50 protein-coding genes, 2 tRNA genes and 1 riboswitch (2 of these 53 running past the window's edge) are annotated in these 57,228 nt (G+C 66.2%); of the genes, 27 read left to right on the top strand and 25 right to left on the bottom strand.

The window, feature by feature from the left end:
- From JCQ34_RS03280 to JCQ34_RS03265, 4 genes are all read left to right on the top strand, one after another.
- Positions 1-1,255, top strand: the 3' portion of a protein-coding gene (locus JCQ34_RS03280; RefSeq protein ID WP_286401776.1) for a phosphomannomutase/phosphoglucomutase. 164 nt of this gene lie to the left of the window's left edge; 1,255 of the gene's 1,419 nt are visible here — the last part of the coding sequence; its start codon lies off the left edge, out of view; it ends in the stop codon at positions 1,253-1,255.
- Between the two features lie 6 nt (positions 1,256-1,261).
- Positions 1,262-1,759, top strand: coding sequence for a hypothetical protein (locus tag JCQ34_RS03275; protein ID WP_286401774.1), 498 nt, complete (start codon positions 1,262-1,264; stop codon positions 1,757-1,759).
- Positions 1,760-1,774: 15 nt separating this feature from the next.
- The gene (locus tag JCQ34_RS03270; RefSeq protein ID WP_286401772.1) at positions 1,775-2,224 is read left to right on the top strand and encodes an RrF2 family transcriptional regulator; all 450 of its coding nucleotides are present in this window, start codon (positions 1,775-1,777) and stop codon (positions 2,222-2,224) included.
- 139 nt (positions 2,225-2,363) lie between these two features.
- Positions 2,364-3,524, top strand: a complete 1,161-nt coding sequence (locus JCQ34_RS03265; protein ID WP_286404284.1) for a globin domain-containing protein — start codon at positions 2,364-2,366, stop codon at positions 3,522-3,524.
- Between the two features lie 138 nt (positions 3,525-3,662).
- Here the strand turns inward: JCQ34_RS03265 and JCQ34_RS03260 are convergent, their stop codons facing one another.
- Positions 3,663-5,495 (bottom strand): phosphoenolpyruvate carboxykinase (GTP), encoded by a 1,833-nt coding sequence (locus tag JCQ34_RS03260; RefSeq protein ID WP_286401770.1) that lies wholly within the window; start codon positions 5,493-5,495, stop codon positions 3,663-3,665.
- A gap of 276 nt (positions 5,496-5,771) precedes the next feature.
- On the opposite strand from JCQ34_RS03260, the gene JCQ34_RS03255 reads away from it, so the two are divergent.
- The 5 genes from JCQ34_RS03255 (at position 5,772) to JCQ34_RS03235 (ending at position 10,902) form a co-directional block, all read left to right on the top strand.
- Positions 5,772-5,848, top strand: a tRNA-Arg gene (locus JCQ34_RS03255).
- Between the two features lie 76 nt (positions 5,849-5,924).
- Positions 5,925-7,379 carry a dihydrolipoyl dehydrogenase family protein gene (locus JCQ34_RS03250; RefSeq protein WP_286401768.1) on the top strand — a complete coding sequence of 485 codons (1,455 nt, stop codon included), beginning with the start codon at positions 5,925-5,927 and terminating at the stop codon, positions 7,377-7,379.
- 66 nt (positions 7,380-7,445) lie between these two features.
- Entirely contained in the window at positions 7,446-8,225 is a 780-nt protein-coding gene (locus JCQ34_RS03245; RefSeq protein WP_286401766.1) for an ABC transporter ATP-binding protein, read from the top strand.
- The gene (locus JCQ34_RS03240; protein ID WP_286401765.1) at positions 8,222-10,258 is read left to right on the top strand and encodes a YhgE/Pip domain-containing protein; all 2,037 of its coding nucleotides are present in this window, start codon (positions 8,222-8,224) and stop codon (positions 10,256-10,258) included. Before JCQ34_RS03245 ends, JCQ34_RS03240 begins: the two co-directional genes overlap by 4 nt.
- The gene (locus tag JCQ34_RS03235; RefSeq protein ID WP_286401764.1) at positions 10,255-10,902 is read left to right on the top strand and encodes a TetR/AcrR family transcriptional regulator; all 648 of its coding nucleotides are present in this window, start codon (positions 10,255-10,257) and stop codon (positions 10,900-10,902) included. The genes JCQ34_RS03240 and JCQ34_RS03235 overlap by 4 nt, the downstream gene beginning before the upstream one ends.
- A gap of 565 nt (positions 10,903-11,467) precedes the next feature.
- Here JCQ34_RS03235 and JCQ34_RS03230 read toward each other — a convergent pair.
- Complete coding sequence (locus JCQ34_RS03230; protein WP_286401763.1) at positions 11,468-12,472, bottom strand: EamA family transporter; 1,005 nt, start codon at positions 12,470-12,472, stop codon at positions 11,468-11,470.
- Positions 12,473-12,544: 72 nt separating this feature from the next.
- Here JCQ34_RS03230 and JCQ34_RS03225 point away from each other — a divergent pair, with 72 nt between their 5' ends.
- A complete protein-coding gene (locus tag JCQ34_RS03225; protein ID WP_286404283.1) occupies positions 12,545-13,456 on the top strand; it encodes a LysR family transcriptional regulator in 912 nt (303 codons plus the stop codon).
- 57 nt (positions 13,457-13,513) lie between these two features.
- Here JCQ34_RS03225 and JCQ34_RS03220 read toward each other — a convergent pair whose 3' ends face one another.
- From JCQ34_RS03220 to JCQ34_RS03210, 3 genes are all read right to left on the bottom strand, one after another.
- Entirely contained in the window at positions 13,514-14,041 is a 528-nt protein-coding gene (locus JCQ34_RS03220; RefSeq protein ID WP_286401762.1) for a SixA phosphatase family protein, read from the bottom strand.
- Positions 14,042-14,433: 392 nt separating this feature from the next.
- Positions 14,434-15,300: a winged helix-turn-helix domain-containing protein gene (locus tag JCQ34_RS03215; RefSeq protein WP_286401761.1), complete on the bottom strand. Its 867-nt coding sequence runs from the start codon at positions 15,298-15,300 to the stop codon at positions 14,434-14,436.
- A gap of 577 nt (positions 15,301-15,877) precedes the next feature.
- The gene (locus tag JCQ34_RS03210; protein ID WP_286401760.1) at positions 15,878-16,831 is read right to left on the bottom strand and encodes a hypothetical protein; all 954 of its coding nucleotides are present in this window, start codon (positions 16,829-16,831) and stop codon (positions 15,878-15,880) included.
- 246 nt (positions 16,832-17,077) lie between these two features.
- On the opposite strand from JCQ34_RS03210, the gene JCQ34_RS03205 reads away from it, so the two are divergent.
- The 6 genes from JCQ34_RS03205 to JCQ34_RS03180 all read left to right on the top strand — a co-directional run bounded on the left by JCQ34_RS03205 (position 17,078) and on the right by JCQ34_RS03180 (position 26,108).
- A complete protein-coding gene (locus JCQ34_RS03205; RefSeq protein ID WP_142131170.1) occupies positions 17,078-17,818 on the top strand; it encodes a response regulator transcription factor in 741 nt (246 codons plus the stop codon).
- 12 nt (positions 17,819-17,830) lie between these two features.
- Positions 17,831-19,309, top strand: coding sequence for a sensor histidine kinase (locus tag JCQ34_RS03200; RefSeq protein ID WP_286401759.1), 1,479 nt, complete (start codon positions 17,831-17,833; stop codon positions 19,307-19,309).
- Between the two features lie 80 nt (positions 19,310-19,389).
- Positions 19,390-20,808: a bifunctional glycosyltransferase family 2/GtrA family protein gene (locus JCQ34_RS03195; RefSeq protein ID WP_286401758.1), complete on the top strand. Its 1,419-nt coding sequence runs from the start codon at positions 19,390-19,392 to the stop codon at positions 20,806-20,808.
- On the top strand, positions 20,805-22,940 hold the full coding sequence (locus tag JCQ34_RS03190; RefSeq protein ID WP_286401757.1) for an ArnT family glycosyltransferase: 2,136 nt from the start codon (positions 20,805-20,807) through the stop codon (positions 22,938-22,940). The genes JCQ34_RS03195 and JCQ34_RS03190 overlap by 4 nt, the downstream gene beginning before the upstream one ends.
- Positions 22,941-22,946: 6 nt before the next feature.
- Entirely contained in the window at positions 22,947-25,025 is a 2,079-nt protein-coding gene (locus tag JCQ34_RS03185; RefSeq protein WP_286401754.1) for an ArnT family glycosyltransferase, read from the top strand.
- 170 nt (positions 25,026-25,195) lie between these two features.
- Positions 25,196-25,356, top strand: a riboswitch (cyclic di-AMP (ydaO/yuaA leader).
- 5 nt (positions 25,357-25,361) lie between these two features.
- Entirely contained in the window at positions 25,362-26,108 is a 747-nt protein-coding gene (locus JCQ34_RS03180; protein WP_286401752.1) for a hypothetical protein, read from the top strand.
- 183 nt (positions 26,109-26,291) lie between these two features.
- On the opposite strand, the gene JCQ34_RS03175 is transcribed toward JCQ34_RS03180, so the two are convergent.
- From JCQ34_RS03175 to JCQ34_RS03165, 3 genes are read right to left on the bottom strand one after another with little or no spacing between them, the layout of a single operon-like run.
- Positions 26,292-26,708 (bottom strand): glyoxalase superfamily protein, encoded by a 417-nt coding sequence (locus tag JCQ34_RS03175; RefSeq protein WP_286401750.1) that lies wholly within the window; start codon positions 26,706-26,708, stop codon positions 26,292-26,294.
- 44 nt (positions 26,709-26,752) lie between these two features.
- Complete coding sequence (upp, locus tag JCQ34_RS03170; protein WP_141158139.1) at positions 26,753-27,388, bottom strand: uracil phosphoribosyltransferase; 636 nt, start codon at positions 27,386-27,388, stop codon at positions 26,753-26,755.
- 12 nt (positions 27,389-27,400) lie between these two features.
- Positions 27,401-28,225, bottom strand: coding sequence for a phosphatase PAP2 family protein (locus tag JCQ34_RS03165; protein WP_286401745.1), 825 nt, complete (start codon positions 28,223-28,225; stop codon positions 27,401-27,403).
- Positions 28,226-28,280: 55 nt separating this feature from the next.
- Here JCQ34_RS03165 and JCQ34_RS03160 point away from each other — a divergent pair, with 55 nt between their 5' ends.
- Positions 28,281-28,787 (top strand): nucleoside deaminase, encoded by a 507-nt coding sequence (locus JCQ34_RS03160; protein WP_286401743.1) that lies wholly within the window; start codon positions 28,281-28,283, stop codon positions 28,785-28,787.
- A 6-nt stretch (positions 28,788-28,793) separates the two neighbouring features.
- On the opposite strand, the gene JCQ34_RS03155 is transcribed toward JCQ34_RS03160, so the two are convergent.
- From JCQ34_RS03155 to JCQ34_RS03140, 4 genes are all read right to left on the bottom strand, one after another.
- Positions 28,794-29,876, bottom strand: a complete 1,083-nt coding sequence (locus JCQ34_RS03155; protein ID WP_286401740.1) for a glycosyltransferase family 4 protein — start codon at positions 29,874-29,876, stop codon at positions 28,794-28,796.
- Positions 29,877-29,878: 2 nt separating this feature from the next.
- On the bottom strand, positions 29,879-30,274 hold the full coding sequence (locus tag JCQ34_RS03150) for a 6-pyruvoyl trahydropterin synthase family protein (protein WP_286401737.1): 396 nt from the start codon (positions 30,272-30,274) through the stop codon (positions 29,879-29,881).
- Between the two features lie 3 nt (positions 30,275-30,277).
- Positions 30,278-31,318, bottom strand: coding sequence for a zinc-dependent alcohol dehydrogenase (locus JCQ34_RS03145; protein WP_286401735.1), 1,041 nt, complete (start codon positions 31,316-31,318; stop codon positions 30,278-30,280).
- 288 nt (positions 31,319-31,606) lie between these two features.
- The gene (locus tag JCQ34_RS03140; RefSeq protein ID WP_286401734.1) at positions 31,607-33,184 is read right to left on the bottom strand and encodes an HNH endonuclease signature motif containing protein; all 1,578 of its coding nucleotides are present in this window, start codon (positions 33,182-33,184) and stop codon (positions 31,607-31,609) included.
- 175 nt (positions 33,185-33,359) lie between these two features.
- Between JCQ34_RS03140 and JCQ34_RS03135 the strand changes: the two genes are divergently transcribed.
- From JCQ34_RS03135 to JCQ34_RS03120, 4 genes are all read left to right on the top strand, one after another.
- Positions 33,360-33,449 (top strand) — tRNA-Ser (locus tag JCQ34_RS03135).
- Positions 33,450-33,789: 340 nt separating this feature from the next.
- Entirely contained in the window at positions 33,790-34,218 is a 429-nt protein-coding gene (locus tag JCQ34_RS03130) for a hypothetical protein (protein WP_286401733.1), read from the top strand.
- A gap of 80 nt (positions 34,219-34,298) precedes the next feature.
- Positions 34,299-35,177, top strand: a complete 879-nt coding sequence (locus JCQ34_RS03125) for a CPBP family intramembrane glutamic endopeptidase (protein WP_286401731.1) — start codon at positions 34,299-34,301, stop codon at positions 35,175-35,177.
- Complete coding sequence (locus JCQ34_RS03120) at positions 35,174-36,031, top strand: alpha/beta hydrolase (protein WP_286401729.1); 858 nt, start codon at positions 35,174-35,176, stop codon at positions 36,029-36,031. The genes JCQ34_RS03125 and JCQ34_RS03120 overlap by 4 nt, the downstream gene beginning before the upstream one ends.
- Before the next feature lie 41 nt (positions 36,032-36,072).
- On the opposite strand, the gene JCQ34_RS03115 is transcribed toward JCQ34_RS03120, so the two are convergent.
- On the bottom strand, positions 36,073-36,555 hold the full coding sequence (locus tag JCQ34_RS03115; protein WP_286401727.1) for a hypothetical protein: 483 nt from the start codon (positions 36,553-36,555) through the stop codon (positions 36,073-36,075).
- A 138-nt stretch (positions 36,556-36,693) separates the two neighbouring features.
- Between JCQ34_RS03115 and JCQ34_RS03110 the strand changes: the two genes are divergently transcribed.
- Together JCQ34_RS03110 and JCQ34_RS03105 are read left to right on the top strand one after the other, a co-directional pair.
- The gene (locus JCQ34_RS03110; RefSeq protein WP_286401726.1) at positions 36,694-37,080 is read left to right on the top strand and encodes a DUF7793 family protein; all 387 of its coding nucleotides are present in this window, start codon (positions 36,694-36,696) and stop codon (positions 37,078-37,080) included.
- Between the two features lie 273 nt (positions 37,081-37,353).
- Positions 37,354-38,235, top strand: coding sequence for a Rho termination factor N-terminal domain-containing protein (locus tag JCQ34_RS03105; RefSeq protein WP_286401724.1), 882 nt, complete (start codon positions 37,354-37,356; stop codon positions 38,233-38,235).
- 67 nt (positions 38,236-38,302) lie between these two features.
- Here JCQ34_RS03105 and JCQ34_RS03100 read toward each other — a convergent pair whose 3' ends face one another.
- From JCQ34_RS03100 to JCQ34_RS03055, 10 genes are all read right to left on the bottom strand, one after another.
- Positions 38,303-40,558: a gluconokinase, GntK/IdnK-type gene (locus JCQ34_RS03100; RefSeq protein ID WP_286404281.1), complete on the bottom strand. Its 2,256-nt coding sequence runs from the start codon at positions 40,556-40,558 to the stop codon at positions 38,303-38,305.
- 97 nt (positions 40,559-40,655) lie between these two features.
- Positions 40,656-41,885, bottom strand: coding sequence for a D-mannonate dehydratase ManD (gene manD / locus JCQ34_RS03095; RefSeq protein WP_286401722.1), 1,230 nt, complete (start codon positions 41,883-41,885; stop codon positions 40,656-40,658).
- A gap of 38 nt (positions 41,886-41,923) precedes the next feature.
- Complete coding sequence (locus tag JCQ34_RS03090; RefSeq protein ID WP_286401717.1) at positions 41,924-43,345, bottom strand: mannitol dehydrogenase family protein; 1,422 nt, start codon at positions 43,343-43,345, stop codon at positions 41,924-41,926.
- A complete protein-coding gene (gene uxaC / locus JCQ34_RS03085) occupies positions 43,342-44,745 on the bottom strand; it encodes a glucuronate isomerase (RefSeq protein WP_286401713.1) in 1,404 nt (467 codons plus the stop codon). The genes JCQ34_RS03090 and uxaC overlap by 4 nt, the downstream gene beginning before the upstream one ends.
- A gap of 3 nt (positions 44,746-44,748) precedes the next feature.
- On the bottom strand, positions 44,749-45,654 hold the full coding sequence (locus tag JCQ34_RS03080; RefSeq protein ID WP_286401710.1) for a sugar phosphate isomerase/epimerase family protein: 906 nt from the start codon (positions 45,652-45,654) through the stop codon (positions 44,749-44,751).
- 4 nt (positions 45,655-45,658) lie between these two features.
- The gene (locus tag JCQ34_RS03075; protein WP_286401708.1) at positions 45,659-46,822 is read right to left on the bottom strand and encodes a Gfo/Idh/MocA family protein; all 1,164 of its coding nucleotides are present in this window, start codon (positions 46,820-46,822) and stop codon (positions 45,659-45,661) included.
- A complete protein-coding gene (locus JCQ34_RS03070) occupies positions 46,819-47,667 on the bottom strand; it encodes a sugar phosphate isomerase/epimerase family protein (RefSeq protein WP_286401706.1) in 849 nt (282 codons plus the stop codon). The genes JCQ34_RS03075 and JCQ34_RS03070 overlap by 4 nt, the downstream gene beginning before the upstream one ends.
- 2 nt (positions 47,668-47,669) lie before the next feature.
- On the bottom strand, positions 47,670-48,593 hold the full coding sequence (locus JCQ34_RS03065; RefSeq protein WP_286401705.1) for a carbohydrate ABC transporter permease: 924 nt from the start codon (positions 48,591-48,593) through the stop codon (positions 47,670-47,672).
- Positions 48,590-49,600 (bottom strand): carbohydrate ABC transporter permease, encoded by a 1,011-nt coding sequence (locus JCQ34_RS03060; protein WP_286401702.1) that lies wholly within the window; start codon positions 49,598-49,600, stop codon positions 48,590-48,592. Before JCQ34_RS03060 ends, JCQ34_RS03065 begins: the two co-directional genes overlap by 4 nt.
- A 6-nt stretch (positions 49,601-49,606) precedes the next feature.
- Positions 49,607-50,965, bottom strand: a complete 1,359-nt coding sequence (locus JCQ34_RS03055; protein ID WP_286401699.1) for an ABC transporter substrate-binding protein — start codon at positions 50,963-50,965, stop codon at positions 49,607-49,609.
- A gap of 218 nt (positions 50,966-51,183) precedes the next feature.
- Between JCQ34_RS03055 and JCQ34_RS03050 the strand changes: the two genes are divergently transcribed.
- The gene (locus tag JCQ34_RS03050) at positions 51,184-52,236 is read left to right on the top strand and encodes a LacI family DNA-binding transcriptional regulator (protein WP_376978933.1); all 1,053 of its coding nucleotides are present in this window, start codon (positions 51,184-51,186) and stop codon (positions 52,234-52,236) included.
- A 675-nt stretch (positions 52,237-52,911) separates the two neighbouring features.
- Positions 52,912-53,448, top strand: coding sequence for a hypothetical protein (locus JCQ34_RS03045; protein ID WP_286401697.1), 537 nt, complete (start codon positions 52,912-52,914; stop codon positions 53,446-53,448).
- Between the two features lie 95 nt (positions 53,449-53,543).
- Here JCQ34_RS03045 and JCQ34_RS03040 read toward each other — a convergent pair whose 3' ends face one another.
- Together JCQ34_RS03040 and JCQ34_RS03035 are read right to left on the bottom strand one after the other, a co-directional pair.
- Positions 53,544-54,791, bottom strand: a complete 1,248-nt coding sequence (locus JCQ34_RS03040) for an FAD-dependent oxidoreductase (protein ID WP_286401695.1) — start codon at positions 54,789-54,791, stop codon at positions 53,544-53,546.
- The gene (locus tag JCQ34_RS03035; protein WP_286401693.1) at positions 54,784-56,079 is read right to left on the bottom strand and encodes an MFS transporter; all 1,296 of its coding nucleotides are present in this window, start codon (positions 56,077-56,079) and stop codon (positions 54,784-54,786) included. The genes JCQ34_RS03040 and JCQ34_RS03035 overlap by 8 nt, the downstream gene beginning before the upstream one ends.
- Positions 56,080-56,127: 48 nt before the next feature.
- Between JCQ34_RS03035 and JCQ34_RS03030 the strand changes: the two genes are divergently transcribed.
- A complete protein-coding gene (locus tag JCQ34_RS03030) occupies positions 56,128-56,934 on the top strand; it encodes an IclR family transcriptional regulator (RefSeq protein ID WP_286401692.1) in 807 nt (268 codons plus the stop codon).
- 117 nt (positions 56,935-57,051) lie between these two features.
- Positions 57,052-57,228 carry the 5' portion of a cupin domain-containing protein gene (locus JCQ34_RS03025; protein WP_286401690.1) on the top strand. The gene runs 954 nt beyond the window's last position, so 177 of the gene's 1,131 nt are visible here — the first part of the coding sequence; it begins with the start codon at positions 57,052-57,054; the stop codon falls past the right edge of the window.

The following is a 57,228-nucleotide window of genomic DNA, read 5'->3' as shown; positions in this document are numbered from 1 at the left end:
CGACATGCGCCCCTCCTCCCCCGAGTTCACCAAGGCCTTCGCCAACGGAGCGGCAAGGCGCGGTGCCAACGTTGAGCTGCTGGACCTGATCTCCACGGACGAACTGTACTTCGCCTGCGGTTTCCTCAACCGCGCCGGGGCAACCTTCACCGCCAGTCACAACCCTGCCGAGTACAACGGCATCAAGATGGCCAAGGCAGGCGCCGTGCCCATCTCCTCCGAAACGGGCCTCAAGGACATCCAGGCGCTCGCCGAGCAGTACCTGAACTCCCGGTCCATTCCGGCTGCCGGCACCAAGGGCCTCATCAGCGTGCGCGACGTGCTGAAGGACTACTCCGAGTACCTCCGCAAGCTCGTTGACCTCTCCGCCTCCCGTCCCCTGAAAGTAGTGGTGGACGCAGGCAACGGCATGGCCGGGCTGACCACGCCGGCGGTCCTGGGCGACGCACTGCTGCCCAAGCTGCCTTTCGACATCGTCCCGCTGTACTTCGAACTGGACGGTTCCTTCCCCAACCACCCGGCCAACCCGCTGGAGCCGGAAAACCTCCGCGACCTGCAGGCCGCAGTGATTGAGCACGGAGCGGACATCGGCCTGGCGTTCGACGGCGACGCCGACCGCTGCTTCGTCATCGATGAAAAGGGCGAGCCCGTGTCGCCGTCGGCCATTACCGGCATGGTGGCCCGCCGCGAAATTGCCCGGGCCAAGGCCCAGGGCGAGGAAACGCCCAGCATCATCCACAACCTGCTCACCTCCCGCGCCGTCGCGGAACTGGTGGAGCACGACGGCGGCCGCGCGGTCCGCACGCGCGTGGGCCACTCCTTCATCAAGGCAGTCATGGCCAAGGAAGGTGCCGTGTTTGGCGGCGAGCACTCCGCGCACTTCTACTTCCGCGACTTCTGGAACGCGGACACCGGCATGCTGGCCGCCATGCACGTCCTGGCGGCCCTCGGCGAGCAGGAGGGCCCGCTTTCCGACCTGGCCCGCGAGTACGAGCCCTACGTCAGCTCCGGCGAGATCAACTCCGAGGTGGAGGACAAGCCGGCAGCGGTGGAGCGCGTGCGCCAGGCCTTCGCGGACGAGGACCTCACTATCGACACGCTGGACGGCAGCACGTTCACGGCCAGCGACGGCAGCTACTGGTTCAACCTGCGCCCGTCCAACACCGAACCGTTCCTGCGGCTCAACGCCGAGGCCACGGACCGGGCCACCATGGAACGCATCCGCGACCGCGTCCTCTCCCTGGTGCGGGCCTAGGACCGGATGACCGACAACACGGGGCAGGCAGCGGACGGCAACGGCGGGCAGGACAGCTGGCGCGATTCCGTCTCCGAAGCCACGGCAACTGACCTGGAGAATCTCCTGGGCACAGGCGTCAGCGCGGCCCAGGAGCAGCTCCAGCGCAATGGCGGCTTCCTGCCCTTCGCACTGACAGTCCAGAACGACGGCGAGGTGCGGCTGGTTGCCGTCTCCCCGGCGGATGCCGGGGAAGGCACGGACGGGGACTTCGACGCCGACGCCATGATCGGCGACCTGCAGGCACTCCTGCGCCAGAACCGTGACGACTTCCGTGCGGCGGCCGTGGTCTGCGACATCCTCCTGGTGGAGGAGGATTCGGACGCCATCCACGTCGCCGCCGAACACCGGGACGGCTCCCTCTTCGCAGCCGTGCTGCCTTACTCCGCCAACGCCACCACCCAGTCCTGGGAATTCGGCGAGCTGGGCGCGGACGCCAGCGAGCCCACTATCTGGGTGGACTAGACCGGAACTGCAGCCATGAAGATCAATGCCTTTGCTGACGTCAGCCTGCGCGCGCTCATGGTGCTCGCGGCCGTACCCGACGGAACGCTGCTCACGACCCAGAGCATCGCGGACTCGGTGGGGACGCCCTACAACCACGTCAGCAAGGCCATGGCCAAGCTGCGCAGCATGGGCCTGATCGAGGTGGTCCGCGGCCGCTCCGGAGGTTCACGGCTCAGTCATGCGGGGCGGATCGCAACAGTAGGCCAGATCCTCCGGCAACTCGATAGCCGCACTGATCCCGCGGACTGCGTGTCTCCCGCCGGAAACTGCCCCCTCATCAACGAGTGCCGGCTGCGCGGCGCCTTGGCCCGCGCACGCGAGGCCTTCTACGCCGAGCTCGATTCGGTGGTCATCGGGGACCTTCCGCAGGCCCGCCAGATGGCACCCGTTTTCCAGATGATCGGCCTCCGCGCCGGGCTCTAGCCTCCCCATATCCGGTCGCTCGCTATCAGTTTGGTTCAAACTTCTACAAGGTGTAGAAATGAGGCAGAAATACTCGTATTTCAAATATGAGTTTTCCTCCGGCCGGACGAAGGCCCCGGCCATAACCTCAGGAGTACAGATGCTCTCGGACAAGTCCCGCCCCGTCATCGAGGCCACCCTGCCACTGGTCGGCTCCCGGATCGGATCCATCACTCCCAACTTCTACGCCCGCCTTTTCGCGGCGCACCCAGAACTGATGGATGGCTTGTTCAGCCGCTCGAACCAGCGCTCCGGCAACCAGCAGCAGGCCCTCGCCGGCAGCATCGCTGCCTTCGCCACCCACCTGGTGAACAACCCGGGCACCCTGCCCGAAACCGTCCTGTCGCGCATCGCCCACCGCCACGCCTCCCTGGGCATCACCGAACCGCAGTACCAGGTGGTCTACGAGCACCTCTTCGCAGCCATCGCCGAGGACCTGGCCGAGGTCATCACCCCCGAGATCGCCGAAGCCTGGACCGAGGTGTACTGGCTCATGGCAGACGCCCTGATCAAGCTCGAGAAGGGCCTCTACGCTGCACAGGCCAACGATAAGATGTGGACTCCCTGGCGCGTGGCCGCGAAGACTCCCGCGGGAACCGGGTCCATGACCTTCACCCTGGAGCCCGCGGACGACACCCCCGTCACCCCGGCCCTTCCCGGCCAGTACGTCAGCGTCAAGGTCGCCGTTGCAGACGGGCTGCGCCAGGTCCGGCAGTACTCCCTCTCCGGCGACGCCGGCACCAGCCGCACCTTTACTACCAAGCTGGACGACGGCGGCGAGGTCTCACCCGTGCTGCACAACACCGTCCAGGTGGGCGACGTCGTCGAGATTTCCAACCCTTACGGCGAAATCACGCTCAAGGAGGGCGACGGCCCGGTGGTCCTGGCCTCTGCAGGCATCGGCTGCACCCCCACCGCTTCCATCCTCCGTTTCCTTGCCGAGTCCGGATCCGACCGGCAGGTCCTGGTGCTCCATGCCGAAAGCACACTGGATAGCTGGGCCCTGCGCAGCCAGATGACGGACGACGTGGAACGCCTCGACGGCGCCGAACTGCAGCTCTGGCTGGAAAAGCCGGTGGACGGGGCCAAGGAGGGCTTCATGTCCCTGCGCGAGGTCGACCTGCCCGCGAACGCCTCCCTCTACCTGTGCGGTCCGCTGCCGTTCATGAAGAACATCCGCAATGAGGCCATCAACGCCGGCATCCCCGCCACCCGGATCCACTACGAGGTCTTCGGTCCGGACATCTGGCTCGCCAGCTGAGTCCCCACCGCCTCCCTGACTTCGCTTCGCTCAGCCAGGGAACCCACGGCGGCGGAGGCCCCTGTTGGAGAACGGCGACGGCCCCGCACCTTTTCGCAAAGGTGCGGGGCCGTCGTCGTATGGAAGGTCGGGCGGCTGCTAGTGCCTGGACATCCGGTCCTTCAGGGAATCGAGCTCGGAGCGCAGGGCATCCGGCAGCGAGTCGCCGAACTTGGCGTACCACTCCTCAATGGAGGCGAGCTCCGCATCCCACTCTTCGCGGTCGACGCGGACGGCGTCTTCAACGTGGGCGTGGGTCAAGTCCAGGCCGGTGACGTCCAGCGCGTGCCCGGCGGGGACGTATCCGATGGGGGTCTCGACGGCGTCGGCCTTGCCCTCGATGCGTTCGATGGCCCACTTGAGGACGCGGGCGTTGTCGCCGAAGCCGGGCCAGGCGAAGCCGCCGTCAGCTGTGCGGCGGAACCAGTTCACTAGGAAGATGTGGGGCAGGCGTTCCGGGTTGGCCTTGCCGGAGACGCTGATCCAGTGCTTCAGGTAGTCGCCGGCGTCATAGCCGATGAACGGCAGCATGGCCATGGGGTCCCGGCGGAGCACGCCCACCTGGCCCGCGGCCGCGGCCGTGGTCTCGGAGGACAGCGTGGAGCCCATGAAGATGCCGTTGGTCCAGCTGCGGGCCTGGGTGACCAGCGGAACGGTGGTCTTGCGGCGTCCGCCGAAGAGGATGGCGGAAAGCTCCACGCCTTCCGGGCTGTAGTACTCCTCGGCAAGCATGTCGATCTGCGCGATCGGCGTGCAGAACCGGGAGTTCGGGTGAGCAGCCGGCTTGTCCGAATCAGGGGTCCAGGAATTGCCCTGCCAGTCGGTCAGGTGCGCCGGAACCTCGTCCGTCATTCCTTCCCACCACACGCCGCCATCGTCGGTCAGGGCGACGTTGGTGAAGATGCTGTGGCCCTTGGCGATGGCGCGCATGGCGTTGGGGTTGGTGCCCCAGCCGGTGCCGGGGGCAACGCCGAAGAGGCCCGCTTCCGGGTTGGTGGCGCGGAGTTCGCCTTCCTTGCCGATCCGCATCCAGGTGATGTCATCGCCCAGGGTCTCCACTTCCCAGCCTTCGATGGTGGGATCGAGCAGCGCGAGGTTGGTCTTGCCGCAGGCGGAGGGGAAGGCGGCGGAAACGTAGTAATTCTTCTTTTCCGGCGAGGTCAGCTTGAGGATGAGCATGTGCTCGGCCAGCCAGCCCTCGTCACGGGCCATCACCGAGGCGATGCGCAGCGCGTAGCACTTCTTTCCCAGCAGGGCGTTTCCGCCGTAGCCGGAGCCGAAGGACCAGATGGAGCGCTCTTCGGGGAAGTGGACGATCCACTTGTCCGGGTTGCAGGGCCATGCGACGTCGTCCTGGCCGGGCTCGAGGGGCGCGCCCAGGGAGTGCAGTGCCGGGACGAAGAAGGCGTTGGTCTCGGTGATCTTGTCCAGCACCGCGGTACCGATGTTGGCCATGATGCGCATGGAGGCAACCACGTAGGCGCTGTCGGTGATTTCGACGCCAAACTTGGGGTCCTCGGCGTCGAGGTGGCCCATGACGAACGGGATGACGTACATGGTGCGGCCGCGCATGGAGCCGGCGAACAGGCCACGCAGCTTGTCCTTCATCTCCCGCGGATCCATCCAGTTGTTGGTGAAGCCGGCGTCGCGCTTGTTTTCGGAGCAGATGAACGTCTGCTCCTCGACGCGGGCAACGTCAGCGGGATCCGAGAACGCGGCGAAGGAGTTCGGGAACAGGTCCGGGTTGAGCCTGGTCAGGGTGCCGGCAGCAACGAGCTCGTCCGTGAGGCGGGTGTTTTCCTCTTCGGAGCCGTCAACCCAGTAGATGCGGTCCGGCTGCGTAAGCTCAGCAACCTCTTCGACCCATGCCAGCAGGCCGGCATGTGTGGTGGGTGCTTTCTCAAGCAGCGGCTTCTGCGCCAGATCGCCCATTGCAGTTCCCTTCCTCGGGTTCATCGGTGTGTCCTAAATGCTATGGTCCGGACCAGTGGAGTTTTTGGGGAGCTTGACTGACATTTCCGGTCACCAAAAGTGAATTCCGCGGGAAATCAAGGAATTATTGCCGCGAAAAGACGAATTAAGTGACAAAGGTCACCTAGACCGGTCTAGTCGCGCAGATTACAGCCGCTTCGATTTGGCATCACGCCCCGGCTCGCGTAAAGTAATTCGAGGTTCAGGGAGAGCGGTTCTTCTCCCGGGACACGGAATGCGCCCATAGCTCAGCTGGATAGAGCGTCTGTCTACGGAACAGAAGGTCAGGGGTTCGAATCCCTTTGGGCGCACCAACAAGGTCCGCACCGGTTCGCCGGTGCGGACCTTTTTTGTGCTGTCAGCCAGGTCATCCCCGGCTAGGCTTTGCACATGATGCCCGAGGCCGCTGAGCGCGAATTTGATGTTGTTGTTATCGGCGCAGGCGCCGTGGGGGAAAACGCGGCGGGCCGCGTCGTCGAGGGCGGGCTCACGGCCGTGCTCGTGGAAGCGGAACTGGTGGGCGGCGAATGCTCCTACTGGGCGTGCATGCCCTCCAAGGCCCTGCTGCGCCCCGGCACCGCACTGCATGGAGCGCAGACTACCCCCGGCGCCAAGGAAGCGGTGACCCGGACCTTGGATGCCGCCGCCGTCCTGGAACGCAGGAACTACTTCACGTCCAACTGGCAGGATGAAAGCCAGGTTTCATGGGTAAAGGACACCGGCATCGAGTTGGTGCGCGGCCACGGCTGGCTCACGGGACCAAAGACGGTGGAAGTGGCCGGCCTGGACGGGACGCAACACCTGCTGCGGGCGCGGCATGCCGTGGTGCTGGCCACCGGTTCAGCCCCCAACACGCCGCCAATCGAAGGCCTGCAGGATGTGCAGGTATGGGGAACGCGTGAGGCGACCTCGGCAAGCGAGGTGCCGGACCGGCTGACAGTACTGGGCGGCGGCGTGGCCGGGACCGAACTGGCCCAGGCCTTCGCCCGGCTTGGCTCCAGCGTCACACTGGTGGCGCGCAGCGGATTATTGGGCAGCTTTCCGAAAGAGGCCTCGGAACTGGTGGCGGCGGGACTGCGGGCGGACGGGGTGGAACTCCGACTCCATACATCCACGGAACGGATCAGCGGGAATGATGACGGCACCATCACCGTCAGCCTGGGCGACGGATCCACGGTCACGTCGGAGAAGGTGCTGGTTTCCACCGGCAGGCACCCGGCATTGGAGGGCCTTGGCCTGGAAAACGTCGGCTTTGAGCCGGACGAACACGGGCACCTGTCCCTGACGGCGGACATGTCCGGCCTGGTCCAGCAAACACCCGGCGACGAGCCCTGGCTCTACGCCGTGGGAGACGCGGCGGGCAAGAATCTCTTCACCCACCAGGGCAAGTACGAGGCACGCGCCACCGGCGCTGCCATCGCGGCCCGCGCCAAAGGCGAACTCAAGGGCTCCCCCGGAGACTGGAGCCGGTATGCCCAAACAGCAAACCAGCATGCCGTGCCCAGCGTCGTCTTCACGGACCCGGAGCTGGCCAGCGTTGGACGCACGCTGCAGGCCGCCCGCAAGGACGGATTCAACGCGTCCTCGGTGGAACTGCCCATCCAGGTGGCGGGGTCCTCACTGCACTCGGAGAACTATGAAGGCTGGGCGCAGCTGGTGGTGGACGAGGACCGCAAGGTCCTGCTGGGCGCCACCTTCGCGGGCCCGGACGTGGCCGAACTGCTGCACGCGGCCACCATCGCCGTAGTGGGCGAGGTGCCGCTGGACCGGCTCTGGCACGCGGTCCCCTCCTACCCCACCATCAGCGAGGTATGGCTCCGCCTGCTGGAGAAATACGGCCTCTGACTCTATTTGAACTGACCAGTCAGTTCGGTTAGCCTTGATGCAGACTTCTTCTGCGAAAGGCAATCATTGCTCTCAGCACGCCAGCTCCATGCCAAAGGACGCCGGGACCCGCTGCTTCCGCCCACCTCGCTGACGGTTCGCCGGGGCGGGCTCCTGCTCGTCACCGGCGAGCGCCAGGACCAGCGGACCGCGCTGTCCCTCCTGCTCAGCGGCCGGATGAAGGCCTCCGGCGGAGACGTCAGCTGGGACAACAGCCCGCGGACCAAGCAGCTGCGGCTGGCGGCGGCGCTGGTGGATTCCCCCGGCGTGAACGAGCCCGAGGAGCACCTCAGCGTCCGGGACCTGGTGACCGAGGACCTGGCCCTGATACCCCGCCGCTACCGGGGGGCGTTGCTCAGCGGGCCGTGGCTGAAGGTCAACCGCTTCGAGGACATCGCGGACCTGTGGACGGAGCAGCTGGAACCCCAGCGGCGGCTTGAGCTGCTGACGGCACTGGCCCTGGCCAATCCGCGCACCGACCTGCTGGTGGTGGACTCTCCGGACCGCCACAGTGCAGACGGGCTCACCTGGTTGCCGCGCCTCCAGGAGCTGGCGTACGACGCCGGGCGGCCGCTCGCCGTCGTGGCGGCCGTCAGTGCCGTCCCCGCTTGGTGGGACGGCCCGGTTGCCGCAATCGGCAATGAGGTGCCCGCCCCTGTCCTTTCCGACGGCTCCGACCCGCTCGACGACGACCACGCCGACGACGACACGGCCTCCGCCGGCAGCCATCCCGGCAAGCACGCCGCCGAAGCCGGGCAGGACCCGGAACACACCCGAACCACACTCGAAACCGAGGTTGCCAAGTGACTGTCCTGCGGCTGGCCCGCTCCGAACTCAAGCGCATGACCGGCGGGCTGCTGCCAAAGCTGACCATCCTGGCCCTGGCCATGGTCCCGCTGCTTTACGGCGCTGTTTACCTCTACGCGAACTGGGATCCCTACGGGCACCTCAACAACCTGGACGCCGCCCTGGTGGTGGAGGACTCCGGCGCGACAGCTGCAGACGGGACCCGGCTGGAGGCCGGGACCAAGGTGGCGGACAGCCTGGTGGACGGCAACGTGTTCCACTGGATTCCTGTGGACAGCTCCGCGGCGGCCGATGCAGGCGTCAGGAGCGGGCAGTACGCCTTTGCACTCCGGATTCCCAAGGACTTTTCCGCCAACCTGGTGTCCCCGGGCAGCTTCGACTCGGCCAGCCAGGCGATGCTGAACGTCACCACCAACGATGCGAACAATTACCTCCTGAGCACCATCGTGGACAAGCTGACCACTGCCGTGCACTCCACTGTGGCGAAGGAAGTGGGTGAGGAGACCGCCAACCAGTTGCTGACAGGTTTCGGCACCATCCACTCCAAGATGGTCCAGGCCGCGGACGGCGCCAACCAGCTGGCCGACGGTGTGGCCACGCTCAGGGACGGAACGGTTACCCTTCACGAAGGGACCTCGGCGCTGAGCAGCGGGGCGGACCAGTTGTACGCCGGCCAGCTGAAGCTGCGGGACGGCGCCAACCAACTGTCCGACGGCGCAGGGCAGCTCAGCAGCGGCCTGGCGGTCCTCAAGGACAAAACGGCCACCCTGCCCGCAGACACGCAAAGGCTTGCTTCCGGCGCCGCCCAGGTCGCGGCCGGAAACGCCCAGCTCAACGCCAGGGTCCAGGATGTGGCCGCCCAGCTGGACGCCGCAGACCAGGGCCTCCGGTCCCGCGTGGTGGAGTCCAACAGCCAGCTGGTGGCCTCCGGCGTCCTGACCCAGGACCAGGCCAACAAGGTCCTGGCAGACTTCGACGCGGCAGCGGCTTCCAGTCCGGTGGCAGCCGCCAAGAGCAAAATCCACACAGACGCGGCCCAGGTCCAGCAGCTCGCCGACGGTTCCCAGGCAGTCAGCGCGGGGGCCGCACAGCTGGCGGCCGGCATGCCGGCACTCACGGACGCCATCGGGCAGGCCTCGGCAGGGGCTGACCAGCTGCACAGCGGGGCCGCAGCGCTGGCAGCCGGTGAGCAGTCAGCCGTCGACGGTGCCGCAGGCCTTGCCGACGGGGCACACAAAGTGGACATCGGCGCAGCCCAGGTTTCCGACGGCGCGGCGCAGGCAGCCACCGGCTCACGGACCCTGGCGGACGAGATCGGGAAGGGCGCCGGGCAGGTCCCCAACCCCGACGACGCCCAAAAGAACAACCTGTCCCAGGTGATGGCCGATCCCGTGGCGGTCAGCAACGTCTCCCAGGCCAAGGCAGGGTCCTACGGCGCAGGCCTGGCACCGTTCTTCCTCACGCTGGCCATGTGGATCGGGATCTTCATGCTGGTCCAGGCCATGCGCCCCATCACGCAGCGGGCACTTGCCTCCAACGCGCCGTCGTGGAAGATCGCCCTGGGCGGCTGGCTGCCCTTCTTCCTGGTCTCGGTGGTCCAGGCCTCGCTGTTGACCCTGGTGGCGGACGTGGCACTGGGGCTCAATCCCGCCCACCCGGTCCTGATGTGGCTGCTGATGCTGGCCGCTGCCATGGCCTTCAGCGCCCTCATCCAGGGCATCGTGGCGCTGCTGGGTTCCCCCGGAAAGCTGGTGGTGCTGATCCTCCTGGTCCTGCAGCTGGTGTCGTCCGGCGGCACGTTCCCGTGGCAGACCACCCCGCAGCCGCTGCATGTGGTGCACCAGGTCCTGCCCATGGGATATGTAGTGACCGGCATGCGGCACCTGATCTACGGCGGTGACCTGTCAATGATCCTCCCCACCCTGGCGGGTCTTGTGGGTTACACCCTGCTGGGGGCGGTGCTGTCCACGCTCGCAGTGCGCAAGAATAAGTTCTGGACGCTCAAGACGCTGAAACCGGAGATCGCAGTATGACCACAGAACCCATGGCCGCTGCCAAGAGCCTCCGCCCGGCCCGGACCAACGCCACCCGCCAGAAGCTCTTCGATGCCTCCATGGAGCTGATCGGCGAGCGCGGGGCGGCCAGCGTCACGGTCGACGAGATCGCGGCGGCCGCGGGGGTCTCCAAGGGCACGGTGTACTACAACTTCGGCAGCAAGTCAGAGCTGATCGCGCAGCTCCTGCGGCATGGCGTGGACATCCTCAAGGCGCGGCTCCTCGAGGCCGCCGACGCCGAAGGAACGGGCAGCGACCCGCTGCTGGCCATGGAGGCGATGATCGGGCAGGCCATGGATTTCATGGCGGAGTACCCTTCCTTCGCCCGCCTCTGGGTAAGTGAGAACTGGCGGATCCCCAGCGAGTGGCAGGGCACGTTCTCCGTCCTGCGTGCGGAGCTCCTTGAAGTCATCGGCCAGGCCGTGGAGAAGGTGGCCAAGGCATACCCGGTGGACGGTTCGGTGTCCCGGGGCAGCCTGGAGACCGCCATCTTTGGCGCCTGCTTCGTGGTGGGCCTGGACCGGCAGACGTACAACCCCGAGCGCACCCGTGACCAAAGTGTTGCAGCAATCATGGCCATCATGCGCGGCTACGTCCTGAAGGGGCCCGCTCCTCGGGGATGATGGAGCACATGCGCCATACGGGAAAGAGCGGAAAGTTTGCGGTGATCTGCGGCATCGTCGCTGCGGGACTGCTGGTGCTCACCGCAATGACCCTCGCCGAGCCGGTGTTCGTCGCATTCCTGGGTGTCCTGGCGCTGGCCTACCTTGCCGCGCTGGCCGAGATCCTGCTCCGGCGGCGGCGCTTTGCCCTGCTGGCCGCAGGTGCCGGGACCGCCCTGGCCCTCGGCTTTTCGCTGGCGTTCCTCAGCACCTGGGAATTGGCGTTCGACGGCCAGTCGTCCTTCCTGGGCACCCCGCTCCCCACCCGCGACCCCGACAACTACTTCATCGGCGCTGCCGGTGCCCTTGCGGCAACCTTCGGCATCCTGTTCCTGGGTGCCTTGTGGCCGGGCAAGGGACGGACGACGGCGGCGCGCAGGCCTTCGTCCGCAGGCCGCGGAACTTCTCCTGCAGCCCGCCCCGCGGCCAGGGGAGCCGCCCAGGGCCAAGGCAGGTCAGCGGCTCAGCGTCCGCAGGCGGGCCAGCGGAATGTGGCTCCGCGGGCCGGCACCCAGGCAGCCACCCTTCAGCGGCCCTCCGCTTCCCGGACCCCGGCCGGAGGCCCGGCTGCGGCAGCCAAGCGCCAGCCGTCGTCAGGATCCCCTGCGGCCAGGCCTGCACCCAGGTCCGGCAGCGGCTCCGCCTCCCGACGCTGACGACGACGGCCCCCACTGGTCAGCACCGCCGTCGCAACACCACCCAGCAGGAGCAGTCCGCCCGCCATCTCCGTAGGCGACGGCACCTCCGCAAGGACCAGCCACGCAGCGGTCATGCCCACCACCGGGACCAGCAGGGTGAAGGGGACAACGGCCGACGACGGGTGGCTGGCAAGGAGCCGATTCCAGATTCCGTAGCCCACCAGTGAAGCGAAAACTGCGGTATAGAGGGCACTAAGGACAGTCGGGGCCTGGAGGGTGGACAGTGACTGCCACACGGTGTCCGGCCCGTCCAGCAGTAGGGACAGCGCGCCCAGCGGGAGTGGAACCACAGCGCCGGACCAGACCACCAGCCCCAGACCCGACGCTGCTTTGGCCCTGCGGACGATGACATTGCCGGCTGCCCATGACAGGGCCGCGGCCAGGACGATGACCAGCGGCAGCAGCGGGGCCACGGCACTGCGGCCCACAGCCACGAGCGCGAGGCCGGCGACGCCGAGCACCACTCCCGCGAGCTGCCGCCGGGTGGGGCGTTCGCCCAGGAAGGCGGCAGCGAGGAGGACTGTCAGCAGAACCTGCGCCTGCAGGACCAGGGAAGCGAGCCCTGCGGGCATGCCCAGTGCCATGGCAAGGTAGAGAAGGCCGAACTGTCCGGCGCTCATGAAGAGTCCGACGCCGATGATGGCCTTCCAGCTGACATCCGGTTTCCTGATGAAGAAGATCCACGGGAAGACCACCAGGACGAAGCGCATGGCAACGAACAGCAGCGGCGGGAAGTCTTGTCCGCCCGCGTGCAGCCCGATGTCGATGGCAACGAAGTTCAGGCCCCAGAGCAGGGCCACGAGGACGGCAAGGAGGGAGTCTCGCAGGTTCACGCTTCCACTGTCCCAGAGCAGCGGATGAAGCACCAGCGCTCATTTATGCGCTCGATCATGTACCTTTGCTTCATGATCGACATCGGCTCACTGCGGGCACTGGCAGGAATTGAGCAACACGGTTCCGTCATTGCTGCCGCCGAGGCCATCGGGTTCAGCCCCTCGGCCGTGTCCCAGCAGGTGAAGAAGCTGGAGAAGGAAGCAGGCTTCGCCGTCCTGGAGCGCCGTGGCCGCGGCGTCCTGCTGACAGAGCGCGGGCTCGCCTTGGCCGCGTACGGCCGGCGCATCCTGGCCGAACTGGAAGAGCTGCAGTCCACGCTGTTGGCGGACCCAGCAAAGCCCAGCGGCAGCCTGAAGATTGTGTCATTTTCCACCGCCTGCCGCGGGCTTGTAGGCCCGTTGCTGGCGCGGCTGGAGCAGTCAGGCGCGGCGCTGAGCGTTGCCGTCCTGGCGGAGGATCCGCGCGAAGCCGTGGCCCGGGTGGCGAACGGCGAAGCGGACCTCGGCCTGGTGCACAACTGGAACTCCGTGCCGCTGGTGATACCGGAACACTTGACGTTGGAATGGCTGTGCGAGGATGTCGCCGACCTCCTGGTCCACCGCAGCCACCCGTTGGCGCAGCGGCCTGAGGTTGAGCCGGCCGAGCTGGTCGACGAGGAATGGATCAGCACGCCGGCCGGAGCAATCTGCAATGAGGCGTTGCTCCGGATTTTCGCCGACTTGGGGCGCGTGCCGGACATCCGGGTCTACGATCCCGATTTCGCCACGCACATCGCCCTGGTGGAGCAGGGGGTGGCGGTTGCACTCGTCCCCCGGCTGGGGCGGCCGGCACTGCCGTCAGGGGTTGCGGCTGTTCCCGTGGTCAACCCGGTCCAGGCCCGGCACGTGGGACTGGTCCACCGCCGGACCATGACGGCCAGCCCAGGGATCAGGCACGTCGCCGGACTGCTGCGCGAGATTGCCGCCAGCGTGCCAGGTGCCTAGCGGGCCCGGGACTGGTTTGGCCGGATCCTAGTGGGCCCGGGCTGGTTTGGCCGGATCCTAGTGTGCGCGGGGAACTGTAAATCGGGTGATCCGGGCGTCCTGCCCGTCCAGTTCGGCCCACGGCTTCTCCGTTTCCAGGACCGTCAGGGCGTTGGTGGGAAAACGGGTGGCGGCGTCCATGTAGGCGTCGTGGTCGGAGTCACGTGAAGCGAGGTGCATCGCCAGGTCCTGGACGCCCGGCAGGTGCGCGATCAGCATCAACGTGGTTACGGTGTCCGGCACATGGTTGACCACGGTGAGCATCCGGAGGGCCGACGCCGCGTAGAGGCCGTCTTCAAGCTTGGGCGTGGGGGCCTTGTCGCCGAGCTCTGAGCAGACCCATGTACAGGTTTGCCGGGTCCGCAAGGCGCTGGAGCACAGGATGAAGTCCGGAACGATGTTGTGCTTCAGCAGCCAACGGCCGGCCAGCGGAGCTTCCCGGTGCCCGCGCTCCTCGAGGGGCCGCTCATGGTCGTCCACCCCGCCCGGCCAGTCCGCCTTGGCATGGCGCATGATCACAAGGCGTCGGACATGGTGCGAACTCATGGCCCAAGCCTAGCCCCAGCAAGCGCAGCAAAGGACAGGAGGGAACAGCAGACACGGGCGTCACGCAGAGCACGCTTTCATGAGCAGGCAACGAGACAAGGCCCGCGAAATCAGGGCGCAGCCACAGACAAGGTTCCCAAAGCATGCCCACAGTGACGCGAGGCCAAGCAGGCGGGAAGGCACAGTGCTTGGAGAGGGCTGTCCTAACGCCGAAAGGCGGCATGTCCCGACAGCGCCGTTGTTGCGTTGGGCCCACGCCGCCAGGGTTCCCTGGCCGAGCTTGCGAGGCGAGGGTGGCGGTGGGGAGGAACGAGCGCAGGCGCCGAAGGATGCCTCGCGAGAGCGAAGGCGACCAGTTCCACGGGAACAGGTCGCCTTCGTGCGCAAGAGACTTAGATCGAGTACTCCGGAGCGGCCCAGACAACAACTTCCGGGTGCTCGTAGAACCGGTAACCCTGGCCGCGGACGGTGCGGACGGTGTTGGCGAGCCGGCCCAGCTTGGAGCGGAGACGGCGGATGTGGACGTCGATGGTGCGCTCGTTGGGCACTTCTTCGGCGTTGCGCCACAGTCCTTCGAGGAGTTCGTCGCGGCCCACGGTGCGGGTGCCGTTTTCCACGAGGTAGTTGAGGAGTTCGAACTCCTTGAAGGTGAGGTTGAGGGATTCGCCGTCGAGGTGGACTTCGCGGCGGGCAAGGTCGATGAGGACGCCGGACGGGCGCGGTTCCTGCTGCTGGGCAGGGCGTGGGGCCTCGGTGCGCTGGCGGGAGTTGACGGTGGGGTCGCCGAAGGTGGAGCGGACGACGTCGAGCGCGGAACCTGGGGTGCCTGCGGGGGCTACTGCCACGGCGGCGTAGCTCTCGGCGCCGGAGACCAGCGACTGGGCGTAAGCGCGGATTTCCTGGGCGAGCTTGGCGATGGAGGTGCCGGCTGCGGCTGCGGTTTCCTCGTCGATGCCCATGTAGAGGACGAAGCCGCGGGCCACGTTTTCGTTGGCTACCGGGCGGACAGAGTTTGCGCCGGGCACTACAGGGGTAGGGGCAGTAACGGGAGCGGGCTCAGTGGGGTGCACGGCGCGGAGCTGGCCGTAGGAGTTGGGGTTGTATCCCTGCGGGGCGAAACCCTGGCCGGGAAAGCTGCTTCCGGAGGTGGAGGGAGCGAGCGCCTGCCGCGGGCCGAAACCGGGACGGAGGCCCGAAGACTGGCCTGCCTTGGCGGCGTTACGGACAGAGATGTGGACGTATCCGGATGCTACTGACATGGAATGCTTACCTCAATGTGAAATGGCCGTCTTCGCGGCTCGAATGCTGACTTCCCCGATTGCACAGAGCGGGGAGGGGCGCCCGACGCTGGGCTTGGGGGCGAATGCCTAAGAACTTCGGTGGGTGGGAAGGTCAGGCGTGCATTCGACAACAGCGCATGTCGGCAGCAGCGGATGTGCTGGGCCAATATTCTGCGGCTGCAGGTGCTGTTGAGTTCTTGTTCACATTGGAAGTGTGCAGCGTAACAATGCCAACTTGCAAGTAACAATGGACCGAAGGGTCCGCATTGTGAGACAAATCCCGGAATTGTGGTCGATGTCACTAGTTCGGCAGCGGGCTTATATTTCGACTCTTATCCGGTGGGACCACCTATTTTGGCCCGTTCCCGAAATATTATTCGCCTGTTTGCGGCAACGCCGAACAGCATCGAAATTCAACCGTTTGACGTGGAATCGCCTACCGCCGGTTAGCCCGTGTCCAGCCACCGTCCTGCCCCCGGCATATTTTTCTGCTGAAAATCCTCCGGCCGGAGGCAGGATGAGTGGGAAGTGACGGCGGTGCTCGTTGTCCCGGCCCTTAGTTGCTGCTGGTTCCCGGGTTGGGAGTTGTTGCAGTGCCGGCCGCTGCAAGCTGGATGGTCTGCGCGGTGTAGGTGTCCGAATTCTTCAGCGCCGTAATGCGGACAGTCGCTCCGGTGGTCACGCTTGACAGGCTGAGCGTGCTGCCGGTGGAACCGCCGCGCTGCCGCATACCCTGTGTCACCTGGACATCGCTGCCCACGGCGTAGGTGCGGGAAAAACCGTCCTCGCTCTTGACGGTCAGGGAGGTTCCCGAAATCTCCGTCACGGTGCCGGTTTGTCCTGCCATGGTCACGTAACTGGAGTCCCGCAGGACCACATATTCAGAGTGGACGGCTGCATTGAGGCCTGCTCCGCCCATCCCCAGACCACCGGGACCGCCGTCCAGCCCCATGCCGCCGTCCATGTCGCGCCCTGTCCCGCCACCGTCTGTGCCGGTTTGGCTACCCGGGCCCGCCATGCCGCCTTGCCCGTTCATACCGCTTTGCCCGTTCATGCCGCCTTGCCCGCCGGGACCGAACTGGCCGTTGGCACCTGCGCCCAAGCCGTTGTTGGCTGAAGCAGCAGTGGAGCCGTTTCCGGCGGCGTAGGCGCCGGCACCGGCTGCTGCGGCAACTACCACCGCCACTCCACCCACCAGCAAACCCTTCTTTGCAGTCCAGCTTCCTTTCCCGGTCCGCGGCGTAGCGCCTGGTGCGTACGGCTGCGCCGCGCCCCACCCTGTGCCGGGGCGGGGCTCCTGGCCGGCTGCCGGCGTCGTGCCCCATCCTGCGGAAGGCGAACCGGGTACGGGCGCGCCCCAGCCCTGTGCAGGCTGTTGCGGAATCGGCTCGTACGTGGCGTGGTCCGGGGCGTCGTTGGCGTGGTCGGCCGGGGCGCCGCCCCACACGGGTGCCGGCTGCCCCTTCTGTGCTGACGCGTCGGGGACGGCTCGGTTGTCCTGCTGATCCATGGCTTTCTCCAAGAATTGATTTGATGGTGGTGATGCTGCTGTCCTGTTGTTCGATCAGGTTCTGCCGGTTTGCTGTGCGGCGCCTGTGCCGCAGGCCAAGGCTGCCTGTGACCTGGCGGGACAGCCCCGGTCCGGACTAAGCCCGGGCTCCGTGTGCTGGGCGTCCCCGCTGGCTAGGCTGGAGCTCACAGCTGGAACACAGCAACGGCAAAGCATCGGCAAACCGGCAGATCGGAGGGTTGTCCCATGGCATCCCCGCACCCCATGACCAACAACCTTCCGCAGCTCACCCACCCCGACGGCTCCCCCATCCGTGCCCTGGTGGTGGATGACGAGCCCAGCCTGTCCGAGCTCATGAGCATGGGGCTGCGCATGGCCGGGTGGTCGGTGGCCGTGGCCGGGGATGGGCCCACCGCAGTCAAACTGGCCAAGGACTTCCACCCGGACGTCCTGGTGCTTGATGTCATGCTCCCCGGGTTCGACGGCGTGGAGCTGCTGGGCAGGATCCGCGCCTTTGCCCCGGAGGTGCCTGCGCTCTTCCTGACGGCAAAGGACGCCGTCCAGGACCGCATCGTGGGGCTGGCCGCCGGCGGGGACGACTACGTCACCAAGCCATTCAGCATGGAGGAAGTGCTGCTGCGCCTGCACCGCCTGGTGCAGCGCTCCGGGGTGGCCGCCATGGACACCGCCGAACTGGTGGTGGGCGACCTGGTGCTCAACGTGGACACCCGGGAAGTCACCCGCGCCGGAGAGGAGATCCAGCTGACGGCAACCCAGTTCGAGTTGCTCCGCTACCTGATGGAGAACCCCAAGCGCGTGGTCAGCAAAGCCCAGATCCTGGACCACGTGTGGGACTACGACTTCGGCGGCCAGGCGAACATCGTGGAACTGTACATTTCCTACCTGCGCAAGAAGATCGAAGCCAACCATCCGCCGATGATCCACACCGTGCGCGGGGCGGGCTATGTCATCAAACCCGCAGACTAGCCAAGGAAAAGCATGTCATCGCTTTCCGGTGTCCCCCGGCCTGCCGGCCGGTCCTGGTTCAACCCCTCCACCTGGCACCTCCGCACCCGCCTGATCCTGCTCTCCATGGCGCTCCTGGTGGCCATCTCCGGCGCGATCGGCGTGGTCAGCTATGCCTCGATGGACGTGGTCCTCACCAATCAACTGGATGCGCAGCTGAAGCTGGCGTCCCGCGGCCGGCCGCCCGAAGGCAACCCGTCCGGCCGCCCCGATCCCCTCGACGCGCGCGGGCAGAGTGTGGGAACGCTGAATGCCAGGGTGGTGAACGGGCAGGTAAGCAGGGAGGCTGGCTTCCTTTCCTCCGACTTCACGCGGACATCCTTGACCTCCTCTGATGTTGCCACCCTGCAGGCACTCCCCCACGATGGCCTGCCGGTGGACCGCGAGCTGTCCAACGGCGACTACCGGGTGCTGGCCACCCAGACCGCGTACGGCGACGTGGTGATCACGGGACTGCCGCTGTCGATGAAGCAAAGCACCGAGGCCTCACTGGTGCTGACCATGGTGCTGGTCTCGCTGGGCGGCCTGGTCCTGATCGGGTTGGCCGGCACTGCCATGATCCGTAGGACCATGCGGCCACTGGAACAGCTGTCGGACGTTGCCACCAAGGTTTCCAAGCTGCCCCTGGATGCCGGTGAGGTGGCGCTCGCCGTGCGCGTGCCGCCCTCCGCAGCGCACCCCACCACGGAGGTAGGAAGTGTGGGCCACGCCCTGAACCTGATGCTGGACAACGTCTCCAGCGCGCTGGAAGCCCGGCAACGCAGCGAAATGAAGGTGCGCCAGTTCGTTGCCGACGCCTCCCATGAACTTCGAACTCCGCTGACCGCCATTCGCGGGTACACCGAGCTAATGCGCATGACCGAGCACCTTACCGAGGACGGACAAAAGTCGCTGGGCCGCGTCCAGAGCCAGTCGGAGCGGATGACTGCGCTGGTGGAGGACCTGCTGCTGCTGGCCCGCCTGGACGAGGGCAAGGCAACCGAGACCACGGATGTGGACCTGACCCAGCTGGTCATCGAAACCGTCAGCGACGAAAAGGTCATGGCCCCGGACCACACCTGGCAGCTGAAGTTGCCCGACGAACCTGTCACGGTCCGCGGGGACACCACGCAGCTGCACCAGGTGCTGGCCAACCTGCTCTCCAACGCCCGGAAGCACACGCCGGCGGGCACCACGGTAACCACCGGCGTGATGCGCTCCGCAGACGGGAGCGTGGTGGTCACGGTTACCGACGACGGTCCGGGTATCCCGGCCGAGTTCCAGGGCAGCATTTTCAGCCGCTTCACCCGGGCCGACACCGCCCGCTCCGGCTCGGAAGGGTCATCAGGGCTGGGGCTGTCCATTGTTGAGTCCATCGTGGCCGCGCATGGCGGCACCGTGGAACTGGTCTCGCGGCCCGGCAGGACCGAGTTCGCCGTGCGCCTCCCCGCCGCGGGGCCGGCCAAGGCATAAAACCAGGGCAGCAATACTTACACAGGCACGTCACAGGTTGTGCCTAAAGCCCACAAATCCGGCGGCGCCACTCTTGATTCATGACGCTCACCGACTCCACTTCAGGAACCCTGCAGGACGCCGCGGTGGCGCCGCCGGACGTTCCTTCTGCCGGCCTTCCATCCGCTGGCCTCCCTTCCCGCGGGCGCGGCGTACGCCGCGCGCCGGTCGATACCCGGACCGCGGTCCCCGTCCTCGATGTCACCATTCCCGTCTTCAACGAGGAACGCGATCTTGAGGAATGCCTCCGCAGGCTCCACAACCACCTGCGCGATTCCTTCCCGCACAGCTTCCGGATCACGGTGGCGGACAACGCCAGCACGGACGGGACCCTGAAAATCGCCGAACGGCTGGCCCGTGAGTTCCCCGAGCTTGCGGTGGTCCACCTCGACGAGAAGGGCCGCGGGAATGCGCTGCGCAAGGTATGGCTGGCGTCGCCGTCGCCCGTCCTGGCGTACATGGACGTAGACCTGTCCACCGACCTTGCCGCCCTGCCCCCTCTGCTGGCACCCCTGATCTCGGGGCACTCGGACCTGGCCATCGGCACCCGCCTCACCCGCAACTCCCGCGTGGTCCGCGGCCCCAAGCGGGAGTTCATCTCGCGCAGCTACAACCTGATGCTCCACTCCTTCATGGGTGCCCGGTTCAGCGACGCCCAGTGCGGATTCAAGGCCATCCGCGCCGACGTCGCCCAGCAGATCCTCCCCTACACCGTGGACAATTCCTGGTTCTTCGACACCGAGCTCCTGGTCCTTGCCGAGCGCTGCGGACTGCGGGTCCATGAAGTTCCCGTCGACTGGATTGACGACCCGGATTCAAGTGTGGACGTGCTCCGGACGGCGCTGGCGGACGTCCGGGGCATGGCCCGGCTTACCCGGGACCTGGTCTACGGCCGCATCCCGGTACCCGAGCTGCGCGCCGCCCTGGCGCGGGGTCCGCTGCCGGCGTCGTCGCGGGCGGACGAACAGACCCGCGGCAGCAGCCTGTTCGGGCAGCTGGTCCGGTTCGCCGCCATCGGGGCCGCCTCAACCCTTGCCTACCTGCTGATCTTCCTGTTCTGCCGCGGCTTCATGGACCCGCAGCTGGCAAACTTCCTGGCGCTGCTGATCACCGCGGTAGCCAACACCGGAGCCAACAGGCGCTTCACGTTCGGCATCCAGGGCGGCAATCCGGTCCGGCACCACTTCGAGGGGCTGATAGTTTTCGGCATCGGCCTGGTGCTCACCTCCGGAGCGCTCGCCCTGGTGCACCGCACGACGACGCCCGACCGGTGGGCGGAAGTCCTCACCGTGGTGGCGGCGAACCTTGCGGCCACGGCAGTCCGGTTCCTGCTGTTCCGCCTGTGGGTCTTCCGGGACCGGACGACGCCCCCGGTACCGGCCGGCGCCGGCACCACCAGTTCCGACTCCACTGCTGAAAACATCACGGCAACCACTTCCACAGAAACGGCAGCATCATGACCTCCACCATTTCCCCGGCAGGAGCCACCTCCGCCGCCGGACCCCAGCATCCGCACGCCGGCCCCGCCGCAGGTCCTGCCGGAACAGCCAATCCCGCACCCCGCTGGACCCACTACGCCTTCGGTAACCAGGCACGCTGGGTGCGGCCCTCCGCGGCGGGGCTCCTGGTGGCAACTGCGGTCCTGTACCTGTGGAACCTGGCAGCAACCGGCTACGGCAATTCCTTCTACGCCGCGGCCATCCAGGCCGGCACCAAGGACTGGACCGCTTTCCTCTTCGGGTCGCTCGATGCCGGCAACGCCATCACGGTCGACAAGCCGCCCGCGGCACTCTGGATCCCCGCTCTCGCAGGCCGGATCTTCGGCTTCTCACCGCTGAGCATGCTGGTGCCGGAAGCACTCATGGGTGTGGCCGCCGTCGGGTTCCTCTATCTGGCCGTCAAACGGGTCTCGGGGCCGGCGGCGGGCCTGTTGGCCGGCGGCGCCCTGGCGTTGACGCCGGTGGCGGCGCTCATGTTCAAGTTCAATAATCCGGACGCAATGCTCACGCTGTGCCTGGTGCTGGCGGCGTACTTCACCACCCGCGCCATCGAGCGGGCTGGCTGGAAATGGCTGGTGGCGGCCGGAGCCGTGATCGGCCTGGCGTTCCTCACCAAGATGCTCCAGGGTTTCCTGATCGTCCCGGCGCTGGGACTGGCCTACCTGTGGGCTGCGCCCACCTCGATCGGGCGCCGCATGGCCCACCTGCTGGGCGCCCTGGGCGGAATCATTGTGGTGGCAGGCAGCTACGTTGCGCTCTTCCAACTGACCCCCGCTTCGGAACGCCCGTACATGGCCGGTTCCACCACCAACAGCTTCCTGGAACTGACCTTCGGCTACAACGGCCTGGCCAGAATCACCGGTTCGGGGGAAGGCATGCCCGGCGGTGGAGCCGGAGGTGCTGCGGATGCGGCCGGAGGCCCCGCCGGCGGCTTCGGCGGTGGCAATTCCGGGTTCGGCGGGGCTGCCGGCCTGCTGCGGATGTTTGGGACGAGCTTCGCGGGCGAAGTGTCATGGCTGCTGCCTGCGGCCCTGATCCTGCTGGTGGCGGGCCTGTGGTTCACCAGGCGTGAAGTCCGCACTTCCCCAAGCCGTGCATCGCTGATCCTGTGGGGTGGATGGCTCCTGGTCACCGCGGGTGTCTTCAGCTTCATGAGCGGCATCGTCCACCCCTACTACTCAGTGGCACTGGCACCGGCAATCGCGGCCCTGGTGGGCATCGGTGCAGTAGGACTCTGGCGCGGCCGGGCGTACTGGCCCGCGCGCATTGTCCTGGCGGCGACCGTCCTGGGCACCTCCGTATGGTCCTCCATCCTCCTGGGCCGGGACGCATCCTGGCTCCCCTGGCTCCGCGTGGTGATCATCATCTTCGGTGTCCTTGCCGCCGCGGCAATCCTGCTCCGCCTCGACGCCGTGGGTACTGCCGGACGGTTCCGGCGCGCGGGGGCTGCCGCCGTCGTCGTCGTATCCCTCCTGGCCGGCGGGCTTGGAGCGGGTGCCTGGACCCTGGCCACTGCTGCTTCCGCGCACTCAGGCTCCATTCCGACGTCGGGGCCCGCGGGGTCTTCGGCGGGCGCTTCCGGCAACCGGGCCGCGGGATTCCGCGGCGACCGGACTGACGGCAGGAACTCCACCACGGACTCTGCCACCGGAACCAACGGACTCGACCCCACGAATGGCTTCGGCGGCGCACCCGACGGCGGCACGGACGGCCCAGGCCGGGCAGGCGGTGCGGGTGGTCCCGGTGAAGGAACTGCCGACGCCGCGGTGACTGCCTTGTTGACCGGCACCACCACCAAGTGGTCGGCCATCGTCTCCGGTGCCAGCCAGGCGGCAAGCCTGGAACTCGCCACGAACACCAACGTCATTGCCTTGGGCGGCTGGAACGGCGGTGACCCATACCCAACACTCGCCGAGTTCCAGGACATGGTGGCCAAGGGCCAGATCGGCTACTTCATCGAGGGTGGCGCCGGTGGCATGGGCGGAGGACGCATGGGTGGCCGGGGCGGCAACTCCGAGGTGGCCGCCTGGGTCCAGGCCAACTTCCAGGCCCAGACCGTGGGCAGCTCAACCGTTTACCAGCTCACCAAGTAGGACGCCATGGCCAGCCAGCACACCATGCCTGTAACCACCGCAGCCCACTCCCGGAGGAAGCCGCCGGCGCGCCGGGCCGGGTTCGCCCTCAGGGACCGCGCGGGGTTCGCCCGCCTGGACCGGGCGGCCTTCCGCCGGCGGCTGGAACTGGCAACTGTGCTGGCCGGTACGGCCGTGCTTTACCTGTGGAACCTTGGAGCATCCGGCTGGGCCAACGCGTTCTATTCAGCCGCAGCCCAGGCCGGATCCCAGGACTGGGCAGCCTGGTTCTTCGGATCCTCCGACGCCGCGAATGCCATCACGGTGGACAAGCCGCCGGCTTCCCTGTGGATCATGGGGCTCTCGGTCCGGATCTTCGGCCTGAGCTCCTGGAGCATCCTGGTTCCCCAGGCGCTGATGGGGGTTGGCGCTGCCTGGCTGCTCTACGTGGCAGTGCGGCGGGCCGCAGCACCGGCCACCGGTGACGTCCGGCTCGCGCACCGCGCAGGCCTGCTGGCGGCGGCAGTCCTGGCCCTCACCCCGGTGGCCACACTGATGTTCCGGTTCAACAACCCGGACGCCCTGCTGGTGCTGCTCATGACGGCCGCCGGATACGCGGTCCTGCGTGCAGTCCAGGAGGACCGGCTGCGCTGGCTCCTGCTGGCCGGGGCGTTCCTGGGCTTCGGGTTCCTGGCCAAGCAACTGCAGGTCCTGCTGGTGCTTCCCGGGTTCGCCCTGGCCTACATGGTTGCGGGGCCGGGCAGGATGCGGCGGCGGCTGCTCCGGCTGGCAGCGGCAGCGGCAGCGATGGTAATTTCCGCCGGATGGTGGCTGCTGGCCGTGGAGCTGACTCCGGCGGACATGCGGCCTTACATTGGCGGGTCGCAAAACAACTCCATCCTGGAGCTGACCCTGGGTTACAACGGGTTGGGCCGGTTGACGGGCGACGAAACGGGCAGCGTGGGCGGCGGCAACGGCTGGGGTGTTCCCGGCCTACTCAGGATGTTCAACAGCGAGTTTGGCGGCCAAATTGCATGGCTGCTGCCGTCCGCCCTCATCCTTGCGGTGGGACTGGTGTGGGTTGGGCGACGGGCGCCACGCACCGATGCCGTCCGCGCTTCCGTCATCGTCTGGGGCTCGTGGGTCCTGGTGACGGGCCTCGTCTTCAGCTTCATGGCCGGCATCATCCACCCGTACTACGCGGTTGCACTGGCGCCGGGTATCGCCGCGCTGGCCGGCTTGGGCTCCGTTCTGCTGTGGCAGCACCGCCGGCAGGCCGCTGCCGGCATCTTCCTGGCCGCAGCGGTGGCCACGGCAGCTCTTATGGCCTTCCATCTGCTGGGAACCACGTCCGCTTACGGCCCATGGCTGCGCTGGCTGGTGCTCGCCGGAGGTGTGGCCGCCGCGGCAGGACTCGGGCTCAACAGGTTCCTGCGCCTGCGTTCCATGCAGCGGACGACGGCGGCCCTCGCCATTGCCGCGTCGCTCGCCGGGCCGCTGGCCTACTCCATCACCACCGCGGCGACGGCACACAGCGGGGCAATCGTGAGTGCAGGGCCAGCCTCCGGCTTTGGCGCCGGCGGACGCGGGCCGGGAGGCTTCAGTGCGGCCGGCCGGAACAACTCCGGCCGAGTTACAGGACAAGGCTTCGCCGGGCAGAACTCCACGGGACAAGGCTTCCAGCAGCAGGCCAACCGCGGCGGGACCGGCGGGACAACCCAAGGCGGTGCTGGATTTGCGGGCGGCATGGGCGGGCTCCTCGGCGCACCCACCCCATCAGCGGATCTCGTGGCCGCGCTCAAAGACGGCGCATCCGGTTACACCTGGGCAGCAGCGGTGGTGGGCTCCAACAATGCCGCCGGGTACCAATTGGCAACGGAACTGCCCGTGATGGCGGTGGGCGGCTTCAACGGCACCGACCCCTCCCCCACCCTGGCCCAATTCCAGGACCTCGTGAGGCAGGGAAGGATCCACTACTTCATCAGCGGCGGAACCATGCGATCCGCCTCCGGTTCGGATGCCTCGGCCCGGATCGCGCAGTGGGTTTCGGAAAACTTCACTCCGCAAAGCATCGGCGGCACTACCCTCTACATCTTGGCAAGGTAACAACACGGCATGGTGTACCGAAAGTAACGACTCAACCGGACGCAGACCGCAAAGCGGCGCGCCAAAGATCGTGACATCCGTTACCCAAATGTGACATTGGAATGCTTTTCCTGTACCGTCGATTGGGTGCGGCTCCCGTTCGGGCCGCATATCCCGGGTTGACGCCAAGCTCTGCCGCTTCCCCGGATCCCGATTGAGCAACGGCAGAGGCGGGGGACCCACCGTCCCGGGCAATGTACGCCCTTGGGGTTAAGCCAGTACGTGATTTTTCCGTGCGGCCGGATGCCCTCATCCGAACCCGACAGCTAACTCCGCAGGTGTGAGAGGCGATCAATCATGTCCAAAAACACGGCAGAACCATGCCTGCATGCCAAGGCTAAACACCGGGCAGAGCAGCAAGCAGCTACAAAGCCCGCAAAGAAGACCAGCTTCGGTACGCGAGCCGGGATCCTCGCAGCATCCTGCGCGGTGCTGGTGGGGGTAGGCGCGGCAGGTCAGGCGACCAGCAACATGACTCCGGTGTCATCCACCGATTCAAACTCTTCCACGGCAGCGGCCGACGCCCAAATGAGCATCGAGAAGAGCGAAATCCGTTCCAACCCGGCAGCGTCCGTTCCGGCGGCAATAAGCGTTGCGCCGCAGGCAGCGGAACCAGCCCCCGCGCCGGCACCGGCAGCCCCCGCAGCAGAAGCCCCGGCTCCTGCACCAGCCCCTGCACCGGCTCCGGCACCCGAGCCTGCTCCTGCACCTGAGCCGGCACCCGCCGTCGCGGTTAATGATCCCGCCGGCGCCCAGGCCTACGCCGCCGGCCAGTTGGCAACCTTTGGCTGGGGACCTGACCAGATGCAGTGCCTGCAGACACTGTGGACCAAGGAGTCGGACTGGACCACCACGGCCACCAATCCCAGCAGCGGGGCATACGGCATCGTCCAGTCCCTGCCCGCGGAGAAGATGGCCAGCTCCGGCGCGGATTACCTGACCAACTACCGCACCCAGATCAACTGGGGCCTCGATTACATCAAGAAGAGCTACCAGTCCCCCTGCGGCGCACTGAACTTCCACCTCGCCCACAACTGGTACTAGGCACCACTCCCCTGGCGCCGGGGGCTCAAAGGGAACTCTTCCGCTGAATCTCCCCACCTTTGGGGGCGTTCGACGGCGTGTCGCCGGCCATCCGCCGTCGTACGCCTTGGCGACGGGGCAAAGCTGCGAAATTCCAGCACAAACCGCGGGCCGCATCATCACGATGCGGCCCGCGGTTTGCTTTTAACTGTTGCCTTGCCCAGCGTCCTGCGCGCTGCTGTCCTGCCCAGCGTTCCGCCACGGTATGTACTGGACGGCCCACTTGTTGCCGTCCGGATCCGCAAAGTAGACGAAGTGGCCCCATGGGAGCACCTCGACATCACTGACGTCCACACCGTTGTTCTTCAGCTGGTCGTGCGCTTTTTGGATATCGTCGACCACCATTTGGAGAGTGGTCCCCGTGCCGGGAGGGGCGTCCAAAAGCCCCTCGCCCATGCAGATGGAGCAGGCAGAGCCGGGCGGGGTCAGCTGTACAAAACGGATGTCGTCCGACGGCCGCTCGTCGTAGTCCGCGTTGAAGCCCACCTTGTTGACGTAGAAGTCCTTGGCGCGGTCAACGTCGGATACAGGGACAAAGACAAGTTCCAGTTTCCAGTCCATCCGCACAGGCTAGCGGCGGGACCAGCATCCAGAAAGGGTGAAAACTACCCTGCGATGCCGTAGAGCCGGTCGCCGGCGTCGCCCAGGCCGGGAACGATGTAGGACTTCTCGTTGAGCTTCTCGTCGATGGAGGCCAGGACGATGTGCACGTTTGCGTCGCCCAGTTCCTCCTCCAGCTTGGCAAGGCCCTCCGGGGCCGCCAGCAGGCAGATGCAGGTGACGTCCGACGCGCCCCGCTTGAACAGGAACTTGATGGCCTCGCGCAGCGTGCCGCCGGTGGCGAGCATGGGGTCCAGCACGAAGACCTGGCGGCCTGTCAGGTCCTCCGGGAGGCGCTCGGCGTAGGTGATGATGTCCAGCGTTTCCTCGTCCCGGGCCATGCCCAGGAAGCCCACCTCGGCGGTGGGCACCAGCTTGGTCATGCCCTCCAGCATTCCCAGGCCGGCACGCAGGATGGGAACCACCAGCGGCGTGGGCTTGGTGAATGCGGTGCCAATAGTGGTGCTGACGGGAGTCTCGATGGTCACGGGCTCGGTGCGGACCTCCCGCGTGGCTTCATACGCCAGCAAAGTCACCAGCTCTTCCGTCAGCTGGCGGAAAACCGGCGACGGCGTGTTCTTGTCCCGCAGGACGGTGAGCTTGTGGGCGACCAGGGGGTGGTCAACAACGAGAGTGCGCATCCCCCAAAACTATCACCCGGCGGTGTCCTTGCCTCGGCTTCCGGACGCGCCCTCCTTGCCGGCGTCGCCGCCGTCGTGCACGGATTCCAGGACGACATCGCGCACCACGGGACGGTCGAACGTGGGCGCCGGGCCCGCATGCTGCTTGCGCCTCAACAGGTGGAACAACCGATGCGCCAGGATCACGACGGCCACCCAGGCCAGCCCCAGCGTCCAGCCGGCCATGACGTCGGTCAGCCAGTGGTGGCCCAGGAAAACCCTGCTCAGCCCCATGGCGATGATGAAGATCACGCCGGCCGTGATGGCCGTGACCCTCACCCAGAGCTGGTGGAACTGCAGGCACAGGACATACAGGAGGACACTGATGACCACCGTGGTGTTGAGGGTATGGCCGCTGGGGAACGACGGCGAATCCTCGTAAGGCGGCACCGCATCGGCGTGGTCGGGGCGGGTCCTGCCCACGAGCTTCTTGCCGAACGTAGTGGCCAGGATGGAGACGGTTGCCGCGCCGCCCACCAGGAGGAGCGGCCGCCAGGTCCGGGTTACGAACGTCAGCCACGCGGTAAGGATGCTGGCGAGGATGGGCATGCCGACGCCACCGCCGATGTTGGTGAACCCGGTGACAAAGGCATCGAGGCCCGGGTTTCGCAGCGACTCCGCGTAGTGGAGGGCCGGGACATCGAGGTTTGCGAGTCCGTCCTTGCCCACCACGTCGTCATAGACCTCGGCGCCCGCGAGCGCCATGATGACAACCACCGTTCCGCCGATGATCAGGGTCAGCCAGAGGGCGGCATAAGGCTTGAACCATCTGTCCATGCGCTCGTGGACTCTGCTCATCATGCCTCCCTGGAAAGTACGCAAGCTTAGTATCTCTCGAAACTATCATTGAGCCATGCTGTTGCCCGAAAAGAAACACAACGCCTGGATGGGCCTTGCCCTGGCTGAGGCCCGGCGGGCCCTCGCTACGGAGGATGTGCCGATCGGGGCCGTGGTGATAGGGCCCGACGGCGAGGTGCTGGGTAGCGGCCGGAACCAACGGGAGGCATTGGGCGACCCCACGGCCCACGCCGAGGTGGTGGCGATCAGGGAGGCGGCCGGACGGTTGCAGGAACGGGCCCGGCTCGACGGCGGCAGCGACGACGGCTGGCGGTTGTCCGACTGCACGCTGGTGGTCACGTTGGAGCCCTGCGCCATGTGTGCTGGCGCCATCGTGCTGGCCCGGATCCCCAGGGTGGTGTTCGGGGCGTGGGACGAGAAGGCCGGGGCCGCGGGATCGGTGTTCGACATCCTCCGCGAACGCCGGCTCAACCACTGGGTTGAGGTCTACCCCGGGGTCCGCGAGGAAGAGTGCGCACAGTTGCTGCGGGAGTTTTTCGCAGGGCACCGGAGCAGCCTCTAACCCGTTTTATTCAGTCACCGCCATGATGCCCAGCATCTTTCGGGCGGTGATGCTCCAGTCCGGCAGCCTGCTCCTCGCGTCCAGCGCTGTTTTCCGCCAGCTTTCCCGGACTTGTTGGTCCGTCAGCCATTGGCGCAGGGAGCCTGCCAGACGATCGGGACTCTCATTTTCCCCTGCTGGAAGTGGCAGCGCTGCCCCCGGAAGGCGGGGGCCGCCGTCGTCCGCTGCCTGCCCGGCCGTGCCAAGCGCTTCCACTGCCCCCGTCCCCTCGCGGACAAGTACCGGGATCCCGTGGGCCAGGGACTCGGTGACTGCCATTCCGAACGCTTCGGTCCGGGAAACCAGCAAGGTCAGGTTGGTGCGGGCCCACTCGGCTTCGAGCGCTTCCCCCGTCAGTTCGCCCTCGAGTCGCACCCGCTCCTGCAGCCTATTGGCAGCGATGGCAGCCCGAACCTCCCGCGCGTAGCCCGGGTCCGCCTGGTCCGACCCCACGAACGACGCAGTCCACTCAAGGTCCTGGATCCGGGCCAGCGCTTCGACGGTCAGCACCTGGTCCTTGTTGGGCAGCAGGGCGGCGACGACCGCCAGGTGGGGAGGGGCGGAACCGGCGGCGCGGGGCGCGGGGTCGACTCCGGGCAGGACCACTTGGGCCTGAGGAAGTCCCCGCTTTGCCAGTACTGACGCCGCAGAAGTGCTGGTGCAGATGACCCCGATTGCTGCACGCAAGGCCTTGGCTTCGTCTTCCAGGGCTGCAGGCCCGGAACTTTCCAGCACAGGCATATGCACCAGGACCCATATTTGCCGCCCCGCCTTTGCGGCGTACTCCAGTTCGTCCGGGGCCCCAACCGCTACCAGCCCATCCACGATGAGTACGGCCTGCCCGGGACCCTCGTCAGGTTCCCGTGTCCCGAGGAAGGTGCCCAGACGGCGTCGTTCGTCGGCACTGGCATCCGGCCAGGTTCCATCGACGCTGATGACGTCCACTTCGGCACCCAGCTCTTCCAGTCCAGCAACCAGGCGTGCGTTGTAGACGTTTCCGCCTGAACTGTGGCGGATGTTGCCGGGGACCAGCAGCCGGATGGGGCGCACGGTTAGGCGGTGAGGTCCAGGGAATAGGTGGCCCAGGCGTCCGGATTCTCGCGCAGCGTGACGTCGACGCCCGCCAGTTCGCGGCCGTCGTCGCTGTCTTTGATCCTGGCGGCGACCTGCTGGGTGATGTATTCGGCGAGTGCTTCCGTGGTGGTGAGCTTGCCTGCGAAGTCGGGGTGCTCGTCCAGGTTCTGGTAGTTCAGCCCGGCCAGCACTTCCTCGATGATGGTCCCGGCGGCACCGATGTCCAGGACGATCGCGTCGGCGTTGAGCGCACGACGGCGGAAGGTCACCTCCGCGACGAAGGTGGCCCCATGCAGGCCCTGGGCAGGCCCGAACGCCTCACGGGGAAGGCTGTGGGCGATCATGAAGTGGCGGCGGACGGTCAGGCTGAACATGGGTTACCTCAAGTTTTCGTTGTTGTCTGTGGCTGGACTGGGTGCGAGACTGCTGCCGGGGTATTCGACCACGTGGCACAGGGCCTGCAGGCTGCCGTCGGCCAGGTTCTGAACCACGTCCGGCAGGTCCTCGAAGCGGGATGATCCGGTCAGGAACGCGTCGAAAATGGGGTCCCTGAGCAGCGATACGGCAAGGTCCAGGCGGTCCGCGTTGGTGCGGCGGTGGCGGCGGGCGCGCGCCACCATGCCCACCTGGCTGGCCCGGATGGACAGGCGCCTCGCATGGAAGTCCTCACCCAGGGGTACGGCGACCTCCCGGTTGGCGTACCAGGACATCTCGATGACGTCGCCTTCATCGCCGACAAGCTGCAAGCTGCGTTCCAGGCCTTCCTGGGAGGCCGAGCAGTGGAACACGATGTCACAGTCGGCCAGGGCGTCATCCGGCTGCGCGAACTCGACGCCCAGTGAGTCCGCCAACTGCTTCCGGCCCGGGTCAAGGTCCACTAGCTGCAGGCGCTGCAGCGGGAAGGAGCGCAGTAGCGTGGCCACCATGCCACCCACCAGGCCGGCGCCGACCACCGCGACCCGGTCGCCCAGCCGCGGCCCGGCTTCCCACAGGGCATTGACGGCCGTTTCGACTGTGCCAGTAAGGACCGCGCGCCTGGAGGGGACCTCGTCCGGGATCCTGGTCAGGGATTCCACGGGAACCACGTAGCGGTCCTGGTGCGGGTTCAGGCAGAAGACGCGCTGGCCCTTCCACCCCTCGGGCCCCTCCTCCACTACTCCGACGGACAGGTAGCCGAATTTCACTGGCCCAGGGAACTCGCCTTCCTGGTGCGGGGCGCGCATTTCCTCTGCCACCCGCGGCGGAACGGCCCCGGCGTGGACCACCATTTCCGTGCCCTTGCTGATGCCCGAATACAGGGCACGGACCAGCGCTTCACCCGGTCCGGGGGCGGCCATTTCTTCCGCCCTGAGCTCGCCGTGCTCCTTAGCAGTGGTCCAGTATGCGGTTGCGTGGATGGGGGTTTCTGAATTCGTCATCTTGCTGACGAATCTATCCGGACGCACGGCGAGGGGGAAAGTCCGACGGCGGGTGTCGGGTTTTCATTGCGGCCTCCTGGAACACTGCGGACAGCATCGCGTTTAGACGAAAGGCACAGTTTCGTGGCCCCGGTCTTGGGACAGTCCGGACAAACATCGCGGTCGGTGGAACGCGCTCGGTGGAAAAGGCATGGGGTCCGTTGCGCGGCCTAGCGACGCAGTTCCATCGCAAGGCGACGGTTTGGAATGCGATCCGGGTGGCAAGGTTCCCCTACACAAAGCAAGCTGCTAGGCAGAGGGCGGGTGGAGGATGCCGTCAAGGCATGCCTCACCCAAGGAGAAGCCAACGCCCACCAAGTCCGCGCAGCCTGCGATTGCCCTTTTCAACGGCTTCAGTTGCGGCACCAGCTGCCTGGGCCACTTCGGTGGTTCCCAGTCCTGGTGTTCGCTTGGGTAGTGCCGGCCGGTGGGTGAGGTCCAGCCGGGTGGTTCGTTTTTGGTGGCCGGGGTGGGTTTCCATCCGGTGGTGTGGCGGAGTTTGTGGTGTTTGGGGCAGGGCTGCCCCAGGTTGCTGATCCCGGTGGGGCCGCCGTTGGCCCAGGCGAGGATGTGGTCGGCGTCGTTGTCCAGGGAGTTGTTGCTGCAGCCCGGGAACGGGCACTTACCGTCCCGCATCCGCAACCAAGCCCGCATCGCCCCGGTCACCCGGTAACTCGTCCGCCCGATCTCCAACGGCGCCCCGTCCCGGGGATCCACCAACACCCGGTAAAACGATGTTGCCCCCTTCGCCACCAGCTCCCGCGCCATCGACGGCGGGATCGGCCCGTACCCGTCCAGCATCGCCGGTTCATCGGTCAACCCCATCAACGAGTACACCGGGACCGTGACCAGGACCTGGGCGCGGATCGGCGAAGACCAGGGCTGCTGCCCGGCACCGTAACGTCCACCGGCATCTGGACCGTGGACGGCACAAGCGCCGCCCCGGTGGACGGCCTCGACGTCACTGCCTGCGTCGGATAAGGGCGTGGCACAGGTACCACCGGCGTGGACGATACTGCCGCTGCCAAGGACCGCATTGGCGAAGTTGTCGGCCCGCAGCTGCGGCATGGTCCGGCACTCATCCGGCCCCTGCATGCCACGCGAGATCGCGGTGAGCCGGTTCCACCCGGCCAACGCCTCAGCCGCCGGCAGGCACGCGGACAGCCAGGCCATCCCGTCCTGGTCCGGCCGGAACTCCACCCGCCGATCCGCCACCCCCTTGGCATGGCGTTTCTCGATGCTCTCCGCGTGGTGGCGTTCCCGCCACGTCCTGGCCTTGACCCGAAACCGGTGCGCCGGAAGCTGCCCCACAGGGCACCCCCGAGCAGGGTCCTGGGCGTCAGGGTCAAGGAAATGGGCTTCCAACGCCGCCGCCCCCGCAGCATCCAGACACGCGGCCTCGTCCGCCATCACCACCGCATGCTGCCACGACAACGTCCCGGCCTGCAGCCCCACAAGGGTTCGCGGCAACGAGGAAACAACGGCGTGCGAAGCAGCCAGGAACGATGACGCAGCCCGCGGCCCCAAAGCCAGCACACACCCGACCTCCGCCGCGACCGCCATCTCCTTGGCCTGCACCGGCGCATCAGGCCCGGCAACAACAGAGGCGCTCTCCGCGTACGTCACCGCAGCCTTCGCCTTCAAACCAGCGAACCAGGCCTCAACCTCCCGGGCACCGGCCAAAATATCCAGGCACCCATCAGCCAGCCCAGCCAACGGATCAGCCACCGAAAACGGCTCAGAACCGCACCCATCCACCTCCGCATTCAACACAGCAAGGGCAGCCCGGATGTCCGCATAAGCCCTGGTTACCGCTGCCTTTCCCATGAACTAATCATCGTGCGAGGGTCTGACATTCACCTGCGATGCCGTTCAAGGCAGTAATCCGCGACGGCACTGCCGTGAGTGCGGCAGGTGCACAGGCAAAATCGATCCTTGCTTCACGCGCGCGCAGGCACCCGTTTTGGGGATGCAGGCCTTGCTCCGGTACCCTATTGAGGTTGGTGACGTGTCCGAGCGGCCGAAGGTGCAACACTCGAAATGTTGTTTGGTGTAAAAGCCAACGTGGGTTCAAATCCCACCGTCACCGCCAGGTAGAAAGGCCCTGCTGCCCTTGTTACAAGGGAGGCAGGGCCTTTCGCTTTAAGGTCCAGGAACCGCCCTGCCTGGCCTTTACGGCCTGCCCGCACGCCAAACCTGCCCGTCCTCTTTTCTCGGCCCGCACCGCTGCTGTCGACCCGCTAATCCAGTATTTACTTTGCACCGCACACCTGCGCACCATTCAAAGTGTGGGAACCATGGGCAGGTGGCACGGGCTTGCTTTCGCCTTGTCCCTGTTGATCCCAGCCGGCGCAACAGCGGGGTGCTCCTACGAATACGACGAGCCAACGCATACGCCTCAAACCGAATCTCCACGCGAAACGCGCTCCCCTGTGCCTTCCATTGATCCTCTCGTCCTGGAGCGCGAGGTCCACAACTACCGTGAGTTGGACCGGCTCCTGAAGGCAACACCGGGGCCGGTCCTCCTTTTTGAGGAGGGCCCGCTTGATGGCCCGGTCAGGGGGTTTGGCACGACGGCGGAAGTCCCCGTGCCTGGGCAGTACACCTTCACAGCGGCCTGCGTCGGCGCTTCCAGTGCCAGGGTGGCCATCGGGCAGGAGCACCCCGGCGCTCCCTTCCAGCCCGTCGAACTGACGCTGGACTGCATCGAAGCAACCACGCAGGTCATGGAGCTGCAGCAGGGGTACGTTTTCGCCCACCTGGTGGTGCCGGCGCCCGGCGATACCCCCTGGACAGGAGCCGTGGGCGGAGTACGCGTGACAGGTGGGGCACCTACGCCAAGCACCGGGAAATCCCCCTGACAAAAGGCCCTGTTATCGCTGGCCGCATGCCACAAGGCTGGGGTTTAAGGATCATCAGCAGGCCAGGCAGGAGGTCTGGAATGACTGCGCAGCCACAACATGGATTGCCGCTGGTACCAGGCGCCGCAGGGAAAGGGTTCACCTACTTCATCCGTCGGCACCCCGTACCTGCCTACTACGCCCTGACCTTTGTCATTTCATGGGGCTTGATGGCAGCTGTCATTGGCGTCGCGCCGGCCCCGATGGCTGTTGCACTATCCCTTGGCCCCCTCGGACCCGCCGCCGCATCCATCATCCTCACGAGCTTCCTGGACGGAAAGGCGGGCCTTCGGGAGCTGGTAGCCCGCCTTCGCCGGTGGCGCGTGGGCGCCCGCTGGTATGCGCTGGCACTCCTGACCGCTCCACTCGTCATGGCTTCGACGGCCGTGGCAGTCGCCGTCGTCTTCCCCGGTTTCTACGGCGGCGTTTCGACGGCGGCCGAGCTGGTGATCGTCGTATTGGCCGGGATTGCGGTGGGCTTGATAGTCGGCATGCTGGAGGAGCTGGGCTGGACAGGCTTCGCGCTGCCCCGCCTGCGCCGGCGGCACGGCGTGGTGTCCACAGCCTTGATCATGGCCGTGTTGTGGGGTGCCTGGCACTACCCCATGTTCGCCAACAGCACTGACCCGTCAGGAGCCATACCCAACGCCCTCATCGTGGCCGTGTTCCTGTTTGGCTGGCTGCCCGCTTATCGGGTGCTGATGGTTTGGCTCTACGACCGGACGGGGTGCCTCCCCTTGGCCATGCTGATGCACGCGCCCCTCTCCGCGGGCGCCTTCATTAACTCCTTCATGGCGGCCTCCGGGAACGCATCGGGAATCGCCATCCTGGTTCCGTCCCTCAGCTGGGGTGCGGCATTCTGGGTGGTTGCCGCCGTCGTCCTTCTCACCGAACGCCGCCACCCGCGGGAGACGACGTGACCGCGAAACTCCCGCCGGTGCCGGCAGGGGAAGCAATCCTGTCGGCAGCGCGGCGTTTCACCGCTGCCCACGGCCGGAAACTCAAGGTCGGTGAGGTGGAATGGCGCTATGCAAGGCTGGGCGAGGGACCGCCCGTGCTCTGGCTAACCGGCGGCCTGCGCCGGGCTGGGCTGGGGTACGACTTCCTAGGGCGGCTTGCGCGCAACCACGCGGTGGTGGCGCCGGATTACCCGCCAGTGAAGCGCTTTACCGATTTCGACGACGGCGTCTCCGCGATCCTGCGCGCTGAGGGAATTGAGCGGTGCGACGCGGTGGGCCAGTCCTACGGCGGTTTGCTCGCCCAGGCGTTCCTTGCTGCCCATCCCGGCCGGATCAACCGTTTGGTGCTCTCCAGCAGCGGCCCGGCAGACTACGGCCGGCTCTGGGTGCCGGCCCTGGCAGTGGCAATCCTGGCGGCGCGGGTACTGCCGAAGCGTTGGTCGGCTTCCCTGCTACTTGCCGGCCTAACCGGACTCCTCCCGGCCGGGTCAGATCCCGATGGCAACTGGGCAGCGGTTCTTCGCCACACTGTCCGGCACGACTTGACCAGGGCGGATATGGTGTCGCATTTCTCGGTCGCCGCTGACGTGGCCAGGAGGCAGCTGGTGCGTCCGGAACGGTTTCAGCAGTGGAGGGGAGACGCCGTGGTGCTGCGGGCGGAGAACGACCGCACCCAGGACGCCGGCGACATCCCCCGGCTCCAGAGATTGCTGGGCAGGCCGGTTCGGACGATTTCGATGGGCCCTGCCGGTCACACGGCGGCGCTGCTGGAACCGGAGCGCTATGTGCAGTGGCTGGAAAAGGCGCTGGGCTGATCTCCGGCGGACCACCGCCACATGGACGTCGCTCCCCAAAATTATGAGGTGTGCGCAGTTGAACCGCCGGCGCAGCCGCTTTCAAGGATTTGCCTGATCTCCGCGAGGCGCTGCAGCAGCCGGGGCCGCATGCTGTGGGTGATGGCCGGCAGCAGCCACCGGAGGAGCCAATGGGACCGGACGGTTTCTCTGTGGTGCAGGATGCTTCCGCCCTCAAAAGTATCAATTTGGTAGGTGAGGTGCCCGTTGAGCCAGTGGCTGGAAAAGTCCATGCCGAGAAGGTGCGGCGGGTCGAAATCGGACACCACGCTCTCGGTGTGGAACCAGCAACCCGGCGCCAAGCGTACCCATTCGTGCCAGCGTGTGCCCACCGCGGTTGGGCCAGCCGGTTCCTTGACCATTCGGACGGCGGCGTCGCGAGGTATCGGTTCGAAGTCCTGGATATCGGAGAGCAGAGCGAACACCGCCGATTGAGGCCTCCGGATCGCGACGGCAAGGTTGAACGTGGTGGCCCTTCTGATCACTTTTCAAGCATCCACGGACACAGCCCCACCGGTAGGGACCACTACCCCTGGACTTTTTGTCCTACCCGTCCGGCAGAATGGGGTTTCAATTGTTCAAATGTCTGGAATACAAGCCCGCCTACGAGAACCAGGACAGGAATGAAGGAATTCTTTACTGCCTCTTGCGATGGGGACATGCTGCGGTTGCAGTGGCTGCCGGAAGTCCACATCACGTACCAGACCGCCGTGCGTGCAGCCCGGGTTCTGGAGGGGTTGAGTGGTGGGCGCGCGTTACCTCTCCTGGTTAATCTCGCCGGTGTTGCCGGGTTGACGCCGCAGGCCAGGGCGGGCATGAATGCGTACCGCGGATTCTCGGCAGTGGCCCTCATCGGGGACGGGGCGATGGGTAAAGTCGTAGCGGCCTTTTCCAAGCGGGCCCTCACCCCCACGGCATATTTCACCAGTGAATCCGAGGCCCTGACATGGTTGTCCGAACAGGGCAGCCGGGCAAGCGCTCCGCGCGAAGCGCGGCAAACGGAAATTTGATCGCCACCAGGCTCACGACGCCGGCGACGGCTGAGGCTGGGAATTGCCCCTCGGCGCGCTTCCTGATGCCCAGCAGCATGCCAGGGTCCATGACGAGGCAACCGGGGCGGAGGAGGAAGTCCATGACCCTGAGCGCGGCCTCCCGGCGAACCAGGCGCCTGCGTGACACGTCGGGTGCCCATGCTTGACGCCGCCATGCGGCACACGCTAGAAAGTAAGCAGCCTTATTATTTGTCGATTCTGCAAAAGAGTTCTGCAAAGGGAGGACCTGACATGAGTGACAAGCCCGGCAACCAGACGCCGAACACGCCCGATGTGAGCGAGACGAAACTGCGCAGCATGAAGGTGGATGAACTCCGCAAGGAGGCCAGGGAAGAACACATTGCCGGCGCCTCGGATATGCACAAGGAAGATCTGGTAAAGGCTGTGGCTAAGGCCCGGCAGGAGGACCACGACGGCGGCCGGAAGGAAGGTTCCCGGTCCGGCTCAGGCAACTCCGGACGGGCCAGCAGCGGCAAGTCAGGCAGCGGCAAGGAAGGCCGTGACGAGCCCGGCAACCAAACCCCCAACACCCCGGACGTCAGCGAAACCGAGCTGCGCGGCATGAAAGTGGATGAACTCCGCAAGGAGGCCAGGGAAGACCACATCCCCGGCGCCTCCGGCATGCGGAAGGAAGAACTGGTCAGAGAGGTGGCCAAGGCCCGCCAGGAGGGCGCGGGCGGCGGAGGTAACCGGAGTGAGGATGCCGGCGGAGACGCGGAGGACCTCGGCGCCGGCCCCGACGGCGGCAAGATCCGTTACGGCGATGACTCGTCCAAGTCACTGAAGTACTCGCAGGAGATCACCTCCACGGAGGAGGAACCCGAGCGCGAAGGCCGGAGCCTGGCTACCACGCACCATGAAGTCATCAGGCAGTGGGCCGAAGAACGCGGCGGTGTCCCTGCCACGGTGGAGGGCACCGAGCATGGCGACCATTTGGGCGTCCTGCGCATCGATTTCCAGGACAGGGACGCCAACCTTCGCGAGGTCAGCTGGGAGGAATGGTTCAAGACGTTCGACGACCGGCGGCTGAACTTCATTTACCAGGAGGAGCGGACGGACGGAAACCAGTCCACCTTCTTCCGGCTGGAGAACCCGGACCGTGAAGACGCGTAGGGTCACCCAGGCCTGACACATGCAGGAGGCGCCATCGCTGTTGCGGTGGCGCCTCCTGCATGCGCGCCTAGAGCCGCGTATCAAACGACCCACAAAACACGTTCTCGTTGAACGTGCCCTGGAACTCCGATTTGCCCTGGATCTTTTCCACTGCGGCCCGGATCGCTTCCCGTGTTCCCGCATGGGCGTGGATGGCGGTCCTGACCATGGGCACGTCGATCAGGTGGTTCGGCTGGTTCAGGGAAACGAACACAGTGGGCACCTCGGTGGCGTACCAGGGAATCTCGGCAGCCATGGGAGAAGACCATTTGATCCGGATGGCTGCCTCCTGCGCGAAACCTTTCACGTTGGCGAAGACAAACGCTGCGTCGTACTTCTCCGCGTAGTCGCCGGTGGCTTCCTCGGACAGCACCCGCATGAAGTTCATGCCGGCCTCCCCCGCCGCCTCGCGCTGCTCTGCCGTCCGGAACAGGTGGACCTGGAACCCGGCAGCTTCCAGTTCCTCCTTCACCACGTCCAGGTAGGCCAGTGGATCCGCCCGGGTAAAGTCTGCCCCGCCGGAGATTCCGTACAAACGGATGCGGGGGTGGGTGGCCGGCGTGATGGGCAGGTTACCGGCCGTGTCCTTGACCAGCGTCACCGTCTTGTCTGCAATCCCAGCGGCCACGGCACGGTGCTCAGCAGACCCAATAACGGCAAGCGCCTCGGCAGGCGGAACCAGCTCATCAGCAGATTTCCGGTGCAGCCCCAGCGACGCCTTCAATCCCAGGATCCGTCGCAGCGCATCATGCAGCCGCTGCTCGGTAATGAGACCGGACTTGTAGCCGTCCATCATGTATTGGAAGTCCTCGGCGGGGTTCCGGAAGAACAGGAACATGTCGCAGCCGGCAGCGATCGTGGCAGGCACCAGGTCCTTGCGCTTCATCGCCTGTGTCAGCCCAACCATTTGCGAAGCATCGGTGAGCACCAGGCCGTTGAACCCGAGTTCCCCGCGCAGCAGGTCCTGCAGGAGTTCCGGGGACAACGTGGCAGGCAGGACCTCGGAGTCGGACAGCCCGGGCCGGAAATGCCGGGATACCTCCGGCGCCCCGATGTGGCCGGCCATGATGGACTGCACGCCATGCGCAATCATCTCCCGGTACACGTGTCCGTACGTCCGGTTCCACTCCTCGTAGGGGAGGGTGTTGTAGGACGTGACCACGTGCTGGTCCCGCTCATCCATACCGTCCCCCGGGAAGTGCTTCATGGCGCATGCCGTGGGTGATTCGCTGATGCCGTCGAAGTACTCCTTGGCCCGCTCCACCACAACTTCCGGCGTGTTGCCGAAGGAGCGCGTGGAAATGACCGTGTTCCGCCAGTTGTAGTGGATGTCCACGATCGGTGCGAAGGCCCAGTTGCAGCCCAGGGCCGCCGTCTCCACCCCGGCCACCTGCCCCATCTGCCGGGCGATGTTCTTGTCCGGATGCGAGCCCGCCTGCAGATGCGTGGATACGAACGTTCCGTCGTCGCAGCTGCCGGCCCCGCCCATCTCGGGGTTGGACGCAACCAGCAACGGAATCCGGGACTTGGACTGCGCGTAGCGGATGTGTTCCTGCACCGCAGCGGACGGACCCGGACGGTAACGCATGCCGCCCACGTGGTAGTTCTCCAGCACCCCGTCGAGGTACTCGGGTGAGTAGTCGTTGTTGTGGTTGATGAACAGCTGCCCGATCTTCTCCTCGAGCGTCATCGCACCAATCGTGCCCTCCACCCAGGCGACCGCGTCGTCGTCGAGATTGAACGGGGCGGCGGCCAGGTCGACGTCGAACTGCCGCGGCCGGGTCCCGGCGGTACCTTCGGCTGAATGTGCGACGGCGGCAATCCCCTTTAGTGCCGCGGCCACCACTTCCGGCACGGGCGCGGCGATGTCCACCACCACGCCGCGTTCGTCCTCCTGCAGCGGTTCCAGGGTGGCGAGCTGGGAGTCCAGCAGCGCGGGCGGCATGAAATGCCCGGCCCTGCCGCCCACACGCTGGGCGAGGACCTCCTTGCTGCCGTTCAGATGCAGGAAGATGGTGTCCGGCGCCTGTTCCCGGATCGCGTCGCGGTAGGTTCGCCGCAGCGCCGAACAGGCCAGGACCATCCCGCTGTCACCGGCGGCAGCCAGCTCACGTCCCACGATCGCCAGCCAGGGCCAGCGGTCCTCATCGGTCAACGGGTGGCCGGCCGCCATCTTGGCAACGTTCTCCACCGGATGCAGGGAGTCGCCGTCGAGGAAGGGCACCCCGAGTTCGCGGGCCACGAGGCCGCCCACGGTCGTCTTGCCGCAGCCGGAGACGCCCATGACCACCACGCGGGGTTTAGCAGGGGCGGGAATATTGTTGCTCACCAAAGTTGTCCTTCTTGCCGGTCGTGGTTTCTGTTACCAGCCGTGGCCACGCTCACCAGTCGTGGACGGTGCCGTCGACGAGGCGGTTGTAGGGCAGGTAGGCCTGCTGGTACGGGTAGGCCGCGGCGGCTTCTTCGTTGAATTCGACGCCGATGCCGGGCTTGTCGCCCGGGTGCAGGTACCCGTCCACGAACGTCATGGACTGCTCGAAGACCTCGTTGGTCTTCACCGAGTGCTGCATGTACTCCTGGATCCCGTAGTTATGGATCGCCAAGCCCACATGCAGCTGCGCCGCGAACCCCACCGGGGAAATATCCGTCGGCCCATGGAACCCGGACTTGATCTGGTACTGCGCAGCGAAATCCATCACCTTCTTCAACGGCGAAATCCCGCCAAAATGCGTGGACGCGGCCCGGACATAATCGATCAGCTGTTCCTTGATCAGCGTCTGGTAATCCCACACCGTATTGAAGATCTCCCCGATCGCCAACGGCGTGGTGGTGTGCTGCCGCACCAGGCGCAGCCCCTCCTGGTTCTCCGCCGGGGTGCAGTCCTCCAACCAAAACAAGTCATACGGCTCCAGGGCCTTGCCCAGCTTCGCCGCCTGGATCGGCGTCATCCGGTGATGCCCGTCATGCAGCAACGGGATCTCCGGACCAAACTCGTTCCGGACCGCCTCAAACACCCCCGGCAGGTGCCGCAGGTACGCCCGGGTGTCCCAGTCCTCCTCCACCGGGAACGCACCCCGCCCCGCAGGCTCATAGTCATACCGCTCCCCCGACGCCTGCGCCTGCGCCGCCACCCCATACAGGGCCTTGATCCCCGGCACCGCCGTCTGGATCCGGATCGACTTGTACCCCAGCTCCAGATGCTCCCGCACCGAATCGAACAACGACTCAATATCCGCACCCGAGGCATGCCCGTACGCCCGCAACCCGTTCCGCGACGCCCCACCGAGGAGCTGGTACACCGGCAAACCGGCCACCTTGCCCTTAATATCCCAAAGAGCCATATCCACCGCAGCGATCGCCGCCATCGTCACCGGACCCCGCCGCCAATACGAAGACCGGTACAGGAACTGCCACGTATCCTCAATCCGGTGCGCATCCTTGCCGATCAACAACTGCGCCACGTGCTCCTTCAGGTACGCGGCAACAGCCAGTTCACGCCCGTTCAAGGTGGCATCACCAATACCCGTCACCCCGTCCTCGGTCGTAATCCGAAGGGTCACAAAGTTCCGGGACGGACTGGTCACAAACACATCGGCGGCAATGATCTTCATGGGGTTTAACTGTTCCTTTCGGAAGTAAAAAGCAGGGTCTAAAGAGGTGAGGGAGTGACGCTCTGGGCTGCGATGGATCCGCACAACCCGTGGACAAGGGAAACAATGCCGGGGTCGTCCGCGATGTCGGCGCTGACCAGGCCGAGCAGGGCCTGGACCCTTTCGCCTCCTTCAAGCGCGTTGGCCGCGTGGATGTGCGCGGCCAGCGGGTCCTGGAAGTCCTGGGTGGCAGCTACGTAGTCGATCCAGGCGGCAAGCATCAGGGCGGCCCCGCTGCCGGTCCGGCCGCTGGCCCGTTCCGCCGTCAGGACGGGTACGGCGCGCATCCGCAGCTTGGTGGTGCCGTCCGCCGCGATCTGTGCAAGCCGGTGGGCGATCCGGGCATTTCCGAACCGCTCCAGCAGTGCCTGCCGGTAACCGGGAACGTCCAGTCCTGCAGCCTGCAGGTGGTGTGCGGCCTCGTCCCAGAAGTCCTCCACAGCCTTCCGGCAGGCGGGGTCGGAGAGGGCATCGGCCACGGTGGCGTGCCCACGCAGCTGCCCGGCATACGCCAGGATGGAGTGCGACCCGTTGAGGAGCCACAGCTTGCGGTTTTCGTAGGGTTCAATGTCCTGCACCACGAGGGCGCCGGCCTCCTCCCAGCGCGGACGCCCGGCGGGAAAGTCCCCGCTGAGCACCCAGTTGCGGAAAGGTTCGGCCACCACCGGCGAGCTGTCGGCGTAGCCGCACTGCCCTGCCACTTCCGCGATGTCCGCGTCGGTGGTCCGCGGGGTGATCCGGTCCACGGAAGTACTCACGAAGCTCACGTTCGCTTCGATCCACTCCACCAGTTCGGAACCCCATCCGGATGCCAGGCCCAGGACGGCCCGTCGGGCCACCTCGCCGTTGGCGGACAGGTTGTCACAGCTGACGACGGCGATCGGTCCCGCACCGCTGTCCCGGCGGCTGGCGAGGGCCAGCACCAGGCGGCCCAAAGGTGTAGCGGGCGCTGTGCCGGCCACCTGTGGTTCCCCGGACGCCGCTGCCGACAGCGCGCGGAGGTCGTCCGCCACACCGGGAGCGCCGCCGTCGAACGTTCCATCCGCAGCCAGCCCGTAGGCGGCCTCGGTGATGGTCAGCGTAACGATCGAGGTCTCTTTCGCCGCCACAAGCTCGCACAGGCGGCCCGCGTCGGCACCGTCCACCGCCTCGACGATGCTGCCGATGACTTCAAAGCTGTCGCCGCCTCCAGACCGCTCTACCAGCGTGTAAAGGCAGTCCTGCGCGGACAGCGCCTCCGCGGCGTCCGGACGGCGTCCGGTGAACGCGGCGATCCCCCACTCCCCTGAGTCCCCGGCATGCTGCGTGTACCAGGCCTGGTGGGAACGGTGGAACGCCCCCAGCCCGAGGTGCACGATGCGCACCGGAGCTGCGGGCAGCGGCTTCAGGCTGCGGTTGAGTACAGGCGGCGCGGCAGTCACAGCTTGAACACCCGCCGCGGCGATGCGTCGATGATGTCCACGATCAGTTCGTGGGCACGTTCCTCGGTGACCCGGTGCTCGGCCACCAGTCGCGCCAGGAATGACGCTTCGATCCGGCGGGCCGTGTCGTGGCGGGCAGGGATGGAGCAGAACGCCCGGGTGTCATCGATGAAGCCCGAGGACCGGGAGAAACCTGCCGTTTCCGTGACCGCCGAGCGGAAGCGGAGCATGGCGTCGGGCGCATCCAGGAACCACCACGGCGCTCCAAGGTAGACAGACGGGTAGAACCCGGCCAGAGGCGCGAGTTCCCTTGAGAACACCGTCTCATCCAGGGTGAACAGGACCAGGTGGAAGTCCTTCGCCGTCCCGAAGTCCTGCAGCAGCGGCCGCACCGCCTCGGTGTAGTTGACTGCCACCGGGATGTCGTGGCCGGTGTCCGCGCCGAAGGCCTCGAACGTGGGCGTGTGGTGGTTGCGGAAGGAGCCCGGGTGGATGGTCATGACCAGGCCGTCCCCCACGGACATCCGTGCCATCTGGTAAATCATGTGCGCTTCGAAGGCATCCCGGTCCGCCGCGCTCGCCTGGCCCGTCCTGCCGCGCTCGAAAAGCCGCTCCGCCTCGCCGTCGTCCAGTTTGAGCGTGGTGGGCGTGAAGACGCCGTGGTCCGCGGATACCGCGCCGCGCTCCACGAAGTGGCGCCGGCGCGCCTCGAGGGCTTTGATGTACCCCGCATAGCCGGAGGCGCCGTCGCCGGCAGCTCCGATGAGGCGCTCCACGTTGTCCTGCCAGGCCGGGTGCGCCATGTTCAGGTACTGGTCCGGCCGGAAGGTGGGCAGCACGCGGGCGGCGAACGAGGGGTCATCGTGCAGGGCGGCATGGCTGTCGAGCGAGTCCAGTGGATCATCGGTGGTGGCGAGCACCTCGATGTTGAATTCCTTGAACAGCTCCCGCGGCCGGAAGCCCGGCTCTGAGAGCTTGGCCTGCAGGGCATCGTAGAGCCGGTCCGCGTTGTCCGCGGATGGCTCCCCGCTGATGCCGAAAACGTGGGCGAACTCCTGCCGGATCCAGTAACCGGACGCCGTTCCCTCGAAATTGGGCCACGCCTCGCAGAAGTGGCGCCACACCTGCCGTGAATCGGCCGGCTTGCTGCCGAGGCCCAGCTGGTCCATCGGTACCCCGCCGGCGTGGATCAACCGGGTGACGTAATGGTCCGGAGTGACCAGGAGCGCAGCGGGATCAGGAAAGGGGGTGTTCTGTTCGATTACCGCCGCGTCCACGTGCCCGTGGGGAGAGATGATGGGCAGCCCCTCCACCTTTTTGAAAAGCGACCGCGCGATCTCCCGGACGCCGGGATCAGCCGGCAGCAGCCGGTCCGGGTGGTCCGCTATTGGCTGGCCCATGGCTCACCGCCTCCCTGCCGCGACGGAGAGCCCTGCCAGGGCGGCCGTGGAGCGGAGGTAGTCAAGGTTGTCCGCGGTCCGTTCGGCCAACGGGAGGTCGGTGGAGAAGTCCTCCACTGTCACCCATCCGTCATAGCCGAAGGCCGCGAGCGCCTTGAAGTACTGCAGCACGCTGCCCTGGCCGGAACGGAGCGGAGCCCATTCGTTGCGGTAGACGGCGGCACCGGACTCATCGGTTTCCCCGCTGTTGACCCATACCGCGTTCTTGACGTGCACGTGGGCCAGGTAGTCGCCCAGGAGCTCGAAGGCGGGCAGGTAGTCCTCCTGCCCTTCGATGAGGAGGTTGCCCAGGTCGTGGATGACGCCTACATGCCGCGGATCCAGTCCGTCCAGCAGCCGCAGGGCGGAGGACGCTGAGGCGGTGATGGTCCGGTGATGCAGTTCCACCAGCGCCTTCACCCCGTGCTGTGCTGCCCGCTCGGCGATCCATTCGAAGTCACGCCGGGCAGCCGCGAAGAGCTCCGGATAGGCCGTACCGCTGGCAGGTTCGTTCCCCCATGCCGCTGTTCCCAGCGGAAGTGTGGTTACCCTGACCTTCTCCGCACCCAGCTTGGCCGTGGCGGCGAGCATCCGGTCCACGTCCGCATGGTTGTCGCACCGCGCGTATCCGCCAATCCCGGAAAACTCCAGCCCCGCCCCGCTGGTAAGGGAGGCGATGCGGTCCAGGTGGTCTTCCATTCCCGTGAGCGGGATGGTGGCCCTGTTGCCAGCCCAGAAGCCAGGTGCTGCGGCGTCAGCCTGGTCCGTGATGCGCCATTCGACGCCGTCCCAGCCCTGGTCGGCGAGGTGCTTCACTGCCTCTTCCGGAGTCCAGTCGGGGGTTGATGCCGTGAATACTGAAAACTTCATGATGTCAGGCGCTTTCTGCCGCGGAGCTGCCGGTGCGGACTTCAAGGTCGTTGTACTTCCCTGCAAGGACGTCGTCGAAGAGGACGGGCTGGCCCAGGGTGGCCGAAACGTACACGGAGCGCACTGCCGCGAGCGCGTTGACGGCGTCACTGACGGTGACGCCGGGCTGCCGTCCGCCGGCGATGGCGGCCAGGATGTCCCGGTATTGGCGCACGTGGCCGGCGGGGTACGTGGTGGGGTCCGCGGCCTTGTAGTCCTCCACCGGGTACTTGGCCAGTTCCTGGTCGGCCTGGTTGCCGCCGCCCTGGAGACCCATGTCCGCCGACTCGCCGCCGGCGTCCTTGCTGTGGAAGTACTGCAGCCGGTCGTTGTCCACCACGGCCGATCCTTCGGATCCCATGAGCTGGACGCGGACGGTCAGCCCGGGGTAGGCGGAGGTGGTGGCGTGCAGGACTGCCAGTCCGCCGTTTTCAAAGGTGACGGTGGCTACGGCAGTGTCCTCCACTTCGATCCGCTCGTGCGCCAGCAGGGCGGTGTGCGCGTGGATTTCCACGGGGCGTCCCATGAACCACAGGAGCAGGTCCACGGTGTGGACGCCCTGGTTCATCAGTGCACCGCCGCCGTCCATGGCCCACGTACCGCGCCAGTCGCCGGAGTCGTAGTAGCCCTGGCTGCGCCACCAGGCAACGGAAGCGATGGCCGAGGTGAGCCGGCCGAACCGGCCCTTCGCGATGGCGTCCGCGACAGCCACGCTTGACTGGTCGAACCGGTGCTGGCTGATGACCGAGGCAACAACTCCGTTTTCCGCGGCTTCCTTTGCGGCGGCTTCGATTTCCTGGGCCCGGGTGAGGTCCACGTCGAGGGGCTTCTCGATCACCACGTGCTTGCCGGCGGCCAGGACCTCCAGCCCCTGCTGGATGTGGAGGCCGCTGGGCGTTGCCAGTGCCACGAGGTCAATGTCTTCAGCCGCGAAGGCCTCCGCCAGGGTGCTGAACTGCGGCGGACGCGGGGCGCCCTGCTTCTCGATGAAATCGGCCAGGGCCTCGGCAGCTGCCGGGATGGCGTCGACGAGGGCGACGATCCGCACCTCCGGGAACTGCTGCAGGGCTACGGCGTGGGTGCGGCCGATGACGCCGCATCCGGTGATGGCTACGTTCAAGGTGCTCATGCGGTCTGGACTCCTGCTTCTGCGGTGACTTTTGCGAAGGCCCGTGCTGCGATGCCGAAGGCTGTGGGCCCGGAAAAACCGCCCAGTCCGTGGGCTCCGGCCAGGTGCGGCTCCAGGGAGGCGAAGCCCTGGTAGCCGTCGGCCTTGAGTGCCTCCACGGTCTTCAGCAGGTCCCCGTCGCCCTCACCGGCCGGCTTGACGTGGCCGTTGGCGAAGAGGGCGTCCTTGACCTGGAGGTATTCCAGGTGCGGGCGCAGTTTCGTGTACGCCTCATCGAAGGGTTTGACCCCCACCTGGACGAAGTTTGCGGCATCCCAGGCAACCTTCAGGGCGGGCGAGTTGACGGTCTCGATGATGTCCAGGACCCGGTCCGGAACATCCCCGAAGATGTCCTTTTCGTTTTCGTGGAGGAGGATCACGCCGGCTTCCTCCGCCACATCGGCGAGGGCGCGCATGCGTTCGATGACGGCATCGCGGATGCTCTCCACCTGCACGGACTCCCCGTAATAGAAGGAGAAGATGCGGATGTACTTTGCATCCAGGACCTTGGCGGCGTTCACGGCCCGGCGGAGCCGCTCCACCTCGTGCTCCACGGGCAGGGTGACATCCACTTTCCCGATGGGGGAAGCGATGGCCGAAACCTTCATGCCTTTCTCCGCCAGCAGGGACGCGAGGGCCTGGAGCTGTTCGTCGCTGAGGTCCACGATGTTGGTGCCCCATGCGCTGCGGACTTCGATGTGGTTGGCGCCGAGGGCCTGCAGCACTGCGATCTGGACTGCGGGGTCGTCGTCGATCTCATCACCGAAGCCTGACAGCTGCCAGGTGACCTGGGTGGTCGAAACCATGGTTATTTAACTCCTCCGGCGGTCAGCCCGCCTACTAGGTAACGCTGGAAAATCAGGTAAAGAATGACCACGGGAGCGGCACACACCAGCGCCGCCGCCATCATCTGGCCGTAGTAGGGAATGGCGCCGCCTTCCTGGGAGGCACCAAAGATTTGAAGTGCGACGGCGGCCGTCTGGCTTTCGGGGCGCGTCATCACCGAGGCGAACAGCACGTCGTTCCAGCCGAGCAGGAACGCGAAGATGCCGGAGACAACGATGCCGGGCCAGCTGAGCGGCAGGATGATGCGGAAAAGCACTCCCAGGTTGGACGCGCCGTCGATCCTTGCCGCCTCTTCCAGCTCCTTGGGAAGCCCGCGGAGGTAGGTGACCATCACCCACGTTGAGAACGGCATGGCGAACGTCAGGTAGGTGACGAACAGGCCCCACTGGGTTCCGATGACCTGGATCCCCAGGTAGGTCGCGGCCGAGGAAAACAGGACGAAGACCGGCAGTACCATCAGGGTTCCGGGCACGGACTGCAGGGCCAGCAGCCCCCGGAGGATGGTCAGCCGCCCGCGGAAGGTGTAGCGCACCAGCACGAAGGCGGTGGATACGGACAGTGCAGCCGAAACCACTGCGGTGGCGCCGGCCACCAGGACGCTGTTGGCCAAACCGGTGGCGAGACCCACGCTGGTCCAGATCTTCGAGTAGTTCTCAAACGTGACCGTCGAGGGCCAGAACTCACCGTTGGCCACCCCGATGTCCGAGTTCACCGAGGCCAGGAAGATGTACAGCACGGGGACCAGGACCAGGGCGCCCAGGAACACCAGGACGAAAATCAGCAGCGGGGTCGGGAGCAGCCGCAGCACCTCGTGCTGCCGGTGCGAGCCCGGCCGGTCGACTTCAAACGTTGGCGCACTCCGCCGGGTGGCTGTCGTGGCGCTCATTTCTTGCCTCCTGGTGTTTCGGCGTCGTCGAGTTTGACGGCGCGGAGGTAGACGAACAGCGGGATGGCGATGAGCACCAGGGAAATGAAGGCCATCGCGGCGCTCAAGCCAAAGCGGAAGCTCTGGAAGCTGGTGACGTACGTCAGGATGGGCAGGACTTCGACGTCGGACGGGGCCGGAACGCCGAACAGCACGAACGGGAGGGTGAAGTTGTTGATGTGGTGCAGCATCCCGATCAGGAACGCCAGCGCCAGCGGGCCCTTCAGGTAGGGGAAGACCACGTACCGCAGCTTGTTCCACCACAGTGCCCCGTCCAAGGCCGAAGCTTCATGCACTTCATGGTCCACGGACTGCAGGCCGGAGAGCGCCAGCAGGTAGATGAACGGCCAGGAGGCCCAGATCTGTACCAGGACCAGCGTCCAGAAGGTTTGGGGGCCGTTGAGCCACAGCCCAACATGGATCCCCACTGTGCCCAACGCTTCGTCCACGATGCCGCCGGGCTGGAGCATGGTCCGCCAGACGGTGGCCACCACGAAGGACGGGAGGACGTAGGGAATCAGGAAGATCGACCGGATCACCGCGCGGCCCTTGAAGGCGTTCTGCGTGGCCACAGCGGCGGCGATGCCCAGCGGCAGCGTGACCACCATGGCCAGGAAGGAGTAGCTGACGCTGAGCCAGACGGCGTGCAGCAGCGGCGAAGCAGTGACAGCTTCAACGAAATTTTCTGCTCCGATGAGCGGTGCGCTGATCCACTTCCGCAGGGTGTACTGGTCCAGGTTGAGGACCGACATGTAGATGCCCAGCAGGAGCGGGAGCACGATGATGATGATCATCAAGGCGCCGCCGGGGATCAGCATCCAGAGCGGCCGGTTGCGTTCGCTCAGTCCCTTGCGGCGCTTGCCGCCCTTGTGGCCGGGCTGCTGCCCGGCGTCGTCTGTGTTCCGGGGCGCCCGGCTTGCGGCGGTATCCGCCGCAAGCCGGACTTCATGTGAGGCGTCGGTTGACATCAGGACTTATCCTTTGGAGGCCCGGTCCAGGGATGCCTGGCCCTTGTTCTGGGCGTCCTTGATCCTTTGGTCCAGGGCGGACTCGTCCACCTTGCCGGCGGCCAGGTCCGGAATGGACTGGACGGTGACATTCAGGAGTGCGAGCTGGATATCGCCCCAGGCACCGGTAAAGGGTGTCGCCTTGGACTTGGCAGCGGCGTCAGCCATCGGCTTGAGCTTCGGATCGGTCAGGCTGGCGAGGGCCTCGGCGTTGGCCGGCAAATCGCCAAAGATCTTCTGGTAGTTCAACTGCTCATCCTTGGACGTGATCAGCTTGATGTAGGCGAACGCAAGGTCCTTCTGCTTGGAGTAGTCGGCTACCACCAGGTTGTCACCGGAGAGGATGCTGGCGGCGTCGCCGTCGGACTTGGACTGCGTCTCACCCGGGGGGATGGTGGGCATCAGCGTGTACTCGTATTTGCCGGCTATGGCCGATTTATCGAGCGTCGGGATAGAGGTGCCAGTGGTCATCATCAGGTAGCCGGCCTTGCCGCTGGCAAAGGCCGCCACGGCGTTGCTGTTGCTCCAGCCGACGGAAGCAGGGTCAACAACCTTGTCGTCGGTCAGCCACCCGAAGTAGGTCTCGTACGCCTTTTTGACGGCGGGATCGTCCAACTTCAGTTTGTTTCCGTCAACCAGGGGGTTGCCGGCCTGCACGGACATGGCCCAGATGAACTTCCAGGGATCGTAGTTGTCCTTGTAGCCGGTGGCGATGCCGTAGGTATCACCCTTGGTCATCTTCTTCGCCTGGGCTGCCAGTTCGTCCCAGGTGGTGGCGGGCTTGTCGATGCCGGCCGCTGCCAGCAGGTCCTTGTTGTAGGCCATCACGAACGGACGGCTCACGAAGGGGATGCCTGCCTGATGGTCCTTGTCCGGACCGGAAATGCCGAGGGCGGCGGGGTTGAAGCGGTCCTTGCCGCCCACTGCCTTCCAGTCATCATCCGAGAGGGTGACGAATGCTTTGGTGGCGTAGGCCGTAGGCGTGAACGTTGTGCCGAGTCCATAAATGTCAGGTCCCTGTCCCGATACCACCGAGGTCTGGATCCGGGTGAGCTCGTCATTGGCCGAGGCGAAGGTCTCAAATTTCACGTCGGCGCCGGTTTCAGCCTTGAACTTGGCGGCGATGTCGCTTTGCCACTGTTTCTGCTGTTCGGGGTACTGGGCCAGGACGCCGGTCAGGACATTGAGGGTCTTGCCCGCTCCGTCCACCTTTCCACCCGCGTTGGAACCTCCGCCGCTTCCGGAGCCTCCGGACCCACAACCGGTCAGGGCGAGTGCTGCAGCCGTGACAATTGCCGCGAGCCCAGTAGTCGATTTAAACCTCATTGTTTTTCTCCTCTTGGACACCCGCATGGCCACATCCGTCCTGTGGCGGAGATCACTGCAGGCGACTCGAAATTCAGTCTAGGAAGATGGCAAGGGGGTGGCAAGCGGTTGCCAAAAATTGCCATAAATGCTCAGATAGATGCATCAGGTATCAGACGGCGGACAGCGTTTGAGCCCCAAAGGGCCGGTATTCCGGGCCGCGAGGAAAGGCCGCAGCGATGGCAGACCCCACAATGAAGGCGTCAGGCCCGGCCAGCTTGAGCGCCGGCGCCCAGCGGGACCGGCCGCCCACCATCCGGGATGTGGCGGAACTGGCAGGAGTTGCCACTTCCACCGTGTCACGCGCCCTCGCCCGGCCGGACCGCGTGAATCCCCGGACCCGGATTCGGATCGAAGAGGCGGCTGCCCAGCTCAATTACGTGCCCAGCTCCCAGGCCAGGGGCCTCAGTTCCGGACGGACCAACGCCGTGGCCGTGCTGGTTCCTGACATCACCAACCCGTTTTACTTCGACATCATCCGCGGCACGCAGCACCAACTCAAGGCTGCAGGCGTCACCCAGCTTCTGGTTGACACCGAAGAGTCCAGCGAGATGGAACTGGACGCCCTGCACAAGATGCGGAAGTCGGCCGACGGGTTCATCCTTGCCGCCTCACGCCTGTCGGACGCCCAGCTTGCCGAGGTGTCGCAGTCTCAACCCTTGGTAACGTTCAACCGCGCTTCCACCAGCGCCCCCACAGTGATGATCGATACGCCGTCCGCCATCATCCAGGCCCTGGAACACCTGGCTTCGCTGGGCCATCACAAAGTTTGCTACGTCGCTGGCCCACCGACATCATGGTCCAACCAGATGCGGTGGAAGGTCTTCGACGAGGATGCCACCAAGCGTGGAATGGAAGTACACCGCATTGGCCCCTACACCCCGAAGACCACATCGGGGGCCGCCGCCGCCGACGCGGCGGTCAGGACCGGGGCAACGGCCTGCATCGTCTTCAATGACCTGCTGGCCATCGGTATGCTGCAGCGCCTGCAGGCCCGTGGCATCCGCGTTCCCCAGGACATGAGCATCATCGGATCGGACGACATCTTCGGCGCCGACTTCTGCAACCCGCCATTGACTACCATTTCCAGCCCCATTGAACAGGCTGGCCGGGTGGCGGTGTCCATGCTGCTGGCCCAGCTCAACCCGCTGCCCGGCAGCGCCACCCGCCAACTGGCCGTTATGCCCACGCACCTCACCATCCGGGAATCGACCGGCCCCGCGCCGGCGTAGGCCTCATCCATTGCTCCGTAGTTGTCGTTTTCGGGGGTCAAAACGGCAGTTACGGAGCAGTCGATGGAGTCCCTGCCCGAGCTTGCGAGGTTCGGCGGGGAGCAATCGGAGGGTTCCCTGGCACGAGGAAGTCATCACGGACATGGTCCGCGGCCTGCAGCTTGCCGGGCGCTTCGCCGCGGAAACCCGCCGCATCCGCGGCACCCTGGCCTTCACGCAGCTCGACTACGTGGCTACGCTGTGGACCCGCCGCAAAATGGAGCCAACCGCGAGCATGCCCTGGAAGTGCTGGCGGACAGCTGGTACCACCTGCTCTGCGACGAAGGCTAACCTCCGCTCCCGCGTCCGGTTCGGGGCCCGCCGTGGGTATGGGTGGCACCTATGGGAGCGGCCTGCAGGACAACCAGCAGGCAGGCGCCACCTATTACCAGGCCGTAGCCTACCGGGCCCCTTGGCCACCAGAGCATACTTGGGGCACCACTCAAGTCACGGACGACGAATCGTCCAGCCGCACCCTCACCGACAGCTCCGGGGAATCCTGCCGGCACCATGGCGAAGGGTGGGTGGAATCTTCCTCCATCGCTTCGCATCCCCTGCAGGCAAAACCTTGCACCGAAGACCTGCAGGGAGGCCTGTACAAACAACATCGGTCTCGAAAAGGGGTAAAGATCAACGATGAACCGCACCAGGACGGGGTTGCTGTCCGCAGCCTCCGCTGCCGTACTTGCCCTGGGAGTTGCTCCCGGAGCTGCCGTGGCCCATGGCGGATCCGGGCACGGTGACTCCGACAACAGCGACGACTGGCGGAGCAATGATGATCAGCGCCGGCTGGTCAAGACCCTGCGCGACGTTACCGACGACTACCGGTGGCTGGAAAACGCGGAGGCGGACGGCTACCGGAAAATCACTGAATGCATCGACAAACCCGGCGTCGGAGCCATGGGCTTCCACTACGCCAGGCAGGACCTGATCGATGACAAGACCCAGGCCCGCAAGCCCGAGGTCCTGGTGTACATGCCCGACGAGGACGGCCAGTACGAGCTGGTAGCGGCCGAATTCATCTCGACGGCGGCCGACCGGCCTGAGCTCGCCGGCCTCGACTTCGAGGACGGACCGTTCCCCGGTTCCTACGCGCTTCACGCATGGATCTGGCGGGACAACCCGGACGGCATGTTCGCTTCCTATAACCCGGACCTGAGCTGCCCCACGTAAGTCCCCGCCGGACGCCCGCACCCAGCCCATGCAAAAAGCGGGCGTACGACGCCGGGAGCCACCCGCCGTCGTACGCCCGCCCTGGACCGCGGTGCTTAGGCTTCCACCAGCTTGGCTCCGGCCGGAACCTCGGCCGGTGCGCCGGGCTCGTTGCGGCCGTACAGCCAGTCGTTGTACTGGAAGTTGTTGTCGCCGCGGCTCTTGAACAGCATGTTGCGTAGGACGCGTGCCACGCCGTCAACGTGCCAGGACTCGCCCCAGATCCGGGCGGTGCGCTGGACGCGGGCGGTGCGGGCTGCGCGGGTTTCGTTGAACTCGCGGAAGGCATCCTCCCACGCACCGGCGTCGATGCCTTCGGGCGTGAAGACGCGGTTGCTGGCGGCGTCCTGCAGCACGGCCGCGTCCTCCAGCGCCTGGCAGGCGCCCTGGGCCAGGTACTGCAGCATCGGGTGGGCGGCATCGCCGATCAGCGCCATGCGGCCGGAAACCCAGTTCTCGATCGGGTTGCGGTCATACATGGGCCAGCGGATGCCGGTAGCGAGGTTCTTCAGGGCTTCCTGCACGGCCGGGACGCAGTCGGCGTAGGCGGCCTCGAGCTCGTCTACGCCGCCATACTGCTCTTCGCCGCGCTCGAAGGACGGGGACTTGAATACTGCCACGGTGTTGAGCAGTTGGCCCTTCCGCAGCGGGTACTGGACCAGGTGGCAGTTGGGGCCGAGGTAGACGATGACGTCCTCCAGGTCCGCTGCAGGGGTTTCCTCCGTGATGGGCACGGTTCCGCGGTACGCCACGTAGGCGGAGTTGACCGGGCCGTCATTGGCAACGGTGCCGCGGAGGGTGGACTTCAGCCCGTCCGCAGCCAGGATGGCGTCTGCCTCGAAAACCTCGCCCTTGGCGCTGTAGGCCCGCGCCCGGTCGCCGTCGGTTTCCACTTTCTGCACCAGGACGTCGTTCACCAGGGTGACGCCGGCTTCCTGGCATGCTTCGAGCAGGATCCGGTGCAGGTCGCTGCGGTGGATCACCACGTAGGGGGCGCCGTAGCGTTCCTCGAACTCGCCGCCCAGGGTCTGGCGGGTCAGTTCCTCCCCGGTGACCGCGTCGCGGAACACCAGGTGCTTGGGCTGGACGCCGATTTCCAGGGCTTTTTCCAGCAGGCCCCAGCGCTTGAGGACGCGGGAGGCGTTGGGGGCTATCTGCAGTCCGGCACCAACTTCACCGAAGGCCGGTGCCACCTCAACGAGCGTGACGTCGGCGCCGTTTTCGCGCAGTGCCAGCGCGCCGGCCAGTCCGGCCATGCCGCCACCCACCACCAGGACATCGGTGGAATCTTTGACGTTAGACATTGGAAACTCCTACTGCTGTTGATTTCTTGATTTTGATGCCGACTGCAGCGATCAGGACTGCCGCTGCGGCTGCTGCTCCGGCAAATGCCAGGAAGTTGGAATTCACGCCCAGGCCCGCTGCGAGCAGGAGCCCGCCGGCCTGCGGTGCGGCCACGGCCCCGATCCGGCCCACGCCCAGGGCCCAGCCCAGGGCGGTACCGCGGAGGTGCGCGGGGTAGTGGCTGGCCACGGCGGCGATGATCAGGCATTGGGTGCCGTGCGTGCCTACGCCGGCAAGCACCAGCATGAAGTAGACGACGGCGACGGGCGGCCCGGTCACCAGGACCACCAGGGCGACGGCCGCCACCGCCGCTGCCGCGATGGCCGTGGGGATGGGCCCGAAACGGGTGCCTGCCCAGGCCGTCAGCACCGAGCCCGCCACGGCGCCCAGGTTGAGCGCCAACGCGAACGTCAGGGCGGACCCCAGGTTGTATCCGGCCAACTGCATGAGGTTGGGCAGCCAGGTGCCCAACCCGTACCAGGCGAAAAGGGTCACCAGGGTGCCGATGGCGAACAGCAGGCTGATGCCGAGATAGGGTGCCCGGAGCAGGGAGCCGAAGCCGACGGCTTCCTTGGCGGTGCCGCCCCCGGCGGCGCCCGTTTTGGTGGGGGCCAGCGTCTCCGGCAGGTAGCGGATGCCCAGCGGGATGACCACCACCAGGGCGACGACGGCCACCAGGAACATCACGGGCCAGCCGAAGGCCGGGATCAGCGGGATGCCGACGAGGGCGGCGATGGAGCCGCCGATGGGAACGCCGGACATCATCAGGGTGGCGATGGTGGAACGCCACTTTTCCGGAACCAGCTCGGCCACCAGGGCATTGGCGGACGGGACCAGGCCGCCCAGGCCGATTCCGGCCAGGAGCCGCAGGCCGCCGAAGACCGGGGCGTTGGGTGCGAAGGCGCAGAGGATGGTGAAGAGGGAGAAGACGACGGCGCAGCCGATGATGGTGCGTCGTCGGCCCCAGGTATCGGACATGCGGCCGGCGAAGACCGCTCCGATCATCATGCCGACGAAGGCCATCGAGCCGATGGTGCCGGCGGTGGCCTTGGTCAGGCCCCAGCCGGTGTCGTTGATGAGCGAGCCCTGGACGGTGCCGTAGACGATCAGGTCATAGCCGTCGAAAACGACCAGCAGCCAGCACACCAGGACGGCGAGCACGGAACGCCGGGGAAACCCGGAAAGGCCTGCGCCCGGGGCGGGGGCGGCCATGCGCTGCGGCGCTGCAGCGGAAGTTGTGTGATTCATCCCACCACTGTGCTGGCAGTCATAACGGGTGGCCCATAAGATTCTGTTATGCAGAATCTTCCTGCCCGGCGAAAGCCCACCTACTCCATCGAGGCGGTGGACAACGCCCTGCAGCTCCTGCAGCTCCTGCGGGATGTGGGCAGCCTGCGGCTCAAGGACGCCGCAGCGGAACTCGGCGTGGCCCCATCCACGGCGCACCGCCTGCTGGCCATGCTGGTGTACCGCGGGTTTGCCGTCCAGGACGAAACCCGCCGTTACGTGCCCGGCCCGGCGATGGGCGCCGGGCCTGCCGGATTCAGCTGGACCCGGCAGCTGCGGGACATTTCCCGGCCCCACATGGAAGTGCTTTGCGCGCGAACCAACGAGACCGTCAACCTGATGATCCGGGTGGGTACCAAGGTCCGCTTCCTGGACACGGTGGAAAGCTCGAACATCCTGCGCGTGGGCGACCGCCAAGGGACCTTGCTTCCGGCGCACAAGGCATCCGGCGGGAAGGCCATCCTGGCCGAGCTGGAACCGGCCGCGCTGGAACAGCTGTTCCGAAGCCCCAACGCGGAGCTGGCCGGCGACTACATTCCCGACGCCGAGTACCCGGCATTCCTGCGCGAGCTGGAGTCGGTGCGGGCCAACGGATTCGCCGCAAACTTTGAGGGCACAGAGGAGGGCATCAGCGCCTTTGGCATGGCCCTGCACAACGGCAAGGGCATGGTGGTGGGCGCCTTGAGCGTGGCCACGCCGGTGGCCAGGTTCCGGCCCCTGTTCGATGCCGGACTGGTGGGCGTAATGATGGAAACCCGGCGGCAGCTGGAGCTGGACATCGCGGCGAATCCGGTGGACGGTGCGGCGGGCAGCTGACTGCCCGTGGATGCGCACCGCTAAATTCTGCACCACAGAATATGTTGGAGATCACAGCACCGCACTCCCTAAGGTCGAATCCACGTCGCATTCAGTCCGCACGCAAGGAGAAGGCCAGTGTCGATCAGCGCTGAAAACCAAACGCACGAGTCCGTCGCGCAGGAACACCACGTTCCCGAGCCCACCCCGGAGGAGGCTGTTCAGCTTGAGCAGCTGTACCGGGATTTCGACAAAGAGAACCTCATTCCGTTGTGGACGGAGATCGCGGACCTGATGCCGATGGTTCCGTCGCCC

It is taken from the genome of Pseudarthrobacter defluvii (assembly GCF_030323865.1).
GTDB classification, from domain to species: domain Bacteria; phylum Actinomycetota; class Actinomycetes; order Actinomycetales; family Micrococcaceae; genus Arthrobacter; species Arthrobacter sedimenti.
Note: the sequence above shows the minus strand (reverse complement) of the source record. Positions and strands in the feature narration are given on the sequence as shown.

Coding starts and splice junctions, on each gene's coding strand:
- JCQ34_RS03275 (WP_286401774.1), top strand. CDS start 1,262: ATGACCGACAACACGGGGCAGGCAGCGGACGGCAACGGCGGGCAGGAC.
- JCQ34_RS03270 (WP_286401772.1), top strand. CDS start 1,775: ATGAAGATCAATGCCTTTGCTGACGTCAGCCTGCGCGCGCTCATGGTG.
- JCQ34_RS03265 (WP_286404284.1), top strand. CDS start 2,364: ATGCTCTCGGACAAGTCCCGCCCCGTCATCGAGGCCACCCTGCCACTG.
- JCQ34_RS03260 (WP_286401770.1), bottom strand. CDS start 5,495: ATGGGCGATCTGGCGCAGAAGCCGCTGCTTGAGAAAGCACCCACCACA.
- JCQ34_RS03250 (WP_286401768.1), top strand. CDS start 5,925: ATGATGCCCGAGGCCGCTGAGCGCGAATTTGATGTTGTTGTTATCGGC.
- JCQ34_RS03235 (WP_286401764.1), top strand. CDS start 10,255: ATGACCACAGAACCCATGGCCGCTGCCAAGAGCCTCCGCCCGGCCCGG.
- JCQ34_RS03225 (WP_286404283.1), top strand. CDS start 12,545: ATGATCGACATCGGCTCACTGCGGGCACTGGCAGGAATTGAGCAACAC.
- JCQ34_RS03220 (WP_286401762.1), bottom strand. CDS start 14,041: ATGAGTTCGCACCATGTCCGACGCCTTGTGATCATGCGCCATGCCAAG.
- JCQ34_RS03215 (WP_286401761.1), bottom strand. CDS start 15,300: ATGTCAGTAGCATCCGGATACGTCCACATCTCTGTCCGTAACGCCGCC.
- JCQ34_RS03210 (WP_286401760.1), bottom strand. CDS start 16,831: ATGGATCAGCAGGACAACCGAGCCGTCCCCGACGCGTCAGCACAGAAG.
- JCQ34_RS03205 (WP_142131170.1), top strand. CDS start 17,078: ATGGCATCCCCGCACCCCATGACCAACAACCTTCCGCAGCTCACCCAC.
- JCQ34_RS03200 (WP_286401759.1), top strand. CDS start 17,831: ATGTCATCGCTTTCCGGTGTCCCCCGGCCTGCCGGCCGGTCCTGGTTC.
- JCQ34_RS03195 (WP_286401758.1), top strand. CDS start 19,390: ATGACGCTCACCGACTCCACTTCAGGAACCCTGCAGGACGCCGCGGTG.
- JCQ34_RS03190 (WP_286401757.1), top strand. CDS start 20,805: ATGACCTCCACCATTTCCCCGGCAGGAGCCACCTCCGCCGCCGGACCC.
- JCQ34_RS03185 (WP_286401754.1), top strand. CDS start 22,947: ATGGCCAGCCAGCACACCATGCCTGTAACCACCGCAGCCCACTCCCGG.
- JCQ34_RS03180 (WP_286401752.1), top strand. CDS start 25,362: ATGTCCAAAAACACGGCAGAACCATGCCTGCATGCCAAGGCTAAACAC.
- JCQ34_RS03175 (WP_286401750.1), bottom strand. CDS start 26,708: ATGGACTGGAAACTGGAACTTGTCTTTGTCCCTGTATCCGACGTTGAC.
- upp (WP_141158139.1), bottom strand. CDS start 27,388: ATGCGCACTCTCGTTGTTGACCACCCCCTGGTCGCCCACAAGCTCACC.
- JCQ34_RS03165 (WP_286401745.1), bottom strand. CDS start 28,225: ATGAGCAGAGTCCACGAGCGCATGGACAGATGGTTCAAGCCTTATGCC.
- JCQ34_RS03160 (WP_286401743.1), top strand. CDS start 28,281: ATGCTGTTGCCCGAAAAGAAACACAACGCCTGGATGGGCCTTGCCCTG.
- JCQ34_RS03150 (WP_286401737.1), bottom strand. CDS start 30,274: ATGTTCAGCCTGACCGTCCGCCGCCACTTCATGATCGCCCACAGCCTT.
- JCQ34_RS03145 (WP_286401735.1), bottom strand. CDS start 31,318: ATGACGAATTCAGAAACCCCCATCCACGCAACCGCATACTGGACCACT.
- JCQ34_RS03140 (WP_286401734.1), bottom strand. CDS start 33,184: ATGGGAAAGGCAGCGGTAACCAGGGCTTATGCGGACATCCGGGCTGCC.
- JCQ34_RS03125 (WP_286401731.1), top strand. CDS start 34,299: ATGACTGCGCAGCCACAACATGGATTGCCGCTGGTACCAGGCGCCGCA.
- JCQ34_RS03110 (WP_286401726.1), top strand. CDS start 36,694: ATGAAGGAATTCTTTACTGCCTCTTGCGATGGGGACATGCTGCGGTTG.
- JCQ34_RS03105 (WP_286401724.1), top strand. CDS start 37,354: ATGAGTGACAAGCCCGGCAACCAGACGCCGAACACGCCCGATGTGAGC.
- JCQ34_RS03100 (WP_286404281.1), bottom strand. CDS start 40,558: ATGGGCGTCTCCGGCTGCGGCAAGACGACCGTGGGCGGCCTCGTGGCC.
- manD (WP_286401722.1), bottom strand. CDS start 41,885: ATGAAGATCATTGCCGCCGATGTGTTTGTGACCAGTCCGTCCCGGAAC.
- uxaC (WP_286401713.1), bottom strand. CDS start 44,745: ATGGGCCAGCCAATAGCGGACCACCCGGACCGGCTGCTGCCGGCTGAT.
- JCQ34_RS03080 (WP_286401710.1), bottom strand. CDS start 45,654: ATGAAGTTTTCAGTATTCACGGCATCAACCCCCGACTGGACTCCGGAA.
- JCQ34_RS03075 (WP_286401708.1), bottom strand. CDS start 46,822: ATGAGCACCTTGAACGTAGCCATCACCGGATGCGGCGTCATCGGCCGC.
- JCQ34_RS03070 (WP_286401706.1), bottom strand. CDS start 47,667: ATGGTTTCGACCACCCAGGTCACCTGGCAGCTGTCAGGCTTCGGTGAT.
- JCQ34_RS03065 (WP_286401705.1), bottom strand. CDS start 48,593: ATGAGCGCCACGACAGCCACCCGGCGGAGTGCGCCAACGTTTGAAGTC.
- JCQ34_RS03060 (WP_286401702.1), bottom strand. CDS start 49,600: ATGTCAACCGACGCCTCACATGAAGTCCGGCTTGCGGCGGATACCGCC.
- JCQ34_RS03055 (WP_286401699.1), bottom strand. CDS start 50,965: ATGAGGTTTAAATCGACTACTGGGCTCGCGGCAATTGTCACGGCTGCA.
- JCQ34_RS03050 (WP_376978933.1), top strand. CDS start 51,184: ATGGCAGACCCCACAATGAAGGCGTCAGGCCCGGCCAGCTTGAGCGCC.
- JCQ34_RS03045 (WP_286401697.1), top strand. CDS start 52,912: ATGAACCGCACCAGGACGGGGTTGCTGTCCGCAGCCTCCGCTGCCGTA.
- JCQ34_RS03040 (WP_286401695.1), bottom strand. CDS start 54,791: ATGTCTAACGTCAAAGATTCCACCGATGTCCTGGTGGTGGGTGGCGGC.
- JCQ34_RS03035 (WP_286401693.1), bottom strand. CDS start 56,079: ATGAATCACACAACTTCCGCTGCAGCGCCGCAGCGCATGGCCGCCCCC.
- JCQ34_RS03030 (WP_286401692.1), top strand. CDS start 56,128: ATGCAGAATCTTCCTGCCCGGCGAAAGCCCACCTACTCCATCGAGGCG.